This window comes from Clostridium sp. NSJ-49 (assembly GCF_014287725.1).
GTDB classification, from domain to species: domain Bacteria; phylum Bacillota; class Clostridia; order Clostridiales; family Clostridiaceae; genus Clostridium; species Clostridium disporicum_B.
The window spans coordinates 1-57,671 of record NZ_JACOOP010000008.1; the positions used below are offsets into that span (position 1 = coordinate 1).

General features: G+C 28.4%; 54 protein-coding genes (1 of these 54 running past the window's edge). 39 read left to right on the plus strand and 15 right to left on the minus strand.

Going from position 1 to position 57,671, the window contains the following annotated elements:
* Positions 1-102 (minus strand): IS1 family transposase (locus tag H8S10_RS04100; RefSeq protein WP_347707662.1); only part of this gene is annotated, 102 nt, incomplete at its 3' end.
* A 123-nt stretch (positions 103-225) separates the two neighbouring features.
* On the opposite strand from H8S10_RS04100, the gene H8S10_RS04105 reads away from it, so the two are divergent.
* The 9 genes from H8S10_RS04105 (at position 226) to H8S10_RS04145 (ending at position 13,514) form a co-directional block, all read left to right on the plus strand.
* Positions 226-1,317, plus strand: a complete 1,092-nt coding sequence (locus tag H8S10_RS04105; protein WP_186838007.1) for an acyltransferase family protein — start codon at positions 226-228, stop codon at positions 1,315-1,317.
* 170 nt (positions 1,318-1,487) lie between these two features.
* A complete protein-coding gene (locus H8S10_RS04110) occupies positions 1,488-2,390 on the plus strand; it encodes a 3'-5' exoribonuclease YhaM family protein (RefSeq protein WP_186838008.1) in 903 nt (300 codons plus the stop codon).
* Positions 2,391-2,402: 12 nt separating this feature from the next.
* Positions 2,403-3,329: a M15 family metallopeptidase gene (locus H8S10_RS04115; protein ID WP_055263622.1), complete on the plus strand. Its 927-nt coding sequence runs from the start codon at positions 2,403-2,405 to the stop codon at positions 3,327-3,329.
* Positions 3,330-3,404: 75 nt separating this feature from the next.
* Complete coding sequence (locus tag H8S10_RS04120; RefSeq protein WP_055263620.1) at positions 3,405-3,659, plus strand: hypothetical protein; 255 nt, start codon at positions 3,405-3,407, stop codon at positions 3,657-3,659.
* A 328-nt stretch (positions 3,660-3,987) separates the two neighbouring features.
* Positions 3,988-4,815 (plus strand): Cof-type HAD-IIB family hydrolase, encoded by an 828-nt coding sequence (locus H8S10_RS04125; RefSeq protein ID WP_055263619.1) that lies wholly within the window; start codon positions 3,988-3,990, stop codon positions 4,813-4,815.
* 347 nt (positions 4,816-5,162) lie between these two features.
* A complete protein-coding gene (locus tag H8S10_RS04130; RefSeq protein WP_186838009.1) occupies positions 5,163-8,378 on the plus strand; it encodes an SNF2 helicase associated domain-containing protein in 3,216 nt (1,071 codons plus the stop codon).
* 89 nt (positions 8,379-8,467) lie between these two features.
* On the plus strand, positions 8,468-9,802 hold the full coding sequence (locus H8S10_RS04135; protein ID WP_186838010.1) for a CoA-disulfide reductase: 1,335 nt from the start codon (positions 8,468-8,470) through the stop codon (positions 9,800-9,802).
* 394 nt (positions 9,803-10,196) lie between these two features.
* Positions 10,197-11,705, plus strand: coding sequence for a DUF1846 domain-containing protein (locus H8S10_RS04140; RefSeq protein ID WP_055263615.1), 1,509 nt, complete (start codon positions 10,197-10,199; stop codon positions 11,703-11,705).
* 150 nt (positions 11,706-11,855) lie between these two features.
* Positions 11,856-13,514, plus strand: a complete 1,659-nt coding sequence (locus H8S10_RS04145; RefSeq protein WP_186838011.1) for a ribonuclease J — start codon at positions 11,856-11,858, stop codon at positions 13,512-13,514.
* Positions 13,515-13,542: 28 nt separating this feature from the next.
* On the opposite strand, the gene H8S10_RS04150 is transcribed toward H8S10_RS04145, so the two are convergent.
* Together H8S10_RS04150 and H8S10_RS04155 are read right to left on the minus strand one after the other, a co-directional pair.
* Positions 13,543-14,226, minus strand: a complete 684-nt coding sequence (locus H8S10_RS04150) for a L,D-transpeptidase family protein (RefSeq protein WP_055263611.1) — start codon at positions 14,224-14,226, stop codon at positions 13,543-13,545.
* A gap of 19 nt (positions 14,227-14,245) precedes the next feature.
* Positions 14,246-16,219: a HAMP domain-containing sensor histidine kinase gene (locus H8S10_RS04155; RefSeq protein WP_186838012.1), complete on the minus strand. Its 1,974-nt coding sequence runs from the start codon at positions 16,217-16,219 to the stop codon at positions 14,246-14,248.
* Between the two features lie 168 nt (positions 16,220-16,387).
* Between H8S10_RS04155 and H8S10_RS04160 the strand changes: the two genes are divergently transcribed.
* The 6 genes from H8S10_RS04160 (at position 16,388) to H8S10_RS04180 (ending at position 22,069) form a co-directional block, all read left to right on the plus strand.
* Entirely contained in the window at positions 16,388-18,073 is a 1,686-nt protein-coding gene (locus tag H8S10_RS04160) for a Mur ligase family protein (protein ID WP_186838013.1), read from the plus strand.
* Between the two features lie 110 nt (positions 18,074-18,183).
* Positions 18,184-18,846 carry an NAD(P)/FAD-dependent oxidoreductase gene (locus H8S10_RS04165; RefSeq protein WP_186838014.1) on the plus strand — a complete coding sequence of 221 codons (663 nt, stop codon included), beginning with the start codon at positions 18,184-18,186 and terminating at the stop codon, positions 18,844-18,846.
* A 193-nt stretch (positions 18,847-19,039) separates the two neighbouring features.
* A complete protein-coding gene (locus H8S10_RS18045; protein WP_243175826.1) occupies positions 19,040-19,207 on the plus strand; it encodes a sigma factor in 168 nt (55 codons plus the stop codon).
* Between the two features lie 36 nt (positions 19,208-19,243).
* Positions 19,244-19,519 (plus strand): hypothetical protein, encoded by a 276-nt coding sequence (locus H8S10_RS18050; protein ID WP_243175827.1) that lies wholly within the window; start codon positions 19,244-19,246, stop codon positions 19,517-19,519.
* A 5-nt stretch (positions 19,520-19,524) separates the two neighbouring features.
* Positions 19,525-20,307 (plus strand): zf-HC2 domain-containing protein, encoded by a 783-nt coding sequence (locus tag H8S10_RS04175; RefSeq protein ID WP_055263601.1) that lies wholly within the window; start codon positions 19,525-19,527, stop codon positions 20,305-20,307.
* Positions 20,308-20,629: 322 nt separating this feature from the next.
* Positions 20,630-22,069 (plus strand): DEAD/DEAH box helicase, encoded by a 1,440-nt coding sequence (locus H8S10_RS04180; protein ID WP_055263599.1) that lies wholly within the window; start codon positions 20,630-20,632, stop codon positions 22,067-22,069.
* Positions 22,070-22,300: 231 nt separating this feature from the next.
* Here H8S10_RS04180 and H8S10_RS04185 read toward each other — a convergent pair whose 3' ends face one another.
* The gene (locus tag H8S10_RS04185; protein WP_055263597.1) at positions 22,301-22,972 is read right to left on the minus strand and encodes a helix-turn-helix transcriptional regulator; all 672 of its coding nucleotides are present in this window, start codon (positions 22,970-22,972) and stop codon (positions 22,301-22,303) included.
* A gap of 115 nt (positions 22,973-23,087) precedes the next feature.
* Here H8S10_RS04185 and H8S10_RS04190 point away from each other — a divergent pair, with 115 nt between their 5' ends.
* The 6 genes from H8S10_RS04190 to H8S10_RS04215 all read left to right on the plus strand — a co-directional run bounded on the left by H8S10_RS04190 (position 23,088) and on the right by H8S10_RS04215 (position 31,085).
* Complete coding sequence (locus H8S10_RS04190; RefSeq protein ID WP_186838015.1) at positions 23,088-24,815, plus strand: glycoside hydrolase family 13 protein; 1,728 nt, start codon at positions 23,088-23,090, stop codon at positions 24,813-24,815.
* A gap of 102 nt (positions 24,816-24,917) precedes the next feature.
* Positions 24,918-25,424 carry a DedA family protein gene (locus tag H8S10_RS04195; RefSeq protein WP_055263593.1) on the plus strand — a complete coding sequence of 169 codons (507 nt, stop codon included), beginning with the start codon at positions 24,918-24,920 and terminating at the stop codon, positions 25,422-25,424.
* Between the two features lie 346 nt (positions 25,425-25,770).
* Complete coding sequence (locus H8S10_RS04200) at positions 25,771-26,991, plus strand: ROK family transcriptional regulator (protein ID WP_055263591.1); 1,221 nt, start codon at positions 25,771-25,773, stop codon at positions 26,989-26,991.
* A gap of 33 nt (positions 26,992-27,024) precedes the next feature.
* Positions 27,025-28,548 (plus strand): UDP-glucose--hexose-1-phosphate uridylyltransferase, encoded by a 1,524-nt coding sequence (gene galT, locus H8S10_RS04205; protein WP_186838016.1) that lies wholly within the window; start codon positions 27,025-27,027, stop codon positions 28,546-28,548.
* Between the two features lie 161 nt (positions 28,549-28,709).
* Complete coding sequence (locus H8S10_RS04210) at positions 28,710-29,882, plus strand: galactokinase (RefSeq protein WP_084758936.1); 1,173 nt, start codon at positions 28,710-28,712, stop codon at positions 29,880-29,882.
* 315 nt (positions 29,883-30,197) lie between these two features.
* Entirely contained in the window at positions 30,198-31,085 is an 888-nt protein-coding gene (locus H8S10_RS04215; RefSeq protein ID WP_055263587.1) for a polysaccharide deacetylase family protein, read from the plus strand.
* Positions 31,086-31,187: 102 nt separating this feature from the next.
* On the opposite strand, the gene H8S10_RS04220 is transcribed toward H8S10_RS04215, so the two are convergent.
* The gene (locus H8S10_RS04220; protein ID WP_084758935.1) at positions 31,188-31,661 is read right to left on the minus strand and encodes a cupin domain-containing protein; all 474 of its coding nucleotides are present in this window, start codon (positions 31,659-31,661) and stop codon (positions 31,188-31,190) included.
* Between the two features lie 185 nt (positions 31,662-31,846).
* Between H8S10_RS04220 and H8S10_RS04225 the strand changes: the two genes are divergently transcribed.
* Positions 31,847-32,302: a methylated-DNA--[protein]-cysteine S-methyltransferase gene (locus H8S10_RS04225; RefSeq protein ID WP_186838048.1), complete on the plus strand. Its 456-nt coding sequence runs from the start codon at positions 31,847-31,849 to the stop codon at positions 32,300-32,302.
* Positions 32,303-32,489: 187 nt separating this feature from the next.
* Here H8S10_RS04225 and H8S10_RS04230 read toward each other — a convergent pair whose 3' ends face one another.
* Positions 32,490-33,110, minus strand: coding sequence for a DNA-3-methyladenine glycosylase (locus tag H8S10_RS04230; RefSeq protein WP_055263583.1), 621 nt, complete (start codon positions 33,108-33,110; stop codon positions 32,490-32,492).
* A 249-nt stretch (positions 33,111-33,359) separates the two neighbouring features.
* Between H8S10_RS04230 and H8S10_RS04235 the strand changes: the two genes are divergently transcribed.
* From H8S10_RS04235 to H8S10_RS04290, 11 genes are all read left to right on the plus strand, one after another.
* The gene (locus tag H8S10_RS04235) at positions 33,360-34,217 is read left to right on the plus strand and encodes an S-adenosyl-l-methionine hydroxide adenosyltransferase family protein (protein WP_186838017.1); all 858 of its coding nucleotides are present in this window, start codon (positions 33,360-33,362) and stop codon (positions 34,215-34,217) included.
* A 51-nt stretch (positions 34,218-34,268) separates the two neighbouring features.
* On the plus strand, positions 34,269-34,832 hold the full coding sequence (locus H8S10_RS04240) for an ECF-type riboflavin transporter substrate-binding protein (protein ID WP_055263579.1): 564 nt from the start codon (positions 34,269-34,271) through the stop codon (positions 34,830-34,832).
* Between the two features lie 155 nt (positions 34,833-34,987).
* The gene (locus H8S10_RS04245) at positions 34,988-36,694 is read left to right on the plus strand and encodes an ABC transporter ATP-binding protein (RefSeq protein WP_055263577.1); all 1,707 of its coding nucleotides are present in this window, start codon (positions 34,988-34,990) and stop codon (positions 36,692-36,694) included.
* Positions 36,691-37,515, plus strand: coding sequence for an energy-coupling factor transporter transmembrane component T (locus H8S10_RS04250; RefSeq protein WP_055263575.1), 825 nt, complete (start codon positions 36,691-36,693; stop codon positions 37,513-37,515). The genes H8S10_RS04245 and H8S10_RS04250 overlap by 4 nt, the downstream gene beginning before the upstream one ends.
* A 120-nt stretch (positions 37,516-37,635) precedes the next feature.
* Positions 37,636-39,204: an IS1182 family transposase gene (locus H8S10_RS04255; RefSeq protein WP_186838049.1), complete on the plus strand. Its 1,569-nt coding sequence runs from the start codon at positions 37,636-37,638 to the stop codon at positions 39,202-39,204.
* Positions 39,205-39,635: 431 nt separating this feature from the next.
* A complete protein-coding gene (locus tag H8S10_RS04260) occupies positions 39,636-39,788 on the plus strand; it encodes a zinc-ribbon domain-containing protein (RefSeq protein WP_055267239.1) in 153 nt (50 codons plus the stop codon).
* Positions 39,789-39,963: 175 nt separating this feature from the next.
* Positions 39,964-40,368 carry a GNAT family N-acetyltransferase gene (locus H8S10_RS04265; RefSeq protein ID WP_186838018.1) on the plus strand — a complete coding sequence of 135 codons (405 nt, stop codon included), beginning with the start codon at positions 39,964-39,966 and terminating at the stop codon, positions 40,366-40,368.
* A gap of 45 nt (positions 40,369-40,413) precedes the next feature.
* Positions 40,414-40,563 carry a hypothetical protein gene (locus H8S10_RS04270; protein WP_186838019.1) on the plus strand — a complete coding sequence of 50 codons (150 nt, stop codon included), beginning with the start codon at positions 40,414-40,416 and terminating at the stop codon, positions 40,561-40,563.
* A 478-nt stretch (positions 40,564-41,041) separates the two neighbouring features.
* On the plus strand, positions 41,042-41,236 hold the full coding sequence (locus H8S10_RS04280; protein WP_186838020.1) for a hypothetical protein: 195 nt from the start codon (positions 41,042-41,044) through the stop codon (positions 41,234-41,236).
* Positions 41,237-41,241: 5 nt separating this feature from the next.
* On the plus strand, positions 41,242-42,051 hold the full coding sequence (locus H8S10_RS04285; RefSeq protein ID WP_186838021.1) for a GNAT family N-acetyltransferase: 810 nt from the start codon (positions 41,242-41,244) through the stop codon (positions 42,049-42,051).
* Between the two features lie 42 nt (positions 42,052-42,093).
* Entirely contained in the window at positions 42,094-42,741 is a 648-nt protein-coding gene (locus H8S10_RS04290; protein ID WP_186838022.1) for a Type 1 glutamine amidotransferase-like domain-containing protein, read from the plus strand.
* Positions 42,742-43,129: 388 nt separating this feature from the next.
* Here H8S10_RS04290 and H8S10_RS04295 read toward each other — a convergent pair whose 3' ends face one another.
* The 3 genes from H8S10_RS04295 to H8S10_RS17970 form a co-directional block, all read right to left on the minus strand.
* Positions 43,130-43,900, minus strand: coding sequence for a histidinol phosphate phosphatase (locus H8S10_RS04295; RefSeq protein ID WP_186838023.1), 771 nt, complete (start codon positions 43,898-43,900; stop codon positions 43,130-43,132).
* A 47-nt stretch (positions 43,901-43,947) separates the two neighbouring features.
* Positions 43,948-44,577: a tocopherol cyclase family protein gene (locus tag H8S10_RS04300; RefSeq protein ID WP_207731837.1), complete on the minus strand. Its 630-nt coding sequence runs from the start codon at positions 44,575-44,577 to the stop codon at positions 43,948-43,950.
* Between the two features lie 86 nt (positions 44,578-44,663).
* Positions 44,664-44,900, minus strand: coding sequence for a hypothetical protein (locus tag H8S10_RS17970; RefSeq protein ID WP_207731838.1), 237 nt, complete (start codon positions 44,898-44,900; stop codon positions 44,664-44,666).
* Between the two features lie 109 nt (positions 44,901-45,009).
* Between H8S10_RS17970 and H8S10_RS04305 the strand changes: the two genes are divergently transcribed.
* The 3 genes from H8S10_RS04305 to H8S10_RS04315 all read left to right on the plus strand — a co-directional run bounded on the left by H8S10_RS04305 (position 45,010) and on the right by H8S10_RS04315 (position 49,120).
* A complete protein-coding gene (locus tag H8S10_RS04305; protein ID WP_186838024.1) occupies positions 45,010-46,533 on the plus strand; it encodes an FAD-dependent oxidoreductase in 1,524 nt (507 codons plus the stop codon).
* A 252-nt stretch (positions 46,534-46,785) separates the two neighbouring features.
* Positions 46,786-48,804, plus strand: coding sequence for an amylo-alpha-1,6-glucosidase (locus H8S10_RS04310; protein ID WP_186838025.1), 2,019 nt, complete (start codon positions 46,786-46,788; stop codon positions 48,802-48,804).
* 169 nt (positions 48,805-48,973) lie between these two features.
* Positions 48,974-49,120 carry a hypothetical protein gene (locus H8S10_RS04315; protein WP_186838026.1) on the plus strand — a complete coding sequence of 49 codons (147 nt, stop codon included), beginning with the start codon at positions 48,974-48,976 and terminating at the stop codon, positions 49,118-49,120.
* A gap of 127 nt (positions 49,121-49,247) precedes the next feature.
* Here H8S10_RS04315 and H8S10_RS04320 read toward each other — a convergent pair whose 3' ends face one another.
* Both H8S10_RS04320 and H8S10_RS04325 read right to left on the minus strand, forming a co-directional pair.
* Positions 49,248-49,691: a hypothetical protein gene (locus tag H8S10_RS04320; RefSeq protein ID WP_055267221.1), complete on the minus strand. Its 444-nt coding sequence runs from the start codon at positions 49,689-49,691 to the stop codon at positions 49,248-49,250.
* A gap of 214 nt (positions 49,692-49,905) precedes the next feature.
* Positions 49,906-50,568, minus strand: coding sequence for a hypothetical protein (locus tag H8S10_RS04325; protein ID WP_186838027.1), 663 nt, complete (start codon positions 50,566-50,568; stop codon positions 49,906-49,908).
* Positions 50,569-50,846: 278 nt separating this feature from the next.
* Between H8S10_RS04325 and pulA the strand changes: the two genes are divergently transcribed.
* Together pulA and H8S10_RS04335 are read left to right on the plus strand one after the other, a co-directional pair.
* Positions 50,847-52,829, plus strand: coding sequence for a type I pullulanase (pulA, locus tag H8S10_RS04330; RefSeq protein WP_186838028.1), 1,983 nt, complete (start codon positions 50,847-50,849; stop codon positions 52,827-52,829).
* A gap of 67 nt (positions 52,830-52,896) precedes the next feature.
* Positions 52,897-53,712, plus strand: a complete 816-nt coding sequence (locus H8S10_RS04335; RefSeq protein ID WP_186838029.1) for a DUF4037 domain-containing protein — start codon at positions 52,897-52,899, stop codon at positions 53,710-53,712.
* A gap of 119 nt (positions 53,713-53,831) precedes the next feature.
* Here H8S10_RS04335 and H8S10_RS04340 read toward each other — a convergent pair whose 3' ends face one another.
* The 4 genes from H8S10_RS04340 to H8S10_RS04355 form a co-directional block, all read right to left on the minus strand.
* The gene (locus tag H8S10_RS04340) at positions 53,832-54,272 is read right to left on the minus strand and encodes a Fur family transcriptional regulator (protein ID WP_055267215.1); all 441 of its coding nucleotides are present in this window, start codon (positions 54,270-54,272) and stop codon (positions 53,832-53,834) included.
* A 75-nt stretch (positions 54,273-54,347) separates the two neighbouring features.
* The gene (locus H8S10_RS04345) at positions 54,348-55,190 is read right to left on the minus strand and encodes a metal ABC transporter permease (RefSeq protein WP_186838030.1); all 843 of its coding nucleotides are present in this window, start codon (positions 55,188-55,190) and stop codon (positions 54,348-54,350) included.
* Positions 55,190-55,981, minus strand: a complete 792-nt coding sequence (locus H8S10_RS04350) for a metal ABC transporter ATP-binding protein (protein WP_186838031.1) — start codon at positions 55,979-55,981, stop codon at positions 55,190-55,192. The genes H8S10_RS04345 and H8S10_RS04350 overlap by 1 nt, the downstream gene beginning before the upstream one ends.
* Entirely contained in the window at positions 55,981-56,955 is a 975-nt protein-coding gene (locus H8S10_RS04355) for a metal ABC transporter substrate-binding protein (RefSeq protein ID WP_186838032.1), read from the minus strand. Before H8S10_RS04355 ends, H8S10_RS04350 begins: the two co-directional genes overlap by 1 nt.
* Before the next feature lie 205 nt (positions 56,956-57,160).
* On the opposite strand from H8S10_RS04355, the gene H8S10_RS04360 reads away from it, so the two are divergent.
* A protein-coding gene (locus H8S10_RS04360) for an NCS2 family permease (RefSeq protein WP_055267207.1) crosses the window boundary here: on the plus strand, positions 57,161-57,671 show its 5' end (the start). The gene runs 785 nt beyond the window's last position; only the first 511 of its 1,296 coding nucleotides appear in the window; its start codon is at positions 57,161-57,163; its stop codon lies beyond the right edge, outside the window.

Here is a 57,671-nt window from a genome sequence, read left to right on the forward strand (position 1 = left end):
ACACTGCTTACATTGATACTTTTGTTTAGCCTGCTTATTCATACCAAACTTGTATAGTTTATCAGAATTACAGCGTGGGCATTTTATATTAGTTTTGCTCATTGTTCTTCTCTCCTTTTCGAAGGGGGTATTATTTAGTCTTGCAAACCTATTGTATTTCCTTGGGTTGAGAAGAGCAATGTTCATATAACTTAACAGATCGTTAACAAAAGTGTGGGGGATTTTATGAGAAGAAATGAAATTGATTGGATAAGAAATATTTGTATATTGATGTTATTTGTTTATCATACAGCAGCATTATTTACTGATTTTGGAGATTTTTATGTTAAAGCTGAAAATAGTAATTTATTTTCTAACATATTTATTTTATTAACATTTTCTTGGTATATGCCACTTTTATTTTTCTTAGCAGGAGCATCAACTTATTTTGCATTGAAAAAAAGAAGTGGTGGTCAGTATATTAAAGAAAGAGTCAAAAGATTACTTATACCATTTATATTTGGAATTTTAGTTGTCGTACCACCTCAAACATATTTAGCTAGATTATGGAGAGGAGAAAAAAATATAAATTATTTTAGTCATTTAAAAATGTTTTTTACAAATATAAGTGACTTTATGGGTTTTGATGGTAATTTTAGTCCCGCTCATCTTTGGTTTATTATATTCCTTTTTGCAATATCAGTTGTAGGGGTTCTTATAATAAAGTGGCTGAAAACTAAGCCAGGAAAATTTATAAGTGATTCAATTAAGCCTATAGTTTTGGGAAAAAGGTCTTTATTGTGGGTATTAATAGCGTTAATAACTTTAGAGATGATTCCTACAATAGGAGGGAAAGGTGTATTAACGAATTTACTATTATTCATTCTAGGATATGTAACCTATAGTGATAATGAAGTTATAGAAAGATTATCTAATAAAAGAAGGTTATTTTTAGCCTTAACAATTGGAACTGTTATGTTAGGTGCACTGTACTTTTTCTTAATAAGGAATACACAAACAGAATCTATAGTTTATATATTAGATAGTACACTAAAGAGTACGATATCATTAATTATGGGAATAACTATAGTATCTTATGGAATTAGATATTTAAACAAAAGCAATAAATTATTAGCTTATTTAAACAAAGCATCTTTTCCAGTATATATATTACATCAAACAATCTTGTTAGTATTAGCATTTTATATATTACCATTAACTTTACCTGCATGGGTTTCTATAGTGTTAATAATTAGCTTATCTTTTGGTCTTACATTTATAGCCTATGAGATATGTAGAAGAATTAAATTTATGGATGTTTTATTAGGGATGAAATAGTTTGATTGATAATTTGAACATATAAAAAAATAATGTTTATTAAAAAATTTGCAAATAGATTAAAAAGCCATGGATTATAAATATTCTGGCTTTTTTCATTTTTTAAATAAAATATTTTAATTTTCATTGCACATACTATTTTAGAGAGTGAGAAAAGTGGAGGCAAACATATGAGTAATAAAGACATATTTTTAAATGATGTAAAAAGCGGAGAAAATATAAAAATTTCTTTGATGGTTATGAGAATAATGTTTAAAGATACTAGCAAAGTTGTTGCTATATTAGCAGATAAAAGTGGAGATATAAAAGCTACTATACCTTCTAAAAAAGGAGATATAGTAGAAGGTAGGGTTATATCTGTTGAAGGTAAAAAAGATAGCAATTTTGATGTTAAGAAATATGAATTTATTGATGAATATGAAATTGAAGATTATCTTCCAACAGTAAAAAGACCAGTAGAAGATATTATGGAAGAGTTAGAACTATATACTGATGAATATATACTTTCAAGGGAAGGAAAGTCCTTAAATAATTATTTTTTTAAGAATGAAGAATTTTTAGAGAAGTTTAAAAAGGCAATTGGTGGAGTATCTATGCATCATAATTATATAGGTGGTCTCGCAGAACACACATTAGGTGTTATGTATTTAAGTATAGTATTTTCTGAAAGATATAATTGTAAAAACAAGGAGATTGCCATATTAGCTGCAAAACTTCATGATATAGGTAAAATATATGAGATGAGCTACGATGGACCTTTTAAATATACACTTCAAGGTGAGATGGAAGGTCATATAGTTATAGGAATTCAAATGCTTGATAAAGCTTTTGAGTCAGAGCCTAATCTTTATTCGGATGAATTTAAAGCAAGAATAAAAGGATGTATTGTTCAACATCATGGAAAAACAGAGTTTGGATCTCCTAAGGATATGAATATGGAAGAGTCTTATATTGTGCATTATGCTGATTATGTAGATGCAACAATGAATAAGATAGAAAAGATTAAAGAAAAGTATCCAGATGGTGGTTGGACTGATTATGATAGAAAATTAGAAGCAAGGCTATATTTATAGTGGAGGTTAAGCATGAATAAAGTAATTAAATTTTTATTGACGTGTATGTTATTTATTATATCTGTTGAGAGTACTACCTTTGCTTCGGAAGAAAACAAAGAGATGGATTATATATGGAATACAAAAAGAGATTTATTAGTTTTAATGTTAACGTATCCTGAATGTATTAAAGATATAGAAAAAGATGAAAAGGGATTTGTTTATCTTGTAATGCAAAATAATAATAAAGTTCTTTATGATGATAAAAAAGAGAAAAGTCATGAACAGAAGTTTTATAATTCTGACTTACAGGATACTTTAGAACAAATTTATCCTTTGGATATGATAAATAATGTTATGGAAGAAGGGCAAGACCCAGGAAGAATTAGATGTTATTCTTTTTTAAGTAATATGTATGGTAATAGTAAAGAAGCTGTACAGAAAAATATAACTAATAAAAGTACTTATTATGGTTCAATGATGTTTAATAAAGTAAATGGTGCAGCAGATAATCTTGAGAAGGCACTAAGTATTATAAGTGAGCTTGCAAAGGAAAATCCTAAGATATATAACTTTGTATCACCAACAAGCGGAACATTTAATTATAGAGTTATACAAGATACAGGACAACTTAGTCCACATGCTTTTGCTATTGCAATAGATTTAAAGAGTGATCCTGCAGATTATTGGAAATGGTGTAATAGAGAAAAAGGTGGAAATAGAATTTCAATTTATCCTGAGGAAATAGTTAAGACTTTTGAAGAGTGTGGCTTTGTTTGGGGAGGAAAGTGGTCACATTTTGATATATTACATTTTGAGTATAGGCCAGAAATAATATTAAAAGCAAAATATTTTGGTGAGTGTAATAATGCAGAAAATAGCGAATGGTATGAAGGTTGTACCATAGATGAAAATACAGAATCTTTAATTGAAAAGATTAATAGTGTTATAGATAATTAAAGAGTAAATAAAAATTGTAAGTTGACTTACTATTTTTTAATGTTTATAATCTTTAATAATAGTGAGGTGAAAAGTATGGTGAATAAGAGTAGTAAAAAATTAGTTTTAGGCGCATTATCAGCGGTTGCTGCTTCTGTTGCAGCAGGAGTTTTTGTAAAAAAAACCATGCAGAATAAAGGGGAAAATAAGCCTGAAAAGGAAAAGAAGAAAAAGAAAAGTAAAAATGTTTATTACACTGTATCATTAAATGATATATATAATACATATGATGATAAGACCTTTTCAGAAGAAGATATGATAAATGAAATAAAGAAGGAAACATCACTTTAAATTGATGGATAGTTAGGAAGGGGCTACTAAATGTGGCTCCTTATTTTTGTATAGAGTATATTAAAGAAGTAAAAATATATTTGAAAAAATACATAAAATAAATATATTTAAAAAAGGTATAGAAATTTTAATTAAGATAAGGTATACTATTCATCCGATGTTGTATAAAAAGATTAATAAGTTTGTACAAGATGTGTAATTTAATTATGAAAAATAGATAGAGTAATATAATAAACAGTTTTTAGTTATACATACAAAGATAAATTTTAGATAATTATAAGTTAAGAGAGTAAAAAATAAAACTAACTAGAGAAGAAGAGGATAAATTATGGAGTTATTTGTTACAGATTTAGATGGAACATTATTAAATAGTAAAAAAGAAGTATCTAAGTATTCATGCGATACTTTAAATAAATTAATAGATGACGGTGTTAACTTTACAGTAGCCACAGCTAGAACACCAGCTACTGTAGTAGAATTATTAGAGGGAATTAATTTAAAGCTTCCAGTAGCACTTATGAATGGGGTTTTAATTTATGATATTAAAGAACAAAAGTATATAGATATAAAAGAAATAGAAAAAGACACTGTTAAAAAGTGCTTAGAGATATTTGAAGAGTTAGATAAAAATGTATTAGTGTATGGAATTAAAGATAATCATTTATGGGTTTATTATAAAGAGTTCCAATATGCTTGGGAATATAATTTCTATAAAGAAAGAGCTGATAAAAAGTTAAAAACTTTTGTGGAAGTAACTGATTATAAAGAAGCAATTAAAGATTCTAAAGTAATTAACTTCATTGTATTTGATAAATATGAAAATATTAAGAGAATAAATGATGAATTAACTAAAATTCAAGGGTTAACAGTTAATTATTATGAAGATATTTATGAAGAAGATTGCTATTTCTTAGAAGCATATAGCAGTGAAGCTTCAAAAGCTAATGGAATTAAGTTTTTAGAAAGATATATTGAACATGATAATTTAGTTTGTTTTGGTGATAATTTAAATGATATACCAATGTTTGAACTTGCTGATGAAGCTTATGCAACTGCTAATGCTGTGGATGAATTAAAGGAAATGGCAACAGCTGTTATAGGAAGTTGTGATGAAGATGGTGTTGCAAGATTTTTAGAAGAACGTTTCAATAAGTAGAATTAAATTATCAACATAGTGTAAAAATATTAGGTACCTTTAAAATTTTTTTAAATTGATATATTATATACTAATAGTTTTAGTAGTGGAGCCTATAGCAGATATAGATGCAACTTTAGCAACTATTATTACGTTTATAATTTTTTATGAGAAGAAGTTAAGTGGAAGTATATCAAAAATGAATAGTAAAATTATAGTATAAATTTAAAAAAGCCTTATGAAATAGTTAATTTATTTCATAAGGCTTTTGTTGATTATAAGCTAATGTGGAAACTTACATTTCAATATAATGCTAGTTAAATAATTTGTGGTATAATGTATCCATTATATGTAACGTAGGTGAATTTATGATAAAACAGGTTTTATTAAAAGCATTTGAGAAAAGTACTTATGGTAAAAATGAGAGAGATGGAAGGCGAGTATTAAATAATGATTTAATTGCAGATATAAAATATGAAGCTGATGATAATGAAATTTTTATTAATAGTTTAGTTATATCTGAAAGTTTATATAGTCAGTATAATTGCAGATTAGATATGGATAAAAATACTAAAGAAATAGTTTTAACTAAGTGTAGTTGTAGTGATTATGAGAAAAATGGTAAAAAGAGAATTACATATTGTTGTAAGCATTTAATTGCTACGTTTTATAGATTTTTAGATGATATAGAGCAAGATAGTTCGATTCAGGATGAATTAGGTATCGGAGAAGCTTCAAAGGAGCTTATTAAGTCAACTACAGATTCTGTATTAGATTTATTACTTGGTGAGAAAAAAATTAAAAAAGAAATAAAGCTTGAGGTTGTAATAAACAGAGTAAATTGGTATGGAAAAATTGCAGCAGAGTTTAGAGTTGGACTAAAGGGAATGAGTTCAAATAAGTTATATATTTTAAAGGATATAGGAAGCTTTTTAATATCTTTATATAATAAAGTTCCTTTAGCATATGGAAAAGATTTTACTTTTGATATAAATGAACAGAAGTTATCTAATAGTGATAAAAGACTTATTAAACTTATAAATCTTATAAGAGATATAGATAGAAAATTTATTTCAGGAAAGCAAGTTATAATTCCAGATTATCTTGTCAGAGAATTTTTTAATGTAATAAAAAATAATAGGGTCTACTTAGGAAGCGGGTTTTATTCAAGGCAAATAGAAGTAGATGTATTAGAAGAAAAAATTGATTTACCGATGTCGCTAGAAGATGGGGGGAAGGTAATAAAGCTTGAAGCTGAAAATGGTATTCCAGAAAGCTTAACATCAACTAAGGATGTATATTTGTATAATTCTAATATTTATTTACCACCAGAAGAACAAATAGATGTTTTGAATCCTTATGTAGAGTCTTTTAGTCATGGTAAAACTATATTTTTTGCTAAAGAAGAAGAGGAAAGAATTTTAAGAGAATTAATACCTTCAATGCAAGATGTAAGTAAAAATATAAGATTATCTAAAAGTCTTAGAGATAAAATCATTATTTCACCAGTTAGCTTTAAATTCTACTTTGATAAAGAAGATGAAACATATTTAATCCTTAAAGTATGTTATGGACAATATGAGTTTAATATCGAACATAACTTTGAAGAGAAAATTATCTATAGAGATAAGGCTAAGGAAGATGAAGTAGTACAAGAACTAAAAGAGTTAGGTTTTGAAAAAATAGATGATAAGTTTGTATTCTTTAAAAGTGAAGATGATTTATTTAGATTTTTTAAGCGTGATATAGTAGAACTTCAAGATATAGGAGAAGTATATTATTCAGAGAATTTTACTGGTATAAAATCAATAGGTTCTGGAGCTTTTAAGGGAGAAATAAGAAAAGGAAAGTTTGATTATTTTGAGCTTAAATTTACCTTAGGAAATATTCAAGATAGAGAAATAGTTAATATATTAAGAGCTTTTAGAGATAATAAAAAGTATTATAGATTAGAGAGTGGAGAATTTTTAGACCTTAATGACTTAGAGTTAAATAAAATTTTAGCACTTTTAGACTCAATGGAGCTTATTGAAAATGATAATAAGGCAATTTTTAATAAGAATAAAGCAGGGGTAATAGAAGATTACATAAATGACTCAGGAATAAAGGGAATAAGAGGACGTAAAATTATAAAAGAGATAAAGGATTCTTTAGTATCGTATAGAGATAAAGAATACACTATTCCTAATAATATAAATGCAACTTTAAGAGAATATCAAGTTGAAGGCTATAAGTGGCTTAAAACATTAGATTATTTAGGGTTTGGCGGTATATTAGGTGATGAGATGGGGTTAGGTAAAACTTTGCAAACTATAACTTTCATAGCATCAAATGAAGGTAAAAAGAGTTTAATAGTAGCGCCTACTTCACTTGTTTATAATTGGAAAGGTGAGTTTTCGAAATTTTCACCAGATATAAAGGTTGGAATAGTTAATGGTGTTGTTAAAGAGAGAAAAGAATTAATAGAGAGATATAAAGAGTATGATGTTTTAATAACAACTTATAATTTGTTAAGAAGAGATTTAGAATTTTATCAAGATAAAGAGTTCGATTATTGTATTTTAGATGAAGCACAAAATATAAAAAATTCATCATCGCAAAATGCTATGGCAACAAAGAGTATAAATGCAAAGAGAAAATTTGCTTTAACAGGTACACCAATAGAAAATTCTCTTATGGAGATTTGGTCTATATTTGATTTTATAATGCCTGGATATTTATACGATGAAAAGAGATTTTTAACTAGATATCATAGAAGACTTGAAGAAGATAAAGTTATTATTGATGAAGTTAATAAGCTTATAAGACCATTTATTTTAAGAAGATTTAAGAGCGATGTCATAAAAGAATTACCAGAAAAAATCGAAAAGAAACTTATAGTACCACTTGAAGAAGAGCAAAAGAAAGTGTATGGGACTTATGCAAATTATGTTCAAGAGCTTATAGATAAAAAAGTTAAAAATGATGAATTTACAAAGAGTAAGATAGAAATACTTTCTTATATAACAAAGTTAAGGCAAATATGCTTGGACCCATCGGTTATAATGGAAAACTATATTGGAGGAAGTAGTAAGTTAAATGCATTAACAGAGACAGTTATAGGATGTATAGAGCAAGGACATAAAATACTAGTGTTCTCTCAATTTACTACAGTATTAAAAAATGTGAAAAATATATTTGATAGCAATTATATTACTTATAAATATTTAGACGGATCAACACCTTCTAAAGAAAGAGCAAAGCTCGTTGATGAATTTAATAATGACGATACATCTGTATTTTTAATCTCTCTTAAGGCTGGAGGTACAGGATTAAACTTAACTAGTGCAGATATAGTTATTCATTTGGATCCATGGTGGAATCCAGCGGTAGAAGATCAAGCTACTGATAGAGCGCATAGAATTGGGCAAAATAATATAGTGGAAGTAATTAAGATAGTAGCTCAAGATACCATTGAAGAAAAAATAATAAGTCTTCAAGATGAGAAAAAAGCGCTTATAGATAAAATAGTAGGAAAAGGTGCCGAGTTAGATAACACAATATTAAAAATAAGTGATGAAGAAATTATTTCATTATTTTATTAACTTAGTATATAATATATAAAAATACTGAACATAAAAAACGATAAGTTAATATGTTTATAATGTAATATAAAAAGCAAAGGATGGTGTTTATGAAAGTAGTAATTATAGGTGGAATAGCAGCAGGTATGAGTGCGGCTGCAAAATTTAAAAGACTTTGTCCTAATGATGAAGTTATAGTTTATGAAAAAGGAGATATAGTTTCTTTCGGAGCTTGTGGACTTCCTTACTATGTTGGAGGATTCTTTGAAGATTCAAATGAAATGATAGCAAGAACTCCAGAAAAGTTCAGAGAATCAGGAGTAGATATATTTACTAAACATGAAGTATTAGGTATAGATTTTGATTCTAAGACCCTAAAAGTTAAAAACATAAGAGATAATGAAGAATTTACTGATTCATATGATAAGCTAATGATAGCTACAGGAGCAAGAGCTATAATTCCACCAATAAAAAATGTTAATTTAGAAAATGTATTAACATTAAAATCTATGGAAGATGGTAATAGAATAAAAGCATTGCTTTCAAATCCAGAATTAAAGAAGGTAACTATTATAGGCGCTGGATTTATTGGACTTGAAGCAGTGGAAGCTGCTAAGCAAAAAGGTAAGGAAGTAACTGTTGTTCAACTTCAAGATAGAGTTTTAGCAGAAGTTTTTGATAAGGAGATAACTGATTTATTAGAAGAAGAAATTAGAAGTCATGAAGTTAATCTTTTATTAAATGAAACTGTTTTAGAATTAGGTGGAGATACAAAAGTTAACAAAGTAATAACTAATAAAGGTGAATTTGAGACAGATTTAGTTATACTTGCAACAGGAGTAAGACCAAATACTGAGTTTATAACAGACCAAAGAATAGAAAAGTTAAGAAATGGTGCTATAGTTGTAGATAAATTTGGAAGAACATCAATAGAAGATGTTTACGCAGCTGGAGATTGCGCAACAATAAATAATTACGTAAGTGAAAAAGAAGCGTATGTTCCATTAGCCACAGGGGCAAATAAGCTAGGAAGAATAGTAGGTGAGAACTTAGCAGGGCAAAATAATTGCTTCCAAGGTTCTTTAGCATCAAGTTGTATTAAAGTTATGAATATGGAAGCTGCAAGAACAGGACTTTCAGAAAAAGAAGTTAAAGAGTTAGGATTTGATTATAAGACTAAGTTTATTTCCGATATGAATCAAACAAGCTACTATCCAGGTAGACAAAAAATATATGTTAAACTTATTTATGATGCACATAGTAAAGTAATACTAGGTGGTCAGGTTGCTGGATATAAAGATGCGGTTCAAAGATGTAATGTTTTAGCTGCATGTATTTTCGGAAAGATGACTACTGAACAATTAGGAATGCTAGACCTTTGTTATGCACCACCATTTGCAAGAACATGGGATGTTTTAAATGTAGCAGGAAATGTATCTAAATAATTAATAATTAACAATTAAGAGTTAAAAATTATAGGATATTTAATTTGCAAATTTAGATTTAAATATCGTAATATATTAACTCTTAATTTTTTATAGGTAGTATTTATATAAGAAAAATTAATATATAAATACAAGTGAAGCACGAAATTTTTACGAATTAATATTAAATAGAAATTAAAAATTTTCGTTTTTTTAATTTACATAGCTTAAAATTTATGTAATAATAGTATAGATTTTGTGCCTAATTAATAGATTAAATTGAGATTTTCTATTAATAGTTACATAAGGGAGATTAAAAGTGAATATAATTTGTTTAATCGAACTTAAGTATAAGTAATTTTTAGTATAAAAATTATTTATACTAAAAAAAAACTATAAAATTAGGAGTGTACATATGAAAATAGGATTTGATCACGAAAAGTACTTAGAGGAGCAATCAAAATTTATCTTAGAAAGAGTTAATAACTATGATAAGTTATACTTAGAGTTTGGAGGAAAATTGTTATTTGACCTTCATGCCAAAAGAGTATTACCAGGTTTTGATGAGAATGCAAAAATAAAGTTATTACATAAGCTAAGAGAAAATGTTGAAGTAGTTATTTGCGTTTATGCTGGAGATATCGAAAGAAACAAAATCAGAGGAGATTTTGGAATTACTTATGATATGGATGTAATGAGACTTATCGATGATCTAAGATCTTATGACTTAGAAGTAAATTCAGTGGTAATTACAAGATATAACGACCAACCATCAGCAACTGTATTTATAAACAAGCTTGAGAGAAGAGGAATAAAGGTTTATAAACATAGAGCTACTAAAGGGTATCCAACAGATGTTGATACTATAGTTAGTGATGAAGGTTACGGAAAGAATCCTTATATAGAAACAAGTAAACCGATAGTTGTTGTTACAGCACCAGGACCAGGAAGCGGTAAGCTTGCTACTTGCTTAAGCCAACTATATCATGAATATAAAAGAGGAAATTCAGCTGGATATTCTAAATTTGAAACATTCCCAGTTTGGAATGTACCACTAAAACATCCTTTAAATATAGCTTATGAAGCTGCAACTGTAGATCTTAAGGATGTAAATATGATAGATTACTTCCACTTAGAAGCTTATGGGGAAACTGCAGTAAATTATAATAGAGACCTTGAAAGTTTCCCAGTATTAAGAAGAATAATAGAAAAGATTACTGGAAAAGAATCAGTTTATAAATCACCAACAGATATGGGTGTAAATAGAGTTGGATTTGGAATAGTTGATGATGAAGTTGTTAGAGAAGCATCAAAACAAGAAATAATTAGAAGATATTTCAAAACTGGATGCGAATATAAAAAAGGGTATGTGGACAAAGAAACATTTGAAGCTGCTAAACTTATAATGGAGCAAGTTAATTTGAAGGAAGAAGATAGAAATGTTGTAGCTCCTGCAAGAAAGCGTGCTGAGGAATTAAAAGAAAAGTCAAATAAAAATGAAATATGTCCAGTTATCGCGCTAGAACTTCAAGATGGAACTATAATAACTGGAAGAAATACAGAAGTTTTAGATGATGCAGCAGCAGTTTTATTAAATGCTATAAAACATTTAGCAAATATATCTGATGATATTCACTTAATATCACCAGTGATATTAGAACCAATTATAAAGTTAAAATCACAAACATTAGCAAATAAGAATGTATCATTAAATTGTGAAGAGGTACTTATTGCATTAAGTATTTGTGCTGCGACTAATCCAACAGCTCAAGTAGCTATGGAAAAGCTACCAATGCTTAAAAATTGCCAAGCACACTCAACAACAATATTACCAACTAGTGATGAGCAAACATTTAGAAAATTAGGAATAGATATAACTTGTGATGCTGTTTATCCATCAGAAAGTTTATACTATACTAACTAAATTATGAAAAGTTAATTCAAAGATATATAGCCTTTAGTAGATATTTAAATATATTTACTAAAGGCTTTTTTATTATAAAAATATTTGAAGAATTAAATATGGTATTATGTACAAAATATAAATAATGAGTTTTTATATGGAGGTAGTTTGATGAAAGAAAAATTAAGAATTATACCACTGGGTGGTATGGGTGAGATAGGAAAGAATATAACTGCTATAGAGTATAATGATGATATTATTGTTATAGATTGTGGATTAGCATTTCCTGATGAAGAGATGTATGGTGTAGACCTAATTATCCCAGATATATCATATCTTATAAATAATAAAGATAAAGTAAAGGGGCTTGTTTTAACCCATGGTCATGAAGACCATATTGGTGCAATACCTTATATTTTAAAACAGTTACAAATGCCTATTTATGGAACAAAATTAACTATAGGATTAGTAAAGACTAAGCTTGAAGAACATAAATTGTTAAATGAGACAAAAACAGAGAGTGTAGAAATGGGAGATATAATAGAGCTTGGGTGTTTTAAAGTAGAATTTATAAGAGCTACACATAGTATAGCTGATTCTTGTAGTTTAGCTGTTTATACACCACTAGGAACAATATTACATACAGGAGATTTTAAAATAGATTATACTCCTATAGATGGAAAGCTTATGGATTTACAACGTATATCAACAATAGGAAGAGAAGGGGTTTTACTTCTTATGGCAGATAGTACAAATGTAGAAAGAACAGGTCATTCTTTATCAGAGAGTACTATAGGACAGACGTTAAAAAGAATTTTTTCTACAGCAAAGGGGCGTGTTATAGTTGCTACATTTGCATCTAATATTCATAGAATGCAACAAGTAGTAGATGCATCTATGATTTATGGAAGAAAAATTGTTTTTAATGGAAGAAGTATGGAGAATGTATCTAAGGTAGCTAGAGAGCTCGGATATCTTCATGTGCCTGATACAGATATAATTGACGTAGATGATATATCTAGTTATCCAAATGAAAAAGTAACAATCTTAACCACAGGAAGTCAAGGAGAGCCTATGGCATCTCTAGCGAGGATAGCATTTTCAAATCATAGAAAAATAGCTATAGAACCAAATGATACATTTATAATTTCAGCATCACCTATTCCAGGTAATGATAAGCTTATATCAAAGGTAATTAACCAATTATTTAAAAGAGGTGCCAATGTTATATACGAAGATTTAGAAGATGTACATGTATCTGGGCATGCGTACCAAGAAGAGTTAAAGTTAATTCATACTTTAGTTAAGCCTAAGTATTTTCTACCTGTTCATGGGGAATTTAGACATTTGAAACATCATGCTGATTTAGCAGAAAAATTAGGAACACCAAAAGAAAATATATTTACTTTAGATACAGGGGAAATACTAGAGATATCAAAAGATGAATGTAAGAAGGAAGGTAAAGTAAAAGCTGGATCAATATTTGTAGATGGATTAGGTATTGGAGATGTTGGAAATATAGTTCTTAGAGACAGAAGGCATTTAGCCCAAGATGGAATGCTTACAATAGTAGTTGTTATAGAAAGGAATACTTTAAGTATTCTTTCAGGACCAGATATAATAACTAGAGGTTTTGTTTATGTTAAAGAATCGGAAGAACTAATAAATGAAGTAAAGGATATTGCTTCAGAAGAATTAGACAAATGTTTAGAAAAAGGAATAGTGGAATGGTATTTGTTAAAATCTTCAGTTAAAAAAGCAGTTGAAAATTATATTTATGAAAAAACAAAGAGAAAACCAACTATAATTCCAATAATAATGGAAACATAAAAGGAGCTAATTTTAGCTCCTTAAAATTTTATTCAAATCGTTCACAACCTATACTTTTTAAGAAATTATTATCTATATAACTATCTATAGGTTGTAGGTTATGATCAGATTTATATTTCTGTACAGCTAACTCTAAAGAATAACCGTAAATACCGTCAGCAGGATGATCATAATATCCCAGTGCGTTTAGAATTCTTTGTACATGATATACGTCAGCTCCCTTACAGTTTGGAGTTATATCACGATCGTAAGGAGAGAATCTCCAATTAGGACCACCAGAAATAACAACAGATGTATCGTAATCAACTAAATTAAAAAGTTCTTTTATATTATGATTATACATACGAATACAGCCATTAGAAGCCATGCTTCCTATACTACTAGGGTTACTTGTTCCATGAATTCCAAAAGTATCCCATGGTGCATTTAATCCTAGCCAATATCCACCAAAAGGGCCTTTCATTAAGGCTTTACTTTTAATTTGCCATGTACCTATTGGTGATGGAGTAGATTTTTTTCCAATTGCTATGGGATATACTTTAACTTCTTCTTGTGTTTTTTTGTCTACTAAAGTTAAAGTTCGAGCATACAAATCTATTAAAATTATATATTTATTACCATCTGTACAAGCTGAAGTTGATGCCATAGAGATTTGAGAGATATTTAAGATTAAAACAATTAGTACAATTATTGTAATAAATCTATTTTTCATATTATCACCTGCCATTCAGTTAATATTTTTCAATAATATCAGACAACTCAATCCTAACAAGGTTAGATAAGTCATCAGCAGAATAATTAGCTTTAGCATCATCTTTAACTGTTAATATTATAGGTAATGCTATTGTAAATGTAGTGCCTTCACCATATTGGCTTTCTACAGATATAGTGCCTTTATGAAGTTCTATTAACCCTTTTACTATGTATAAACCTAGCCCACTTCCTTCTGTATTTAGATGTAAAGAAGAATCGGCTTGATAAAATCTATTAAAAATATTTTTAAGTTTATCTTCTGGTATACCAGTACCGGTATCATGTACCTTAATAATTACTTCATTATTATTTACATTTATACTTACATATATTCTACCTCCATCAGGTGTGAATTTTATACTATTTGATAATAGATTTAATATACAACGTTCTATCTTATTCGTATCAATATAAGTATTTATTTCCTCTTTTTCTGTATCGAATATAATTTCTATATTAAATGTTTTAGCTAAATCAACTGTTGACATAACAGTATCTTCTATTACTTGAACTATATTTTTATAGGAAAAGTTAGCAGTGATAAAGCCTGATTCTAATCTAGTAACATCGATAATGTTATTTACAAGTTTTAATAATCTATTACCGTTTTGGGTTATATAATTTAGCTTATTTAAGAAATAATCCTTATCTAATGAAGGCTCATTTGCTTTAATTGAAAGTAGATGAGCGGTAGATAGAATTATATTTATAGGGGTTCTAAACTCATGAGATATTGTAGTAATAAAAATTGACTTTAGTTTTTCTGTTTCGAGAGCCTTTTTATAAACAGCATCCTTTATTGCTATAGAGTTTTTTTGATTTATAGAAAATATTACTATGTAAATTAAAAAAATAAAGAAAGATATTATAAAAATCCACAATAATATTTTTAAGTATGGAGGCAATAAAAAATCAAAAACACCCTTATTTAAAACTATACTTTCTTTAGGCAATAGCAGTGGATTTATATGATAATAATTAAGTGAGTCATAGTTGAAAATTGTTAAGTCTAAGCTGTTATAAAGTAAAGGTATTTCGCTAATAGAAGTTCCAGAAAGTATTTTAAGTAATAAGTCACCAGCTATAGCTCCATAATTATCACTTGGATCAACTATTCCACCTATTGCACCAGCAGTAATATAAGGTTGAACTTTGGTATAAATAGGTGTATTGGTATTTTTTTTTATTATTTGTATAGTATCATTTAAATCTAAATATGCATTAGTAACTTTATCTTTATATTCTCCAACTATTACTAAAGCAGAAGATTTAGGATCGCTTTTTGAAAGTTCAGGAATAATATTATCTAAGTACTCCTCAACAATAAATGTAATATTTAGAGACTTACTAGCTAAAGGTTGCATATTGATTATGTTTTCCTTTACTACGTTAGAAAAAGTTGAATTATCTAATAAAACAATTACATCTGTTAAATCTTTTTCTAAAGTGATAAGTAAATTTAAAAAGCGAAGGTTATCCTCTCTATCTATAACACCAGACATATATTGTTTTTCTTCAGTAGAAAGTGTAATTAGATTATTTGAACCTATAAATATGGTTGGTTTTTTATAGAAAATAGAACTTTCTATAAATAAATTTTCTCTAAGAAAAGATAAAGCTTCATCATCTATAGTTAAAATTGCATCTATAGGGTAATCTTTATACTTCATATTTAAAAGTTCCATGAAACTACTTTTATATTCATTAGTAAATAGCGTTTTGCTATCTAGAAATTCTAGGGTTAAATTTATATTAGAGGTAGTAGATAGTTTCTTTTTTAATCCATTGTAAACTAGTGACTCCCATTGATTATTAGCATTATATGAATTTAAAATTAAAACATTAAAAGCTTTTTCAGTATTAAATGCACAGGTATTATTTTTGTATCCTATAAAAATAAAGGCTATAAATATTAGTGAGAACAACTTAGTTAGTGGCTTTATATATGACATAATGAAACCTCCGATAATACTAATATTTAGTATTTGTATATATAGTAAAATAAATTCTTAAAGGATAAATAAAAAAGAATAAATAATCTACAATATTTGGTATAAATATTATGTTGATTTGGAAAATTATATGAAGAAAAAATACAAATGAGGGATAGAGTGATTATTATGAGTAATATAAAATTAAGGTTTTTAGAAGGTACAAATTTATATAGTAAAGATAATCTTATCTATTTGAAGGGGGATGGTGAGTGTTATAGAGGTGAACTTTTAAAAGTTGTTTATAACTATATGAATATTGGTGAAAAGCTAAAACTAAATAGTTATATTGATATAGTTGAAAAAAATGATATTATAGAAGTTTTAATAAGTAGTAATAATATTTATTTATCTAATAATATAATTAAATCTTTAATGAGTAACTCTAGTGAAGAAACGATATTAAATGAATTAGAAAGTAATAGTGATAATGAGTGGAGTAAAAAGTTAAAAGAGATAGCTATTAGTAAGAATATTCCTTATACTAGAATAAATGAAAATGAAGTTATTTTAGGGTATGGGGAAAATTCTTTTAAAATAGATAGAAATGATTATATAAGCAAATATGATGAAGATTATTCTAAAATCTTTAATTATATTGATGGAAATGTCGGAGAAATACCAATAATATCAGTTACGGGAACTAATGGGAAGACTACAACGGTGAGGTTAATCCATAAGATATTACTTGATTTAGGATATAGGAGTGGGTTGGCTTCAACTGGAGGAATATATATAGGAAATAAATTGATAAAGTATGGTGATACAACAGGATTTTATAGCGCTAGAGAAGTGTTGAAAAATAAGGATGTTAATGTTGCTGTTCTTGAAACTGCAAGAGGTGGCATTTTAAAAAAAGGATTAGGATATAAGAACTCTAAAGTTGCTATAATAACTTCATTAAGTGAAGACCATATAGGAATGGAGAATATAAAGTCTGTAGATGATTTAATAAATATAAAATCAGTTATAACAGAAGAATTAGATAAGGATGGAATATTAATTATTAAAGCTATACCAACATTAGTAGAGCGATTTAAAGATAGGAATAATGTGATTTTATTTAATTATTTTGAAGATAAATTAATAAAGGACCATACTAAAAGAGGAAATATTGCTTACTATGTCAAAGAAGATTATATAGTTAAAAATAGTGGAGGAATTGAGGAAAAAGTAATTTCTATAAAGGAAATACCATTTGCGTTTAATGGTATTTCTAAAAGTAATATAAGAAATGTTATGGTAGCAATGATAGCTACTGAACATATATGTAAAAATATGAATAGCATTATTGATATAGTAAAAAAAATAGAGTGTGATATTTATAATAATTTAGGAAGACAAAATATTTTAGATTTTAATGATTTTAAAATGATAATTGATTATGGACATAATAGCGAAGCATTTAAAGAGGTTTTTTCTATTGCTAGGAGTATGAAAAATAATAGAATAATTGGTGTAATAACCGCTGCTGGTGATAGAGAAGATATTTATATTAAGGAGCTAGGAGAGATAGCAGCTGAGTTTTGCGATAAAATAATAATTAAAGAACAACCGGATTTGAGAGGAAGAAAAAAAGGAGAAACTGCTGAACTATTAAAAGAAGGAGCTTTAAATAATAAATATAATAGCGAAAATATTAAAGTAATATTAGAAGAGGAAGAGGCTATTTTATATGCTTTAAGGAATGCTAATGTTGGGGATGTTATAGTGTCATTTAGTCAGTTTTTATATTTAACATTTCCAGTTATAAATAAATTTAGAGTAGAAAGAGGATTAAATAAAATAGGTGAAGATTTAGATTTGATGCATTAATAGCATATGGTACTTCATAATAAGTAAACTAAGTATTAAATCCGCGTAAAATACAAAAACTATTTTTATGTTTTATGATGAATTTAATTTTTATGGAGGTTATACCACTTATGAAGGATTTACTAGATAAAGGTGCTGTTATTCAGAGAGATAAGGAAAGCTATGCAATAGCGCCTCATTTAACAGGAGGATTAGTAACACCAGAACAATTAAGAAAGATTGCTGATGTTGCAGAAAAATATAATGCAGCAGCATTAAAAGTAACAGGAGCGCAAAGAATTGCAATAGTAGGAATTAAGGAAGAAGATATAGATAAAGCTTGGAATGATTTGGGTATGAAACCAGGAGCTGCTATAGGGTTGTGTGTAAGAAGCGTTAAAATATGTCCAGGAACTACATTTTGTAAAAAAGGAATGCAGGATTCAGTAGCGATAGGGGCAAAGCTTGATGGAGCTTATCATGGTAGAAATCTACCTAATAAACTTAAAATAGGTGTTAGTGGCTGTGTTAATAGTTGTTCTGATAGTCATACTAGAGATATTGGTCTAATTGGAACAGCTAAAGGATGGATGGTATTAGTTGGAGGAAAAGGTGGCGTTAAACCACGACTTGGAGATAGAATATTAATTAATGTATCTAATGATGATATATTTGGAGTTGTGGAGAAAATAATAAATGTATATGGAGATAATGCATTAGGAAAAGAGAGATTAGGAGATTATATAGATAGAGTTGGATTAGATGAATTTAAAGCTAAGTTAGGCATAAGCTAATAATAATTAAATAAGAAAATGAAAATATCACTGAAAGTTTGAACTTTTCTAGTGATATTTTTTGTTTTGTTAAAGGTTATATTATAATAACAGTAAGTAAAATTATATTTAAAGGTAAAAGAAATTAAAAAAGTTTATATAAAGTTTGTAACGAAAGTAAAAAAATACGTACATATGTAATGGAGGTGAGTAAATGAAACAGATGGAGGAACTGTACATTAACTATGCAAAGACAGTTCATAAATATTTAATATGTTTGACTAATGATGTAAATATAGCAGAAGACTTAACACAAGAAACATTTTATCAAGCCTCGAAAACTATTAAAAATTTTAAAGGTGAATGTAAAGTATCGGTGTGATTATGTCAAATTGCAAAGTATTCTTGGTACAAGCATTTGGAAAAAAATAAAAAATATAATTGTGATTCTTACGAAGATATATCATTTGAAATTGTAGGATACCAAAATTTAGAGTTAGATTTACTTAAAAATGAGGATAAGATGGAATTGTTTAAAAAGATTCATTTGCTTGATTCGCAAAGTAAGGAAATTATTTTTCTAAGGATAAGTGGTGAGTTAAGTTTTAGGGAGATTGGTGACATATTTAATAAAAGTGAAAACTGGGCCAGAGTTTCATTTTATCGTGCAAAGCAAAAATTATTGGAGGTATAGAGTTAATGAGAGAAGATTTGAATTGTGAAATTGTAAAAGATTTATTGCCAAATTATATTGAAGGATTGACTAGTGAATATACTAATGAAGCAATGAAGAGGCATTTTGAAACATGTGAAAGTTGTAAAGAAGCATATGAGTTATTAAGTGTGAATGGCACGGAAGACGAAAGTTTGCAAAAGAAAAATATTTATGAAGCAAAAGAATTAAAGTATTACATGAAAAAGGTTAGATTAAGAAATTTATTTTTAGGAGTAATTTTTGCATGTTTAGTTTTAGGTGGAAGTTATTTATTATACGATAATTTAGTTAATATATGTAATTATAATGAACCAAGTGAAAATGTAGAAGTTACAGAGCTTTATCAATTGAATGATAACTATGTTTATTTTAATCTTAGAAGTAAAAGTGAATATCTAATCAGTGCTATGACCTTCGGGCCTGGAAAAATAGATAAGGGCTATGTTGGTACGGAAATACATTTTTTAAGGCCTGTAATTGGGAAAAAATTATCTAAACTATCAGAAGAAGAAAAAGAATTGAATTTAGGAGCAGGCTTTGTAATAGATATAGAAAATAAAAAGCTAATTGACGTAGGTAGCTTCATAAGGGCAAATGATAATATAACTGCAGAAGAAATAATTAATTATGCTGAAAATAAAACAACTGAAAAAGGCAATATTGATATAGTTAATTCTGATAGTAAAATTTATTATATCGGAAGAAATGATGATGATAAACTTTTAATATGGGAAGAGGGAATGAAGTTGCCTAAATACCCTAATTAAAAACTTGTATTTTAAATATTTTTTAGAGAAAATTTAATAGTCAAAACGATTTTATTAGCTTTAAGACTTTATTTCAGAGAGATGAAATAGAGTCTTTTCTTTTGGAAAGAATAATAAATATGTTTACACAATAGAAGATAGAAGATAATATTAATAAAGTGCAAAAGAATTTAGTTTAAAGTTAAGAATTGAAAATGAAAAGTTAAGTATGAAACTGCTGTGAGGTTTCTAAAATTATAGTTGTTTAAAGTTATCTTGGATAAGACTTTACTTCTAATCTAACTATTTACTTTTAACTTAAAACAAGAAATGAGGGAAACTATTGAATAAATTTAATGATTATAAAATAAGCAATGAAATACTAAAAGCTTTAGATGCTTTAGGATATAATAAACCATCAGATGTTCAACAGAGGGTTATACCAGAAATATTGCAAGGTAAAGATGTAATAGTTAAATCACAGACAGGAAGTGGTAAGACTGCAGCTTTTGGTATACCTTTATGTGAAAAGTTGAATTGGGATGAACAAAAACCTCAAGCCTTAGTTTTAACTCCAACAAGAGAACTTGCTATACAAGTTAAAGAAGAAATAATGAGCATAGGTAGATTTAAGAGAATACGACCTGTTGCTGTATTTGGTAAACAACCTTTTTCGGATCAAGCAAGAGAATTAAAGCAAAGGACTCATATTGTAGTAGGAACTCCAGGTAGAGTAATGGATCACATCGATAGAGGTTCTTTAAATACATCAAATATTAAATATTTAATAATAGATGAAGCTGATGAAATGCTTAATATGGGATTTATTGATCAAGTTAGAGAGATACTTAGAGGATTAAATAAAAATAGACAAAGTATTCTTTTATCAGCAACTATATCAGAAGAGATTCTAAACTTATGTAATGAATATATGAATAATCCTATAAGTATAGAAATTAAAGCTCAAAAGTTAATAACAGATAATATTAATCATGAACTTTATAGAGTTAATGAACAATATAAGATGGAAGAATTAAATAAGCTTTTAATAAGTGAAGCACCTAAAACTGCAGTTATATTCTGTAAAACAAAAGAAAATGTTGATAAGGTCTTCGAAGCTCTAGGTAGAAAAAGATATTCTATAGGTAAAATCCATGGTGGTATGCTACAAAAAGAAAGAATGGATCAGATGGATAGATTTAAAAAAGGAAATTTTAGAATTCTTATTGCTACAGATGTTGCCGCTAGAGGAATTGATGTTGAAGGAATAACTCATGTTATAAATTATGACTTACCAGTGGAAAAGGAAGCATATGTACATCGTATAGGTAGAACAGGAAGAGCCGGAGCAAAAGGAAAGGCATTGAGTTTAGTAAATCAATATGAAGATAGACTATTAAATCTAATTCAAGAATATATAGGATTTGAAATTCCTTTAAAAGATTTACCAAGTGAAGATGAGGTAAAAGCAAAGGAAATGGAAGGAGTAAAAATATTAAAGTCAAATCCAACAGTTAAGAAACAAAAAGCCAAAGCTGTAAGCAAAGATATTACTAAGATATATCTTAATGGTGGTAAGAAGAAGAAGATAAGACCAGGAGATATAGTTGGAGCTATTTCAAGGATTGAAGGTATAACAGCAGAGGATATAGGAATAATAGATGTTCAAGATACAGTATCTTATGTAGATATATTAAATGGAAAAGGTAATAAGGTTATAGATGGCCTTAGAAATGGAACAATAAAAGGCAAAAAGCTTAAGATTGAAAGAGCGAGAAAATAATTAGTATTGCCTAAAAATAAAGAAAAAGTACGAAAAAAGTTTACAGATGAAAAGTTGACTTTGTCGCAGTGAAAATGCTACTAGCGTAGGGGAGAAAATTTAGATTAAGTTAACGTGAAAGGTACTAATATAGATACTTTTCACTAGTGCTAAAGGCAATATTTTCTCTGTCACGTCAGTGGCTTTTTCTATTTTGACGAAGTCAAACTTTTCATCAAAGTGATTCATACTTTATTTATAGTGTGTATTTCTAAATTCTGAAGGAGAAACTCCTTCAAAGGATTTAAAAGTTTTAGTAAAGTGACTTTGGTCATAGAAGCCTAAAACTAATGATATATCTAGAATACTTTTTGTTGTTGTCATAAGCAATACTTTAGCTCTATCTACTCTTATTTTTTTTGAATATTTCATTAATGAAATTCCCATATGCTTTTTAAAACATGATACGGCATATTGAGGAGTTATGTTAAGATGAGTAGCAATATCTTCTAGTGAAACGTGGCTTTCAATATTCATATGAAGATACTGTAGTATTTTATTTACTATAAAGTTATCTTTAACTTCAACATCACTTATTAATAGTTCTAAATATGTGTTGGCCATATCTAGCTCAATATCTTGAAGTTTAGATAATTCAGAAGTTTTTATAATCTTTTCATAATATTTATTATAAACAGGATGAAGATATTTTTTTGCAACACCACGTCTTATTATTTCTCTTGCAAATACAGCATTCCAAATAAGTAAATCATCCCTTTTTAAGTCACAAGGTACAGCATCCCTAAGTTCACCGATATGCTTTTGACTTATGTTATAAAGTATAGCAGGTCTATTTCTAGTATCTATAAATGAATCAAAATCATTACTAAATATACTTATATCAGATATGAAGCTTTCGTACATAATATCCTCCCATAAATTGTATTAATTATATATATATTATATTTAAAATGTACAATCGTTTGCAATATATATTAATATATGATGAATTAAAAGAAATATTTATGAGGTGATTTTTATGAATAAACATGCAGTATATCATGTTTTAGATGTACCATATGCATATGGTAAAGATAGAGATACTCTAGTATTGAGATTAAGAGTTGCTAGAGATGATATAAAGGAATGTTCAGTTTTATATAGATGTAGGTATGATTGGGAGAATGAATATAAGAGAAAGAAGATGAAAATAGTAGCTGAAACTGAATTATTTACTTACTATGAGGTGGAATTATCTATATATAGAAATAGGTACAGATACTATTTTGAATTAATGGACAAAGCTAATAATGTACTTATATATACTGAAAGAGGCTTAGTTGATGTAGATTATGCAAATATAAATGTAGCAGCATTTCAATTTCCGTATATATCAGAAGATGATTTGTATGAAGAAGAGAAATGGCTACAAGAATCTGTAGTATATCAGATTTTCCCAGATAGGTTTTTTAACGGTAATCCTGATATTAATCCGGATTGTGTTAAAGAATGGGGCAGAGGGAAGGTTGGAAGACATTCAATGTATGGAGGAGATATACGAGGAATAATTGAAAAGCTTGATTACCTTAAAGAATTAGGTGTAGATTTAATATATTTAACTCCTATATTTAAGTCAAGTACTAATCATAAATATAATACGACTGATTATTTTGAGGTAGATCCTACATTTGGAACATTAGAAGATGTAAAAGAATTAGTTAATAAATGTCATGAAAATAATATGAGGATAGTTTTTGATGCTGTTTTTAATCATTCTGGTAATGATTTTTTTGCTTTTGAGGATTTATTAGAAAAACAAGAAAAATCTAAGTATAAGGATTGGTATTTCATAGATAGTTTCCCGGTAGGAGTAGAGGAATGTAATTATTACACCTTTGCAAATGGTTGTAGTAATATGCCAAAATTAAATACTAATAATAAAGAAGTTAGAGAATATTTATTAAATGTTGCTAAGTATTGGGTAAAGGAAATTGGTATAGATGGTTGGAGACTTGATGTTTGTGATGAAGTATCTCATGATTTTTGGAGAGACTTTAGAAAAGCTGTAAAAGGTGTTAAAAGAGATGCAATAATAGTTGGAGAAATAATGCATGAAGCAAATGCTTTCTTGAAAGGTGATCAACTAGATTCAATAATGAATTATCCTTTTAAAAATGCTACTATAGATTTTTTTGGTAAGCATAGTATCTCTGCTTTAGAGTACTTAGATATATTAGCTGCTAACAGAATTCTTTATATGAATAGTATTACAAAGCAAATGTGGAATTTAGTAGGGAGTCATGATACAAAGAGAATAATAAATGAATGTGATAATAATGTGAATAAAGTTAGACTTGCTATTGCTATGCAGTTTACTTATGTAGGGGTTCCATATATATATTATGGAGATGAAGTTGGAATAACTGGTGGAGATGATCCTGATAACAGAAAATGTATGATTTGGGATGAGGAAAAGCAAAATAAAGAAATATTGAATTTATATAAGCTATTAATAAAAATAAGAAAAGAAAATAAATCTTTGGTTCATGGAAGTTTTGAAGTGATTTATTGTAAAGATGAAGTAATTGGATTTATAAGAGAATATTATGATGATAAGATTATGGTTATATTTAATAATTCAGAAGAAGAGCAGTGTATTAAATATCAGTGTAAAAAGATAGGGATTGACTTAATAACAGAGAGAAATATAGATTTTTCAGAAGATATAAAAATAGAACCATTAGATTTTATGATAATAAAGTTTTAAGAAAAAATTAAGAGTAATTCTATTAATATTGTGTAATAATTATACTATAATGTAGCTATAGTAAAAAATTTATATTTATAAAGATAAGATGGTGCTAGAATTATGAGTAGTATAAATGAAGCAATAGTTTATTTTGAAACATACGGATTATGGTTTTTATTTATAATTGTATATTTAGAGTATTTAAATTTACCAGGACTTCCAGCTGGAATAATAATGCCTGCTATAGGAGCTTTAGTGGCACAGAGCAAATATAATTTTCTATTTGTTTTAATTATATCTGTTATAGCTGGAGCAGTAGGAAGTGTATGTTTGTACTATGTAGGATACTTTATAGGAAATCCGGTATTACATTGGATATATTCAAAATTTCCTAAAACAAGAAAATCTGTAGATAAAGTTACTATGTACTGTGAAAAGTTTGGAAATAAGGGTTTATTTATTTGTAGATTACTTCCAGTAGCAAGGACTCTTGTATCATTAACTTCAGGAATTTTGAGAGATGGAATAGTGAGTTTTATTTTATATTCAGTACCAGGCATTGCAATATGGAATGCAGTTACTATAATGAGCGGATATTTAGCAAGTAAGGCTATAATTAACTTATAGTTTTTAAAAACTAAATAAAATTACAAAAGTGTGCTACTTTTATTTAGTAGCACACTTTTTGTAATTAATTATAAAATACTTACTATTATTATACTTATATTTAAATGATGGAGGAAATGAAATATATTTTTATCTACAATAGAAAAATGAGAAGGAGAAGAATGAGTAAAATAGTAAGTATTTTTAGTGGAAGAATAATCTCACCATTTCTCCAACAAATAAAATATACTGTATATAATAGAAGTATATTTACTTTTTTGGAAAATATGATAAAATTAAATCAAGAGTAAACAATTACAGAAAATTTTGTATACTTAATTAATATAATTAATAAAGAAGTGATTGAATGAATAAAGTAGTTAAAGGAAGCTTTGAATTAATGAAAAAACTTAATGTTGAAGCTATACTAAAAGTTATAAAGAATAATGGAAGTTTATCTAGAGCTGATATTGCTAAATTAACAGGACTTACACCAGCTAGTGTAACTAATATTACAAAGATATTAATTGAAAGTGATTATCTAATAGAAAGAGGAATAGGGGAGTCCAATGGAGGAAGACCACCAATAATTTTAGAGATTAATATTAAAGCAAGATATATAATAGGTGTAAGTATAGGTGTGGGAAGTATAGACGTTGTATTAACTGATTTAGGAGCAGAGATACTAGCTAAGAAATCAATATATATAGATGAAAACAATACAAATAAAGAATTTGTATTTACACACTTAATTAATTTAATTAATGAAGTTATAGAAATATCGGAAGTAAATAGAGATAAAGTTGTCGGCATAGGAGTAGCTATGCATGGAGTAGTAAATCCAATGTTAGGAATATCGCAATATGCTCCTTATTATAAGTGGGAAAATGTAAATATAAAATTAATTCTTGAAGAGAAATTTAAATGTCCTGTATTTGTGGATAATGATGTAAGGGCTATAGCATTAGGCGAAAGTTTATTTGGAGCTGCTAAAAGCATAGATAATTTTGTTGAAATTAACATCTCTAATGGGATAGGTGCAGGAATAATAATTGATAACAAACCTTATTATGGTGTTGATTATAGTGCAGGTGAAATTGGTCATATGGTAGTAGAACAAGATGGATCCTTATGTAAATGTGGAAACTATGGCTGCCTAGAATCTGTTGCATCAAATATAAGTGTTGAAAGAAAGGTTATTAGAAGTATAAAGCAAGGTGTTAAGAGTTCTTTAGTTGATGATGTTAAAGATATTGAAAAAATAAATATAAAAGATATATCGATAGCTGCATCAAAAGGAGATGAATTAGCAATTTCTGTTTTAAAAGAAGCAGCAAGGTATATAGGTGTTGGTATATCAGGATTGGTTAATATACTTAATCCGAAGCTTATAGTTGTGGTAGGAGATATTTTTGAGCAAGAGAAAATTATGATTGAAACTTTAAGTGAGGTAGTTAAAAAGAGAGGCTTAAAAATTCCAAGCGAAAATGTAAAGATAGTAAAATCAGATTTAGGTGAAAATGCAGCGGTAATAGGTGCAGCAACATTAGTAATACAAGAAGTTTTTAAAGGTAGAGAATTTATGTAATTAATTAATAAATTTATATAGGGGGCAGGAAAGATGGTCAACGTAGGATATGAAATAGAGAGATTATTAAAATTTGCATTAAAAAAAGAAATGATTTCAAAGTGGGATGTTATACCTTCAAGAAATGCATTATTAGATTTATTAAAGGTCGAAGCACCGTATGAAGGTATAGTAGAAGAAGTAGTAGAAGATACACCTGTTAAAATATTAAAAAATATTTTAGATTATGCAGCAGAAAATAATCTAATTGAAGAAGATACTATAACATATAGAGATCTTTTTGATTCAAGGATTATGGGTCTTTTAATGCCACGTGAAGGTGAAGTAGTAAACAAGTTTAATAAAATAGCCGATCGCAAAGGATTAGAAGAGGCGACAAATTGGTTTTATGATTTAAGTAAATCATCAAATTATATAATGACAGAAAGAATTGCTAAGAATTTATATTGGTTATCAGAAACTGAATATGGTGATTTAGAAATAACGGTTAACCTTTCAAAGCCTGAAAAAGATCCAAAGGAAATAGCTAAGGCTAAACTTGTAAAACAATCTTCATATCCGAAGTGTCTTTTATGTATAGATAATGTGGGATATGCAGGAAGATTAAATCATCCAGGAAGACAAAATCATAGAGTAATTCCTTTTGAACTACAAGGCAAGGAATGGTTTTTACAATATTCACCTTATGTATATTACAATGAACATTGCATAGTATTTAAAGGTGAACATAGTCCAATGAAGTTAGGAAGGGATGCATTAGAGAGATTAGTAGAATTTACAGATAAATTTCCTCATTATTCTATAGGATCAAATGCAGACTTACCAATAGTTGGAGGTTCAATATTGACGCATGACCATTACCAAGGTGGTAGACATGTATTCCCAATGGAAAAGGCTAAGATTGAAAAGTATTATGAAAGTGATAAGTTTAAAAATGTTGAAATTGGTACAGTGAAATGGCCAATGACTGTTATAAGATTAAAATCAGAAGATAAGAAAGCTTTAGTAGATGTTGCTATGGAGATATTTGAAGCATGGAAAGTATATTCTGATGAAGCAAATGATATATTAGCATTTACAGGAGAAACACCACACAATACTGTAACTCCAATAGCTAGAAGAAATAATGGAGCTTTTGAAATGGATATTGTTTTAAGAAATAATAGAACTTCAGAAGAACATCCAGATGGAATATTCCATCCACATAAAGAGCTACATCATATTAAAAAAGAAAATATTGGACTAATAGAAGTCATGGGACTAGCTGTTCTTCCGGGAAGATTAGAAAAAGAATTAGAAAAGATAGCTGAAATTATATCAGGAGAAGTTTCTTATGATAGAGAAGTTGCATTAGAGGATAATGATTTAAATAAGCATATTGATTGGATTGAAGAAATGCTGAACAAAAATAGTGATATGAATTTAGAAGATGCAAGAAATTTTGTAAAAGAGGAAGTAGGAATAATATTCTCTAAAGTTTTAGAAGATTCTGGAGTATTTAAGAGAAATAAAAAAGGACAAGCAGCGTTAGAAAAATTTATAACATCAGTTATATAGTTATAAGGAAACTCACTACTCATATACATTCGTAGGAGTACACTTACGATGTAAGTTCAAATGGCTAAATTAAAATTTAGATTTTTACTTAACTTCAAATTGCCAAATCGGAGATTTGGATTTTCACTTATAAAAAATAGTTTATTAAGGAGAGGGTTAAAATGAATAAAAATGAGATGATGGATTTATTTAGAGAAGAGTATGGCAATAGTAATCAGGAGATTTATACTTTTCTTTCACCAGGAAGAGTTAATTTAATAGGAGAGCATATTGATTATAATGGAGGATTTGTTTTTCCAGCTGCTTTAACAGTAGGTATATATGGAGCTTTAACTTTAAGAGAAGATAACATAATAAGAATGAGATCAAAAAATGTTGAAGGTGAAGTTGTAATAAATTTAGATAAAGAATTAGTTTACGATAGACAAGATGATTGGGGAAATTATCCAAAGGGAGTTATTAAAGAACTTAAAGATAGAGGACATAAAGTAAAAGGAATGGATATTTTATTCTATAGCAATCTTCCAGATGGTGCAGGACTTTCTTCATCAGCAGCACTTGAAGTTTTAATGGCTTATATAATACTTTACTTAGAAAATCCTGAAAAGTGTGAAGAAATAGATAGAGTTGAAGTTTCAAGACTTTGTCAAAAGGTTGAAAATCAATTTATTGGAGTTAATTGCGGTATAATGGACCAATTTGCAGTTTGCTTAGGAAAAAAAGATAATGCAATTCTTTTAGATTGTAATTCACTTTACTATGAATATGCTCCATTAAAGCTTGGAAACTATAGTTTAGTAATTATGAATACTAATAAAAGAAGAGAGCTTGCGGATTCTAAATATAATGAAAGAAGAGGCGAATGTGAGAAAGCTTTAGAAATAATAAATTCAAATAAAGAAGAAAAAGTAGCAAATCTTTGTTCAGCAACAGTTGAGGATATTAACTCATTTATAAAAGATGATGTTGTAAAGAGAAGAGCTATTCACGTAGTGACTGAAAATGAAAGAGTTAAAAAGTCAATGGAAGCATTAAAGGCTGGAGATATTAAAGGTTTTGGAGAATTGATGACTCAATCTCATATATCTTTAGAGAATGATTATGAAGTTACTGGATTACACTTAGATACTCTAGTTCATGAGGCTCTTAAAATTGAAGGATGTATAGGAGCTAGAATGACAGGAGCAGGTTTTGGAGGATGTGCAATAGCTTTAGTAGATGAAGCTAAAGTAGATGAATTCAAAGAAAAAGTAACAGAAAACTATGAAAAAGTAACAGGAATAAGACCACTATTCTATACAAGTAAATTAGGTGAAGGAACTCATAGACTATAAAAATAAAGTGCGAAGCACTTTGGGCAAAAGTTTGACTTCGTCAAAGTCCAAAAGGTCACTTTGTGACGGCCAAAAGATTTACAATAACCAAGAGTAATAACTTAGAGTTAAAAAAGCTTTTGGACATTTACGAAGTAAATCCTTTGGACTGCCGTAGGAACTTTTGGACTCGACGCAGTCGACTTTTGGACTACGCACTTAGTGCACAATTTATTTAAAGTATCTCTTAACATATTATTTCTTTATTATAAAATAATATATTTTATATTGATGGTTATAATAATTTTGAAGTAGTAAGTGTTAGGAGGCTTAAAGATGCACAAAGGAAAAATTGCTTTTATAATATGTTATATTATAGCCGTCTGTACAGTAAGTGTATTTATGATAGTTGGAATAAAAATATACAAAACTGAAGATGAAATAGCTGAAATGCAAGAAAGAGAGGTTGCAGCAAGCTTTGATGAAATAGAAGAGGCTAAAAGAAAAGAATTAAATTATTTATCATTATCAGAGGATCCGAATGCAGATGATGCTAAGATTGTTGAAAATGCATTAGTTAAATGGAATTTTCAATCTACTGAAGGTAGAAAAATAGCGTATTTGACTTTTGATGATGGGCCATCTACTAAAGTGACTTCAGAGGTTTTAGATGTTCTTAAAGAACATGATGTGAAAGCTACATTTTTTATTTTAGGATCAATGCTAGAAAAAAGTGAAGATTCTAGAATGGCTTTAATAAGAATGGTTGAAGAAGGTCATGCCGTAGGTAATCATGGATATTGTCATAAATATGAAGTGTTATACCCAAATAGCTATGTTAACGTTAATGCTTTTATGAATGATATGGATAAATCTTTAGAAAGCATGAGAAGTGTTTTAGGTGAAGAGTTTAATACTAGAGTAATAAGGTTTCCGGGTGGGCATAATTCTTGGAGAACTAGTGCTATAGATAAAGTATTAGTAGAAAAGGATTACGCATTTATTGATTGGAATATAGTAAATGGAGATGCACATTCTGCGGTTTTAAGTAAAGATCAAATGATGAATAACTTAAAAAAATATGTTAAGAAGATGGATAAAAACAATGATACTATAGTAGTGCTTATGCATGATACAGATAAAAATATAAATGAAGCAGCTTTTTTAAATGAAGCCATACCTTATTTGAAAGAGTTAGGATATGAGTTTAGAACGTTAAAATAACTTAATAAAGCTAGATGATAAAAATATCAAAAATAAAGATGGAACAAGTTAAATAAATGTTTAGCTTGTTCCTTTTTGATAAAATTTAGGCTGATGAAATAATTATGGGCGTGTTAATTTATTTATAATAGATTGATGTTCTGGATATAGGCTTAATAATTCATCACGGTTAAAAAGCTCAAAGTCTTTATATTCAAAAGCTGGTGATACCATACAACCTACTAATGAAAAACCATCATTGTTCATTGCAGAACCAAATATGCATCCTTTAGGAACAAGTACTTGAGGAGATTCTCCATTTTCGATATTAAGCCCAAGTTGTTTTGTAATAAGATTACCTTCTGGTGTAATCATATATATTGTTAAAGATTCACCAGCATGATAATACCATAGTTCATCAGATTTCAGCCTATGAAAATGAGATACTTCACCAGTTCTTAATAAGAAATAAATACTACTCCAAAGTTTTTTATCAGTATTATATAAGCTTTCTGATAAAAATGATTCTTTGAAATAACCACCTTCAACATGTGGTAGCATTTCTAGCTTTTCTATGTAATATTCAGCTGTTTTCACGATTTTACCTCCAAAAGATTTATAATAAAACTATAATTATTAAATAAAGAATTTATTTAAATTTTAACATTTAATAGTATAATAGTCTTTAACAAATTTATTGTATAGGTATAAAAATATGAATGACTATATCTACCTAAAAATATTTGAGGTAGTTGTTGAAAAAAAGGAAAGTGAGTTTAGATATGAACTATGGGTATTATGAATCACCAATAGGAAAAATAAAAATTGAAGCAGAAGGAGAAAGTATCATAGGAGTATCGTTTTCAATGGAAAGTTCGGAATGGGACGAAAATGAAGCAGTTATTCAATGTAAAAATCAACTTCAAGAATACTTTGAAGGTAAGAGAAAAGAATTTGATTTAAATATAAAATTTATAAAAGGTACAGAATTTCAGATAAGTGTATGGAAAGCTTTATCTAATATATCTTATGGAGAGAAAATAACTTATAAATCTATAGCTGAAAAGATTAATAATCCTAAAGCAGTTCGAGCCGTTGGAGGAGCTAATAATAAGAATCCCATAGCTATTATTATTCCTTGTCATAGAGTTGTTGGATCAAATGGAAAGATGGTAGGATATGCTGGAGGAATAGATAAAAAGGAATACCTTTTAAAGCTAGAGGAAAAGAATAGTTGAAATAAAGTGCGAAGCACTTTGGGCAAAAGTTTGACTTCGTCAAAGTCCAAAAGGTCACTTTGTGACGGCCAAAAGATTTACAATAACCAAGAGTAATAACTTAGAGTTAAAAAAGCTTTTGGACGTTTACGAGGTAAATCCTTTGGACTGCCATAGGCACTTTTGGACTACGCACTTAGTACGCAATTTATTTCTTTGATACATAAGGATTATCTTTAATATAAAATCTCCAAGGGAAATGAACTGCTTCTTCAGCATAGTCAATTCCTATTCTAGTGGTTTCTACAATGTTTGAAGGCAAAACTTCAATATTATAATCTTCTATGTAAAGAGAGTTTTCTTTAATAAGTTCTTTAGTGTTATTGCTTTTATTTATATTCATGGCTATGCATAGCTTTGATGGACCGTTGGTGAGATTTTTTATTTGAGCCTTTGTAAGCTCTTCGTAATGCTTATTGAAGCGATTAAGAGACATTTCATCTAAACCTTCTAAAGGTTCTAAACCTCTAATGAGAACTCCCTCTGCAACGTCTTTCTCACCACATATTACATTAAAGCAGAAATACATTCCATATATTGAATATACATAAACTATTCCTGGCTCGCCGTATAACGTTTCAGTTCTTTCGGTTCTTCTACCGCCATAAGCATGAGATGCTTTATCTATAGCACCTATATAAGCTTCTGTTTCTACTATTATTCCTTTAAATATTTTTCCGTTAACTTCATTTACAAGAACCTTTCCAAGTAATTTTTTAGAAAGAGTTAATGCATCTATACTATAAAAAGATTTATCTAAAATTTCCATAATTTATATAAGGCAAGATTATTACTCGTCTTATTAACCTCCTATAAGATTTTATCTATCATATTAATATTATGTATATAATTATACTTGACTATAAATACATAATAAAAGTATACTTGAAAGGTATGTCTAAAAACAAATTTCAACAAAATAATACAAAAATACAAAAGCGAATGAAATAATGGTTGACTAAAGTAATATTCGTGTAATATACTTGCAATGTAAAATTGACACGACGGAGGAAAAGACATGAAAAATGCTTTAGTATTTCAAACAGATTTTGGTTTAGCAGATGGTGCAGTTAGCGCTATGTATGGAGTTGCTCACGGAGTTGATTCTGAGTTAAGAATATTTGATTTGACTCATGATATTCCACAGTATAATATTTGGGAAGCTTCTTATAGATTAATTCAAACAGTTACATATTGGGCTAAAGGTACAGTTTTTGTATCAGTTGTTGATCCAGGTGTAGGAACTGATAGAAAGAGTATAGTAGCAAAGACTGTTACAGGACACTATATAGTTACTCCAGATAATGGAACATTAACACATGTTAAACGTATGTGTGGAATTGTTGAAGCAAGAGAAATAGATGAAAATATAAATAGATTACCAAACTCAGGAGCATCTTACACATTCCATGGAAGAGATGTTTATGCTTATACTGGTGCTAGATTAGCTGCTGGTGTAATAGACTTTGAAGGTGTAGGGCCTAAGATAAATGTTGATGAAATAGTTGAATTACCAACAGTAGCGGCTGCTAAGGACGGAGATTGTGTTACAGGAACAATAGACGTTCTAGATGTTAGATTCGGAAGTCTTTGGACAAACATTAGCAGAGAATTATTTATGGGTAGCGGAATCAATTATGGTGATAGAGTAGAAGTATCTATTAAAAATGATACAAGAGAAGTTTACAGAAACATAATGGTGTTTGCAACATCTTTTGCTGAGGTTCACGTAGGAGAAACTTTAGTTTATGTTAACTCATTAGATTGTTTAGCCGTAGCTATAAATCAAGGATCATTCTCTAAGGCATACAATATACAAACAGGTACAAATTGGAGAATATCTATAAGAAAGGCTCCAAGAATAATTTACGAATAATATTACTATAATATTTTAAAACTAGTAATAAAAATAAGAGGAGAAAAGTAGATGAAAAATAACTTAAGCATAAAAACAATAGTTGCTATAGGTATCGGATCAGCAGTTTTCATGATATTAGCACGTTTTGCAGCGATTCCAACACCAATACCAAATACTACATTTAATACAGCTTATGGATTTTTAGCTTTAATGGCAGTAATATTTGGACCAATAGCTGGTGTATCAATAGGATTTATAGGGCATACGTTAACTGATTTGACTGCATATGGTTCACCATGGTTCAGCTGGATAATTGCTACTGCAATAGTTGGATTAGTTATTGGATTTGCAGCTAAGAGATTAAATATTAATGAAGGTGAATTCGGTAAAAAACAAATTATACTATTCAATATATATCAAGTTGTAGCTAATGTAATTGCATGGTTTGTAGTAGCACCATCATTAGATATACTAATATATGCTGAGCCAGCAAATAAAGTATATGTACAAGGAGCTGTAGCTGGTTTCTTAAATATGATTACAGTAGCTGTACTAGGAAGTATATTACTTTACTCTTATGCAAAGAGCAGAGTTAAAAAGGGAAGCTTAGATAGAGAAGATGATATAGCTTAGTATAAATACTTAAAGTTTATAATACCGGGGTAATGTCTCCGGTATTTTTTAGGTAGGTTATGGAAAAACTTCGCGATATACATACGCAAAAAAATATAGTATTATTTTTAAGTATTAATAAAATAGACGAACAAAAGGTAAAGAGGGAGATTTATATGAAAAGACCTGTAATTGAGTTCAAAGATTTTTCCTTTCAATACAGAGCTCAAGCAAAGCCGACATTAAACAATATAAATTTAACTATATATGAAGGTGAGAAAGTACTTATAGTTGGTCCATCAGGATCAGGGAAAAGTACATTATCAAACTGTATAAATGGACTTGTACCTTTTTCATATGAAGGTAAGATAACTGGAAGTCTTAAAATAAATGGGCAAGAAACTAAAAATATGAGTATTGCTGAACTTTCTAATGTTGTTGGTACTGTACTTCAAGATCCAGATAGTCAATTTATAGGTTTAACAGTAGGTGAAGATATTGCATTCAAACTAGAAAATGATTGTGTTCCTCAAGATAAGATGAAGGAAACTGTTGATATAGTATCAAAAATAGTAGGAATAGAAAGCCATCTAGAGTCAGCACCTCATAGATTATCAGGAGGACAAAAGCAACGTGTTACATTAGCTGGTGTTATGGTTGACAATGTAGATATACTACTATTTGATGAGCCTTTAGCAAGCTTAGATCCAGCCACAGGAAAAACGGCTATTGAGCTTATAGAGCAAATAAAAGAAAAGACTAATAAGACAATACTTATTATAGAGCATCGTTTAGAAGATGTTCTACATTCAAATGTTGATAGAATTATAGTGGTAGATAGAGGAGTTATAAAAGCTGATATAACCCCAAATGAATTATTATCTACTAATATATTAGAAGAAACGGGAATAAGGGAGCCTCTATATATAACTGCCTTAAAATATGCAGGATGTGAAATAACTCCTGAAGTAGAACCAGAACATATAGATACTGTGAAACTTGATACTTATGAAGAAAAATTAAAAGCATGGGTAGATGATGTTAAAGAAGAAGTTGCAGTAACATGTGATGAACCTATTTTAGAACTACAAGATGTAAAGTTTGGTTATAATGAAAAGAAAGAGATTTTACATGGATTATCATTCAAAGTTAATAAGGGTGAAATGGTAAGTATAGTTGGTAAAAATGGTGCAGGAAAATCAACTATTTCAAAGCTTATATGTGGCTTCTACAAACCAACTTCAGGTAAGATATTATTTAACGGAAAAGATATTAAAAATGAAACTATAAAAGAACGTGCTGAAAAAATTGGTATAGTTATGCAAAATCCAAACCAAATGATATCTAAGACTATGATTTTTGATGAGGTAGCTCTAGGACTTAAGGTTAGAGGCGTTAGTGAGGCAGAGATTAAAACAAGAGTATATGAAACGTTAAAGGTATGTGGATTATATGAATTCCGTAATTGGCCAATATCAGCTCTTAGTTATGGGCAAAAGAAACGTGTTACTATAGCATCTATTTTAGTACTTAATCCAGAGGTTATTATTTTAGATGAGCCAACAGCAGGGCAAGACTTTAAGCATTATACAGAAATAATGGAATTCTTAAAAGAGATAAATAATAAAGGTGTAACTATAATTATGATAACTCATGATATGCACCTAATGTTAGAATATACAAATAGAGCTATTGCTTTAGCTGATGGATTAAAGATAGCAGATGATACAGCTGCAAATATTCTTACAGATAGTAAGGTAATAGAGGCTGCAAATCTTAAAGAGACATCAGTTTATGAATTAGCTGTAAAAGCTAATTTAGATAATCCAAGAGAATTTGTTAAAAGATTTATTGACTATGACAGGAGTGTTAGAGCAAAATGAGTGCTATGTTAGAATACCAAGATTTAAAATCCCCTATTCATAAGCTAACAGGAGCAACTAAGCTTATTGCATTAGTATTTTGGGCTTTAGCATCTATGGTTACTTATGATACACGTATACTAGGGGCAATGTTTATATTTAGTATTATTATGTTTAAAGTATCTAAAGTGAAATTTAAAGATATTTCTTTCGTATTATATTTTATTTTAGTATTTTTACTTATAAATAATATTGCTATATTTTTCTTCTCACCTTACGAGGGAGTTGAAATATATAAAACAAGAACGGACCTTTTCCATCTGTTTGGACCATATACAGTAACAACTCAACAATTGTTTTATCAATTTAATGTAACTTTAAAATATTTCTCTATAATACCAATGGCGCTACTATTTATGGTTACTACAAATCCAAGTGAATTTGCAGCATCATTAAATCGTATTGGAGTAAGTTACAAAATATCTTATTCTGTTGCAATAGCATTAAGATATATACCAGATATTCAAAGAGATTATCATGATATATCTTTTGCTCAACAAGCTAGAGGAATAGATATGTCTAAAAAGGCTGGATTAACTAGTCGTGTAAAAAATTCTGCAGCTATAATTATGCCGCTTATATTCTCAAGCTTAGAGAGAATAGAAAGTATAAGTTCTGCTATGGAGCTTAGAGCTTTTGGAAATAATAAAAAGCGTACTTGGTATAGTGGTAGACCTTTTGAAAAGAGAGATTATATAGCTATAGCAATTGTAGTATGTGTATTTATAGCAGCTTTAGTAGCAACTAAGTTAAATGGCGGAAGATTCTTTAACCCATTTTAGAAAGATGGGGCTGTATCAAAATAAATTTTGATATTAGCCGATAAAAAAAGGAGGGTTCGAATTCGAATCCTCCTTTTTGCATATAATATTTTCATGAAAAATAATGTGTGCAAAAAAAATATTATACACATCCATCAATTAGGATTCCCAATTAATTTAGAAATTATTATACCAAAAGATGATTCAGTAAGAACATTATATGAAGTAACGGAGGGATTAAATTATTCAAAATTATATGAAACATACTCTACTGAAGGTAGAAATCCAATGATCTTACCTGAAACATTATTTAGGATAGTTGCTTATGGCTATATGGAAGGTATATATTCTAGTAGAAAGCTTGAAAAAGCTTGTAAAAGAGATATTAACTTTCGTTGGCTTTTGCAAGGGCAAAAGGAACCGAGTCATAATACAATTGCGAGATTTAGAAGTAAAATGTTGGAAGGATGCGTAGAAGACCTATTTTCACAATTTATAATTGAATTAGAAAAAAGAAATGAAATAGAATTTGAAAATTTATTTGTAGATGGTACAAAAATCGAAGCGAATGCTAATAGATATAGTTTTGTTTGGAAAAAAGCTACTGATAAATTTGAAGAGAAATTACAAAATAAAACTCATAAAATATTATTAAACATAAGTTCAGAGCTTGATTTAAATTTAAGTATACCTGATGAAAAGATTTCAGTTGAATATGCATTAGCGGTAAAAGATAAACTTATTGAAATTAAAGAAAAAGAAGGATTAGATTTTGTATATGGAAAAGGCAAAAGAAAAAGTAAACTTCAAAAATATACTGAAGTAATTAATGATTTTATAGAAAAACAAAGTAAATATGATGAATACAATAAAATTTTTAATGGAAGAAATAGTTTTTCAAAAACCGATCATGACGCTACTTTCATGCATATGAAAGAGGATCATATGAAAAATGGTCAGTTGAAGCCAGCATATAATGTTCAAATAGGGGTAGAAGGTGAATATATAGTTGGAATAGATATATCAAGTGAAAGATCAGATCAACTTACCTTTATACCATTTTTAGATAAGTTAGAAAAGAACTTAAATAAAAAATATAAATCTATAACTGCTGACGCAGGATACGAAAGTGAAGAAAACTATACATATTTAGAAAATAATAATCAAAAAGCTTTCATTAAGCCTCAAACATATGAAAAATCAAAAACTAAAAAGTTTAAAAATGATATTAGTAAAAGAGAAAATATGCACTATAACCAAGAGGATGATTACTATATTTGTGCTGCTGGCAAGAAACTACTTCCTAAAGGATTTACTACAAGAAAATCAAAATCAAACTTTAAATCAATAGTAAATATCTACGAATGCGAAAGCTGTTTAGGGTGTGAATATAAAAATAAATGCACAAAAGCTAAGAATAATAGGCAATTACATGTTCCTAAAGAATTTTTAAGATTAAGATCTGAATCATTAGCTAATATAACAACCAAAGAAGGTATACGTTTAAGAATAAATAGATCTATTCAAGTTGAAGGTGCATTTGCAGTAATTAAACAAGATTATGGATTTAGAAGATTTTTAATGAGAGGAAATAAGAAAGTTAGAATAGAATTATTGATAATGGCATTTGCCTATAATGTTAATAAATTGCACAACAAAACTTTACAAGGTCGAAACGGTGAGTTGTTGCACGAGCCGAAAGGTGCATAATAAAAACTATATATGAAAATTATACCAGAAGGCATCTAACCTTCTTTTTGTCATGTAAAAAAACAAAATTAATAGCAATATTTACATAAAAATTAGTGTATAAAATTTTGAACAATTAAAAAGGAGTTGTATTCAGACTGAATTTATTAATTCAATCTGATACAGCTCCTTATTTTTATATATTTCTCATTATAGAACCATTTATAATGGGAATTTCTAAATTTTATGGGAGTAAAAATTTTCTAAAGAATTTAAAAAATATAAAAATTAACTTGATTTATGAATATATTATGTTAAAATGGAATTAGGTCTTGAAACAAAAGACTAAATTATAAATTTAAAATTAAATAAAGGTTCAGATAGATAATATTTTCTCCTAGACTGAGAATTATTAATCCATATGTAATCTTTAATCCTAGGAGGGAATATTCATGACAGATAAGACTTTAGTATGTGTTGATTGTGGAGCTGAATTCGTATTCACAGTAGGAGAACAAGAATTCTACAAAGAAAAAGGATTCGATAACGAGCCAAAGAGATGTTTAGCTTGCAGAAGAGCTAAGAAAGAACAAAACAGAAGATAGTATGTTTTATTTGAAAGAGCTGTAGTTTATAACTACAGTTCTTTTTTTGCGTTAATAATAGAAAAAATAGATATTGAGATATGAGAAGTTTGATAGCTATTTTTATGTAAATTTAAGGGTGTTATTTCAAAATATGTTATAATTAAACAAACATATAAAGAGAGGGAAGAGATTAATGTTTGATTATAGAGAATTTGATGAAATGTTGATTCAAGAGGTAAAGAGCATTTATAAAAAGGAATCTTGGAATGCTTATTTAAAAGATGATGAAAAATTAATAAGAGCATTTAGTAATTCATTATATATATTAGGGGCCTTTGATGAAGATAAGTTAATAGGATTTATTAGATGCGTAGGTGATGGAGAACATATATTGATGATTCAAGATTTGATTGTAAGCCCAGAGTATCAGCAGAAGGGCATAGGGACATATCTTTTTAAAACAATTAAGGACAAGTATAAGGATGTAAGAATGTTTATTGTATTAACTGATATAGAAGATGTAGTTGATAATAAGTTTTATCAATCATTCAAGTTAAGGAGGTTAGATGAGTTCAATATAGTTGGATACATGAGATAGAAAATAGGGGTATATAATAGTATTTAAGGGGAAAGGGAGATTTGTATGTTACTTAAAATAACAGAACTAGTAGATGAGAATTCAAAAAAGTTAATGGATATTTATAGAGAAAGCAATATTGATAATATTAAACATTTTTATCCAAAGATTACGGATATGGAGATAGGAAGACGTAAAGTAGAAAAGACTATGTAAACTATCTTAAAAATGATTTTTTAACAGATAGTGATAGGTGTTGTTATGTATGGGAGGAAAATGGTATATGGGTTAGTGCTTTACGCTTTTATAAGATTAAAGATAAACTATATTATTTAGAGGCACTTGAAACTCATCCAGATTATAGAAAGAAAGGGTTTGCTGAGAAATTAATATGTGGTGTAATAGATAAATTAAAATCAGATGGAGATTTTGAAATAAAAAGCTATACTGGAAAGAAAAATATTGCATCTCAAATGACTCATGAAAAGTGCGGTTTTAAAAGAATAGAGGAAAGAGTATTTGATTACAGTATTAATGAGTATGTCGAAAATGTTATAAATTACATTTATTCTTATGAAGCTCATTAAGATTAAAGTGTTGTGATACTGTTATATATTTAGATTATTCAAGGTTCACATCTTTATATGGTGTATTAAAAAGAGTTATTACAGGGTATGGAAAAAGTAGACCGGATATGGGAGGCAATTGCCCAGAAAGATTTGATTTAGAGTTTTTAAAGTTTGTATGGAAATTTAATAAAAATAATAGAAAGAATTATTATAAGCTTCTAGAAGAAGCGAAAGGTAAGAAGATAATTATTCTAAGAAATAGAAGAGAAACGGCAAAATTTATAAAAGAGTATAGCGAAATAAGAGAGGGAGAGAAGTGAAATAGATGAGAGAAGAATGTTTTAATAAAATTAAAGAAGCAGTTAATAAATTTAAATATTCATCAATGCGATATATTGAATATAACGATATACATGATTATGAAGTATGCTTAGAAAATGTAAATATTATTTTAATATATGGTTTTAATGTTGAAGCAAATATAAATGAATATCATTGGGCAGCAAATAATGTAGAAGATCTAATAAATGTTTTGAAGAATAAAAAGGATTTTTTAATAACATTTATACCTAATGAATGGATTTTTAGACTTGAGGAAGCTGAATTTATAGTTCGTAATGCTTGGCATGATTATTTTATGAATAATCTTAATGATATTGATATTTGTGATGATTTTGATTTTTTAACAGTTGATAGGTGTGAGGAAGCATCAAAAGTAACAATGATGTGTAAAAATCAAAGTAGAGGATTTACAGGACAGACTACTAAGTGGGTTGAAGAATGGATTAATAACACTGAAACATCTGGAGTTAATACAGGAACAAGAAACAATGCTATATTAATTGAGAAAAATGAAGAAGATGAAATAATAGGGATTGTATGTGTAGCTACCTATGGTCATGAAAGTAAAAAAGGACCTACTGTATGGATTAGAGAGGTAGCTGTAAATCCTTCTTATCAGAATAAGGGAATTGGAAGGAGATTGATAATGAAGGCTCTTTCTTACGGAAAAAAATATGGAGCAACACGTGCATTCTTAGCTGCAGATGAATGTAATGATAGAGGTATTCATCTTTATACAAGTATAGGTTTTGAAGCTAGTGAAGATGAAAGTCAGATAGATATGTTGAAGTGAAAATATATTATATAGTTAATACAATTAAAGTGTGGTGATGAAATGGGAAAATATTATTTGTTTAGTGATTTTAGCAAAGAAAACGGCTTTTCACTAATAGCAGATGAGTTTAAAAGGGATTTAAAAGATTATAATAAAATGGTCTTTATTGCATCGGACCCAAGTATAGGAGAAATAACAGATAAATATGCAGAAAAGTATTTAAAGTGGTTTGAGAAAATTGGAATAAACTTTGAAAATAAGGTTGTTTTAGATAATAGATTAGATTCTAAAAAGATGATTAATGAAATAAAAGATGCATCACTTATATACTTAATGGGTGGGACAACTCTGCTACAGATGAAGTTTTTACGTGATAATAGATTAGTTGAGTCTATAGTAAATACAGACTGCTTAATAATTGGATTAAGTGCAGGGGCTATTAATATGGCTAAAACATCAATTTTAACTACTACATGTGGACATGATAAGCAGGAGATTTATAAAGGTATTGGACTATTAGATAAAACAGTAGAACCTCATTTTACTTTAGATAATTTTAACGATGAGTTAAAGGAATTATCATATAAATATTTAATTTATGGAATGTGTGATGAAAGTGCTATCATAGTTCGAGATGATAAATGTACTTATTATGGTGATATATATATCCTTAAGAATGGAACGGCAGAGAAGGTGATTAGTATATAAGAGCTTCCGTTGCAGAAAAAATGTAGCAATATGCAAAAGAAAAGATCATAAATAATAGAATTAAACAGATTTAAGTATGGACTCAGGATGATGGAACAGCTAATAGATGGGATAAAAAGTAGCGGATTATTTAAAGAGAAGCGTATTTAAATGCCTATGTAAAAGGTATTCCAGAAAATGATGTTATAAAAAGATTTATAAATTTAGGTGAAGCCTGGTGAGATATTGGGAGTAAGATGTTTAAATTTTGAAGCTCCTATTGAGAGAAAGGAAGAACTACAGAAAATTTGCTATAGATTACATGAAGTGAGATTATACCAATTATTTTTATAGATTTAATAAAAATAGAGGATAGATACCTAAAGAAGTATTTATTCTCTATTTTTTATTATTTGAAGTAATTAATTTTTCTAGATTTATAATAGATAGGCTTTAATGATAGTTGTTCTGCAAGCATTAAAGCTTCTTTTATATTATTTCCTATAGCTGAAGGGGTATGGGCATCTGAGCCTATAGTTACATATCTCCCACCTAATTCTTTATAGAATTTATAAGTCTCAAATAAAGCCTGTAAAGAAGCAGGATTAGATAATCTTCTTGTGTTTATTTCAATGGCTTTATCCTTTTTTATTAGATTTAAGAATATAGCTTCTACAATTTCTTTATAAGGGTTAATATTTATTTCGTTATTAGGAAAAGGAGCATATCTAAAAAGATAATCTATATGTCCTAAAGAATCAAAGTTATTATAATTTTCAACGCAGTATAACATGTTTTCATAATATCTTTTATAGAAATCATCACTAGGTGGTTTATTATTGTGTAATGTATTATATATATCTAAACCATCAACAGTATGAATAGAACCAAGGATATAATCGAAGTCGTATTTATTAGCAGTAGCTTCATTTTCTAAAAGTGTATTTTGGGTCATGCCAATTTCAATACCTAGTAATAATGAAGCAGATCTATAATTACTATAAGTTTCTAAATATCTTGGAATATCACATTTAAATTCATTTTCTTCAGGATAGTCAAGATCCATATGTTCAGTTAAACATACGCCTAGATTTAGTGACTTTGAAGTATTAATTACTTCACTTATAGACATTTTACTATCACTTGAAAAAATAGTATGCATATGAGTATCAAATATCATTTTTACCTCCAAGTAATTACTTTTATATCTATAGAGTATACCACAAATTACATAAGGTTACCTCCGAATTCAATTCCTGTATTTGAACCTTCTCCAGAGTAGATAAGTGTATTATTTTTTGTATCTACAAGCTCCATTTGGACTTTAGCAGTTAAGGTTTCTTTCACAAATGGAACCATTTGACCATTTTTTGGACCATAGCATAAAATGAAAGAATTAGTATCGGTTATAGTTTTTAGAGAAAGTCTAAGGTTTTTATGTATTACAGTTAGAAGTATATCGTCACTTTCTACCTTGAGGTCTAATTTACTTCTATTCATAGTCGTAAAAGGGAAAAACATATTATCTACAGTAACACCTATTAAAAAACCTCTAAAGTTTTTTAGTGGAAATGGTATTTCTCCTAAAGAACAGGTTATAGTAGCTCTAGAATCCTTAAAAGTATTACTTTGAATCCAAAGCCATTCTACAGGGAAACTACGGCCCCAATTTTTTTCAATATAAACTTTACCATCATTGAAATCAATAATATTATCATTAATACTTAAGGTACCTTTTATATCACCATCTAAAGCACATACCTGACTATAGCATTCCATAAACTTTAAGTAGTTATAAAATCCCATGCTACCTGGATTTATAATAGAATCACTCCATTTAACAAGATTAGAAAACAATAATGAACCTTTAATTTTCAGTTTAGAATTATATAAATCTAAAAAAATCCCATCTAGGGAAAAAGAATTATTAGAAATATTAATTTTTAAGTATGAGTTAGAAGAAAAAAGTCATTTTTATAAAATCTAAAATAATCATATAACACATCTTCTCCTCGAAGTACTTGAATAAAAGAATGTGAGTCGGAAGAAAGGCTTATACCAGGGATAATGGCTAAAGTATATTTTCTATCTTTAGTTACTAATTTATAATACCAGCCTTCAAAAAAGTTATCTTTTTTATTTTTTCCATGATATAAGTTTGGATTACGTATAATACTCATTTTTTCCTCCAATAAAATTATTCTTATAGAGTTAGTCTTATCAAACATAGGATAAATATACAGGGGTATACTATTTGTATAATATAATTTAATGGAAAGGAAGTTATGTATGAATAAATCTTTATGGATAAGTAGTTCACAAGGCGATAGATATGGAGAGTTAGATGAGGATAAAAGAGTTGAATGCTTAATAGTAGGGGGAGGAATTGTTGGAATTACTACAGCATATTTATTATGTAAAAAGGGATATAAGACTACTATTGTAGATGCTGACTATATTGGCTATGGTGCTACTGGTAGAAATACTGGGAAGATAACTCCTCAACATGGAATAAAATACTCTGATATATATAAGCGTTATGGAAGAGATGATGCTAAGAAATATTATGAAGCTAATAAAGAAGCTTTAAAGTTAATTGAGAATATAATAGAAGAGAATAAAATCGAATGTGATTATGAGAAAGCTCCAGCTTATATTTATGCAGAAGATGATAGTGATGGAAAAAAAGTATTGAACGAATTTAATATTTGTAAAGAGATAGGGATTAATTGTGAGTTTATAATGGATATTCCTTTGCCTATTAAATCATCAGGAGCTATAAAGTTTAATGTAGGAGCACAGTTTAATCCTAAGAAGTATATTGATGCTTTAGCAAAAAAAGTAAAAGAGTTAGGCGGGGAAATATATGAGAAATCTCCTATGAAATCTGTAGATGCATATGAAGATAGTATAACAGTACATAGTTTAAATGGGTATGAAATTAAAGCAGATAAACTTATTATAGCTTCACACTATCCATTTTATGATGGATTAAGCTTTTATTTTGCAAGATTAAAACCTGAAAGATCATATGTAGTAGCAGGAGAGTATGATGGTGATTTTCCACAAGCTACATTTATCAATTCATCTACACCAAAGAGAAGTTTAAGAATATATAATGATGGAGAAAGAAGATTTTTATTAATAGCAGGAGAAGGTCATAAAGTTGCTCATAAAACAGAAGAAGACCATTATGGAGCTTTAGAGCAATATGGTAGAGACGTATTTGGTGTTGAAAACTATCAATATAGATGGAGTACACAAGATTATATAACTACAGATAATGTTCCATATATAGGATATTTAAATTCAGTAACAAAGAATATATTGGTAGCAACTGGATTTGCAAAGTGGGGAATGAGTAACGGAACTTTAGCAGGTATTATATTAAGTGATCTTTATATAAAGGGAAAGAGTAAGTATTTAAATACATTTACACCATCAAGGAGCGATGGGTATTTAACAGGAGAATTTTTTAAGGAAAATGCTGATGTAGGAGTTCAATATTTAATTGGAAAACTTAAGATTGCATCTAAAGAGATGCCGGAAAAAGGTTTTGGAAAAGTAGTTATTATTGATAAAGCTAAATTTGGGGTGTATAGGGATGAGAATGATATATTTCATATAGTAGATACAACATGTACACATTTGGGATGTGAATTAAAATGGAATCCATTAGAGAAAAGTTGGGATTGTCCTTGCCATGGTTCAAGATTTGGAATAGATGGTGATATATTAGAAGGACCAGCAACTATTCCTTTAAAACAATATGGAGCAGAGACATATAATGAGATAAATCCAAATTTATTATAATGATAAGTTATAAATGGCAAGTTATAAATTAATGTTGAAACTGCGTGCAGTTTCTTTAAGATTTAAGTTTTCTAAAAATTAATTTTAGTTAAATTTATATTTTAACTTGCCAATTGTAACATTGAAGAAATAATCAATAATTATTTGTTAGTAGATAACGTTTCTTAAATACATCTTTAATTTAAAAATTATTGACTTGGAAACGATTCCGATATAATCTATAAGTGAGACAGAGATATGGGAGGGATAACTATGGAGAAGGTTTATAAATATGGAAGAGGCAACTTTAAAAGTATTGAAGATGGAAATGAATTACTTTGGATGATTGGTAATGGTATTGGTGGGTTTGCTAATCATACTGTTGCTGGTGGAGGAGCACAATGCTTTCATGGATACTTGGTAGCATCTCTAAATGCACCTGTAAATAGAACTTTGATACTTACAAGAACTCAAGAAATAATAGAAATTGATGGAAGAGAATATGATTTAACATCTCAACAATATATAGGAACTTCAAAGAATGGACAAGAATATTTAGAACGATTTGTTTTTGATTCAGTTCCAGAATATATGTATAAAGTTGAAGATATTAATATAAAAAAGACAATTGCTATGGAGTATGGACACAATACTGTAGTTGTTTGCTATGAAATAGAAAATGGATTAGATCAAGCTAAATTAAGAATAGTTCCATTATTTAATTATAGACCATCAACAGATGTTAGTGAAAAAAATGAACTAAAATTTGATATGGCGGTTGATGATAGAAAGTTAACTTTAATACCTGATATAGATAAAGAAAGAGAGATTAAATTCTATACTTCTGAAGGTGAGTTTTATGATAGAAGTTTAATACCAACAAGTATGGCTACACCAAATTACTTAATTGAAGAAAATCATTACTATATGATTGATCATAGAACAGGATTTTTAGGAGTAGATAATCATTACACTCCTTATGAGGTACAGATTGATTTAGAACCTTTCGAAAAGAAGAAGTTTTACATTAAATGTACTATAGAGGAATTAGATAATAAATCAGGATTTGATATTATAAATGAATATAAGCGTAGAGCAGAAAAATTAGTAAGACAAGCCGGTTTAGAGGATAGATTTGCTAATAACCTTGTTAAAGCAGCAGATCACTTTATAGTAAAGAGAGAGAGTACAGGACTTAAAACTGTATTAGCTGGATATCCATGGTTTACTGACTGGGGAAGAGATACTATGATAGCTTTTGAAGGCTTGACTTTAGTTACCAAAAGATTTGATGATGCCAGAGAGATATTAGAATCATTTGCAAGATATATTAAGAATGGACTTGTACCAAATGTGTTCCCGGATAAGAACACAGAACCAGGATATAATACAGTTGATGCTTCTCTTTGGTATTTTCAAGCAGTATATCAGTATTTAAATTATACTGGAAATGAAGAGGATTATAATTTTATTAAAGAAAAGATATATCCAAAGTTAAAAGAAATTTATGAAGCATATTCAACATCTACAGATTTTTCAATAGGTATGGATGAAGATGGATTAATTCATGCTGGTGGAGGATTAGATCAAGTAACTTGGATGGATGTAAGAGTTGGAGATTATGTAGTGACACCTAGACATGGAAAGCCGGTAGAAATTAATGCTTTATGGTTTAATTCGCTAAAGATAATGGAAATACTAGCTAAGGAATTTGGCGAAGACAATACTCAATATAAAGAATTGGCAGCAAAAGTTAAAGAATCTTTTAATAAGAGATTTTGGAATGAAAAAAAAGGGTGTCTCTATGATGTAGTTGATGAAGATGATGATAGAATAAGACCAAATCAAATTTGGGCAGTATCATTACCATTTTCAATATTAGATAGAGAAAAAGAAAAGAGTATAGTAAATGTAGTATATAAACATCTATATGCTACTTATGGATTACGTTCATTATCTTTTATGGATAAAGACTATAAAAATAAATATATAGGTAAGCTTTTTGACAGAGATTGTGCTTATCATATGGGAACAACTTGGGGATTTTTAATAGGTGGATTTATAACTGCTTATTGTAAGGTTAATGATTATTCTAAAGATGCGGTATGGAAAGCTGAGCATATGTGTAAGGTTTTTGAAGATACAATGAGAGATGGTTGTATAAACGGAATAGCAGAGATTTTTGATGGAGATTTTGCATCTACAAGTAGAGGATGTTACTCACAAGCTTGGAGTGTAGCAGAAGTTCTAAGAGCGTATGCTAATGATGTTATGCCATATTTAAATTGCTAAAGTGGGAATTAAAGTTAAATTTGACTAAATTATGTTTGGGTTATAAAATATACTTAGGTACCTAAGAGTAGTGCCTTAAAGTGTTGTTATTAAAAGTGTTATGAGTTTTTTATGAGTTTTGGCTGTAGTTTTATTACTACAGTCTTTTTTTGAGAAAAAAGGTAACAGAATGTTCAACTCAGAAAGTGTAATTGAAATTTTTCAAAGAAGACTATTACCATTTATGCCATCTGGAGTTATCACTTTGACATCAGCAGTTAGCGATGTAAATGGAATAGTCTTTACTATAGATACTTTTTTAGGTAAAATTCTATAGATAGCTTTAGAGATTTTAATATGTTATTAGGTAATTAATATAAAAGAAAATTATATTAATAATATTATTACAGTTGTTGTGTTAATAATGATATATATTACTTTAAAAAAGTACAAAAATTAATAGGCTATTGTATAGAATTGAAATAGGATTTTAACCTAACAACCTCTTCAGTAGTTAATTTTTCTCTATTTCTTTTTTTTGATATAATTTCTTTAAAATCATTAAATTCATCTTCTGTTAGTTTTGACTTGAATACTATATCTTTTAATGTAGCCATTTGTTCAATATCTTCTTTGTCTAATCTGTTATTTGTAATCATTTTATTTTGGATATCATCTAAAATCTTTTTTTCATTTTCATTTAAAAGTTTTATATTATTTTCAGTCCAAAAAATATCTATATATTTACTATTTGAACTATCATCATCAGTGTAAAATGAATTGAATTCATCATCACAAGTGCAAGGTAAATTAAAAGAAGCATTAGGTTTTAAAAATGGATTAAAAAAACTAAAACTTTCTATGATTAATAATATTAGTATTATAGTAGTAAATTTTCTTTTAAGCATTCAACATCACTCCTCTAAAAATATTATCTCTCATAATTTGCTATATTATTTAAAATTATATAATTATTAAAATAAAAAGTTCTGCTACATATATGTAGTAGAACTTTTTAAGAATATAAATTAATAGTCATATTAAGAAATTTTAATACTTTTATATAAATAAAATGTTACCGTATATTTGATAATATGATATCAGTTATATATAGGATTATAATTATTGATCCTTTGAATCTCTGCAAGGAGTTTTGCATTTATTTTTATCTTTGTCATGATCTTTATCATGTTTATCTTCATCATGATCTTTATGATGATGTTTATCTTTTTTATCTTTTTTATCTTTACATTTCTTATCTTTTTTAGTTTCCTTTTCTTCCTTAGTTTCTGCATCCTTCTTATTAGAAGTTTTATCCTCTTTGCACTTTGGTTTTATTTCTTTAGTAGGAGCAGCTGGTGTTTGCTCTTCAGTCTTAGTAGAATCTTTAGGTTTTTCTCCACAAGGTTTTTTCTTCATATCTTCTGCTGGTTTTTGTTCTTTAGCAGGAGTAGCAGGAGTTTGTTCTTTCTCCATAGTTTTTTTGTTCATATCCTCTTTAGGTTTTTCTTCCTTAGCAGGAGTAGATGGTACTACCTTTTTAGAATTATCCTCACAAGGTTTCTTCTTCATATCCTCTGCAGGCTTTTGTTCTTTAGCAGGAGAAGATGGTTTTTCTTCTTTTTTAGACTCCCTATCTCCACCTTTATCGGAGTTTGTTGAAGGGTTTGAGACTTCAACAGGTTTTAGCTCTGAAACTTTAATTGTTGCTGAAGGCATAGATATTAAAGTCTCAGAAGCGATAACTAAAGACAATAACATAAGTGATAAATTTTTTTTCTTCATAATATTCCTCCTTTGTTTTGACAGGATAATTATTAGCCTGTCATATATGTTTATTATGTGAAAAAGTCGCAAATATTAATAAGGTAAATAATTGGTTAAAGGATATAAATTGCTAATTAATTTGGAATTATATTCAAAAATAAAATATATTAATATTTAACATATTTAGGGAATAAAATATGTTATAATAAAATAGGAATTATTTAAAAATAGAAACCATTTAAGCAAGAAATCGGAACCGTTTCCGAAAAACTTAAGAAAGAGTTGAGGAGTATAGAATGAAAATGAGAGAAATTGTAGATGTGAATAAGTATTTTGAAAGTAAAGAGTTTCAAAAATTATATAATTATGATGGTGAATTAGGAGCAATTTATTCTAAAGAAAAAACAAAATTTATATTATGGGCACCTACTGCAGATGAAGTTAAAATTGCTTTTTATGGAAATAATCCTTATGACTATGAATGTGAAGCTAAAAAAATATTAAAGATGAATAAAAGCATTAAAGGAAGTTGGACTTTAGAAGTAGACGGGGATTTAAGTGGAGAATTTTATAATTATATAGTTTATATAGATAAAAACGAAAATGTATTGGTAGATCCATATGCAAAAGCTGTAGGTGTAAATGGAAATAGATCTATGGTAATAGATTTAGAAGCTACAAATCCAGAACAATGGGATGAAGATAAGAAGCCAGAACTAAATAATTGGACAGACTCCATAATATATGAGGTTCATGTAAGAGATTTTACAATAGATGAATCATCAGGAATAGAAGCTAGTATCAGAGGAAAATTTAAAGGCTTTATAGAGGATAAGACACCATTAAATCATTTAAAGGAGATGGGATTTACTCATATTCATCTTTTACCATCTTTTGATTATGCATCAGTAGATGAAACTAAACTTCATTTACCACAATATAATTGGGGATATGATCCTAAAAATTATAACGTTCCAGAAGGTTCATATTCAACAAATCCTTATAAAGGAGAAGTTAGAATAAAAGAGTTTAAGGAATTAGTGCAAAAGTTACACAGAGAAGGATTAAGAGTTGTTATGGATGTAGTATATAATCATACTTTTGACTTAAATTCATTTCTAAATTTGGCTGTGCCTAAATATTATTATAGAGCAGATGAAGATGGTAATTACACAGATGGTTCTGCTTGTGGAAACGAAACTGCTTCAGATAGATATATGTTTAGAAAGTATATGGTAGATTCGGTAGTTTATTGGGCTAAGGAGTATCATATAGATGGGTTTAGATTTGATCTTATGGGATTACATGATATTGAAACAATGAAGGAAATTAGAAGAGAATTAGATAAAATAGATAAATCTATAATAATATATGGTGAAGGATGGGCAGGTGGTCCAACTCCTCTAGCAGATGAAAAAGCTGCATTAAAGAAAAATACTTTTAAATATAACGATTTGCAAATAGCTGCTTTTAGTGATGATTGTAGAGATGGAATAAAAGGACATGTTTTTTATGAAGAAGAAGCTGGATTTGTAAATGGAGGCAAAGATTTAGAAGAAGCTATAAAATTCTCAGTAGTAGCATCTACTAAGCATCCACAAGTTGATGTAAATAAGGCTATGTACGCTAGAAATTTTTGGGCTAACGAACCTTATCAAACTATAACTTATGCATCAGCCCATGACAATTTAACATTATGGGACAAACTACAAACAGTGAATAAAGATGTATCAGAAGATGAGCTTATAAAGATGAATAAATTAGCGGCAGCAATAGTCTTAACATCACAAGGTATAAGCTTTATTCATGCTGGGGAAGAAATAGCTAGAACTAAGATGGATGAAGAAGGAAATTTAATAGAAAACAGCTTTAAGTCATCTGATTATGTAAATAAACTAAGATGGGAAAGAAGAAACACGTATAAAGAATTAATGGAGTATTATAAAGGATTAATTAAATTAAGAAAAAGATATAAAGCTTTTAGAATGGATTCAAATAGTGATATTCAAGAGAATATTAAATTTTTAGAAAAAGGAAAAGAATTCACAGATAGTAATGTAGTTGCATATATATTAAATACTAAAGGGAAAATAGATGAAGAAAATGATATTTTAGTAATTTTCAATAGTAATAATAGAGATGTACATGTTAACATACCACATGGAAAGTGGAGTTTAGTTGTAAATGAAGAAAAAGCAGGGATAGAAGAAATAAAGGAAATTAGGGATAGTGAGCTAAAGGTGAAAGCAAAATCAGCTTACGTACTTATAGCTAAATAATTTTTAACTTTAGAAGATATGAGGTTTCATATCTTCTAAAGTAAATATATAAAATTGGGGTGAGAATATGGGTGTTAATATGATAGTATACCAACTTGTAAACGAGTACAAAAAGTTTGATGAGGTATTATCAATAACTTTAACAGGGTCAGGGGCTAGTGGGAAAAATGATTTTTTTTATGATATAGATATAGAGGTGATATTAAAGGCTGAAATTGATGCTAATAGGCGGAGTAAAGCGTTAAAAAAGTTTTCAGATACTATAGAAACTATTAGCGGAAAATATGGAGAAAAAGATATTTTTATATTAAGAAATTCTACAACAGAAATAGATGTAAGTTATTATACGCTAGATACTTTAAAGGATAATTTATTCGATGTAATTGACAATTGTAAAGCCTCTGTAGGCTATACAACATGTTTATGGAAGGTGGTTTCAGGAGCTTTTATAGCTTACGATAAGGAAAATACTTTTAAGAATCTTCAAAAAAAATATAGAGTAGCTTATCCGCAGAAGCTAAAACTAAATATAGTAGATAAAAATTATTATTTATTAAGAGATAGTATATCATCTTATTATAATCAGATAGATAAAGCTATACATACAGGAGATTTAATAAGCGTAAGTTATAAGGTATGTAAGTTTTTAGATAGTTACTTTGATGTAGTATTTGCTGTTAATGAGATGCCACATCCTGGAGATAAGAGGTTGGTATCAATAATTAATTCAAGGTGTAAAAAGATACCTAGATTCCTGACTGAGGGTGTGAATAGATTAATAGAGAATTCATGTAAATGTGATAAAGAGATATTGAAAAATATGGATGATATCGTTGATGATCTTAAAGAATTTTTACATGAAGAAGGAATTAGAGTTAGTTAAAATTAGGAGTTAATAATTTAGATTAAAACTTAATAGGTAGATTTCTAAACTAGAAATTAAATAAATCCAGCATATGCTGGATTTATTTAATTACGTTTTATTATAAATGGATAAGTAGTTTATTTGGTTTTAGGATTGTTTTTACATTCTTTGCAAAATCCATAAATTTCAAGTTTGTGACTTGTAATTGTAAAACCTAAAGTATCTTCTAATTCTGATTCATAAGTATGTAGAGGGCAACCAGATATAGGAAATACTTTTTTGCATCCATTACATATAAGATAATGTTTATGTTGCATATCGTTCATTTCATAACAAGTCTTATTAGTTTCTTCGAAAATAAACTTATTTATTAAAGAATTAGCAACTAATGTATCTAAAATTCTATAAATGGATGATAAATTTATAGAGATATTTCTTTGTTTAAGAATAATATAAATATCTTCAGCAGTAACTGGTCTTTTACTGCTTTCAATAACCTCTAATACTGAATTTCTATGCTTAGTAACCTTAAGGCCTTTACATTTTAGTAAATTGCTAAAATTAGGTTTATTATTCAAAATCCCCATCCTTTCAAAGTATCATAGCATTATAATAACATCTTATAGGCTTTAGGATAAAGTGCTTTAATAAAATTATATAAATTTTTGCTTATAACCTAAAGTAATAAAGAACATAATTGCTGAAATCAATACTATAGTTGCACCAGTAACAGTGTTTAAGTAGTAAGATAGTATTAAACCTATAATTCCTGACAATAAAGAAATTATAATTGATATCAAGTGATATTGACGTATATTCTTTGAAACATTACGTGCTGCAGCTGCTGGTAAAACTAAAAGTGAATTAATTATTAAAAGTCCTACCCAGTTAACAGTTATAGTTACAACAACTGCAATAGTTATAGTAAATAATAATTCAATTAGCAATGTGTTAGTACCACGACTTTTAGCTAGTGAACTATTTATACTAACTAAAAGAAGTTTATTAAATATAAATGACCAAACTAATAAAATTATTATAAATAATACTACTAACATAAATATTTCTTTAGGTGTAATACTTAATAAATCACCAACTAAATAAGATGAAAATTTATTCATATTACCACCTAAACTCATAAGAACCAAACCTAAAGCAATAGCAATTGATGAAAATACTCCTATTATAGTATCTGTTGATGAATTACCTTTATTTTTTATTAAAGTAATAGCTATTGCAAAAAAGATGGAAAATATAGTAGCTCCCCATGTTGGGCTTATTCCACCTACTAGAATTCCTATTGCTATTCCAGTAAAAGCACCGTGCCCTAAAGAATCGGCAAAGAAAGCCATTTTATTATTTACTACCATAGTACCAAGTATTCCAAATAAAGGAGTAACTAATAAAACTGCGATTAATGCATTTTTCATAAAATCATAATGTACCCATTGAAATGGGAGTATAAAGTCTATAAATCCATATAAAGATTCTAGCATTATTTTTTACCTCCTTTACTCTTAGAATCGCCTTCTTCATACCAAGACAATCCGAAAATTTTACTTGTAGTTTTATTTGTAAATACTTCTTTAGGAGTTCCACTACAAAGAACAGAACCTTTTAATAAAACAACCTTATCTGCATATTTAGCAACTAAGTCTAAATCATGAGACACTAGTATAATAGATAAATCATACTTAGATTTTACGTCCATTAATATATCATAGAATAACTCAAGACCGTTTTGATCTATTCCAGATACAGGTTCATCGAGAAGTAGAATATTAGGCATTGGATCTAAAGCTAATGCTAATAAAACTCTTTGAAGTTCACCACCGGATAAAGCTCCTAGTTTTCTATCTATTAAGTATTCTGCTTTTACTCTAGAAAGACTTTCAGAGACTTTTTCTCTATATTTTTTTGATGAGTATAACCAAACAGGGACTTTTGAGTTGCAAGCTATGAATAAATCAAGAACACTTGCAGGAGTACTTAAATCAAAATTTAAATATTGAGGTACATAACCAATAATAGGGCTTGATACTCCTTTAGATGAAGTACCAACATAAGTTAATTTTCCAGTGTGCTTAATTTCTCCTAATAAAGCTTTTAAAAGTGTACTCTTACCAGCACCGTTAGGCCCTATAATAGAAGTTAACTCTCCACAATGAAAGTGTAGATTTATATTTTTTAAAATTTCATTTGTACCTATAGTAACAGATAAGTTTTCAACTTTTGTACAGCAAAAATCAGAGCATTTGTTGTTATTAGTATAATTTGAATTTTCCATTATTTTAACGCCTCTTTTAAAGTTTCAAGATTTTGTTCCATTTTAGTTATATAATCGTCGTAAGCATCAGATGTTGAATCACCTGTTACAATAGGGTCTAGGGTATAAAGTGGAATACCTGTTTCATTTGAAATTGTAGTGGCAGCTTTAGCAGCATATTGTGGTTCTGTAAATAAAGCTTTTACATTATTATTTTTTGCAATTTCAATAGTTTCCTCTAATTGTTTTGGTGATGGTTCTGTTCCTGGCTCAACTTCAACGACACCAACTATATTTAAGTTAAACTCTTCAGCAAAGTAAGGAAATGCTTCATGGAAAGTTATTATATTACGATTTGGAAGAGTATCTATTACTTCATGCATTTCAGTTTTTAAAGCTTCAAGCTTTGATATGTATTCTTTTGCATTAGCTTCGTATTTATCAGCATTATCAGGATCATATTTAGCTAATCCATCTGCTATATTTTGTACTTGCTTTATATTGTTACTTATGCTGACCCAAACATGAGGATTATCTTCGTGATCATGATCATCAGCATGAGTTTCTTCTTCATCGTGGTTATGATTTTCATCATCATGACTATGTTCTTCACCATCAGCAGTTAATAACTTAATTCCTTCGCTAGAATCAACTATATCTAAATCTTTTTCATTAGATATAACTTTATCAAGGAAACCTTCCATTCCAGCACCATTTACTACGAAGATATCTGCTGAAGATAAAGTTTTTAAATCTTCTGGAGATAATTGATAATCATGTAGACAACCAGTTTGTGCTTTTGTCATATTAATTAATTTTACGTTAGGAACATCTTTAATAATATTAAGGGTTGATATATATATTGGATAAAAAGATGTAACTATAGTTATTTCGTTAGAATCATTTATGGATTCGGTATTTTTAGAGCTACACCCCATAAGTGCTACTAATGTAATAATTAATAAGGATAATATTTTTGTATACTTTTTTTTCATACTTGTCCTCCTAAATTCAAATGAGAATAGTTTGCATTTATAAGTATATTATACACTTTTTTAGGAAAAGGTAAAGATAAAATATAACGCCAAATTTCTGAATTATAATTAAAAAAAATAAAAAAACGTTCGTTAAAAAGGTTGAAAAATGTCGAATTTATAGTATTATAGTATGTGCACAAAAAAATTATAAAGGTGGAGAACTATGGATAAGTTTTTTAAACTTAAAGAAAACAATACTAATGTAAGGACAGAAGTAGTTGCAGGTATTACAACATTTATGACAATGGCTTATATATTAATAGTAAATCCAAGTATATTGTCAGCAGCAGGTATGGATCAAGGTGCAGTATTTACAGCTACAGCGGTTTCAGCGATAATAGGAACATTAATAATGGGGCTTTATGCTAAACTTCCATTTGCTCAAGCACCAGGTATGGGCTTAAATGCATTCTTTGCATTTACAGTAGTTTTAGGAATGGGATATTCATATCAATTTGCTTTAACAGCAGTTTTATTAGAAGGATTAATTTTTATTGTTTTAACAATATTTAATGTAAGAGAAGCAATAGTAGATTCAATTCCAGCTAATATAAAAAAAGCGATTTCAGTAGGGATAGGTTTATTTATAGCTTTAATAGGATTAGAAGGTGCAGGAGTAGTAGTTCATCCTGCAGATGGAGGTACTATAGTAGCTTTAGGAAATATAACATCAG

Bases quoted from the DNA above. Each gene is read 5' to 3' on its own strand.
- galT (WP_186838016.1), top strand. From the start codon at position 27,025: ATGGTCAACGTAGGATATGAAATAGAGAGATTATTAAAATTTGCATTA.
- H8S10_RS04135 (WP_186838010.1), top strand. From the start codon at position 8,468: ATGAAAGTAGTAATTATAGGTGGAATAGCAGCAGGTATGAGTGCGGCT.
- H8S10_RS04190 (WP_186838015.1), top strand. From the start codon at position 23,088: ATGAATAAACATGCAGTATATCATGTTTTAGATGTACCATATGCATAT.
- H8S10_RS04350 (WP_186838031.1), bottom strand. From the start codon at position 55,981: ATGGAAAATTCAAATTATACTAATAACAACAAATGCTCTGATTTTTGC.
- H8S10_RS04130 (WP_186838009.1), top strand. From the start codon at position 5,163: ATGATAAAACAGGTTTTATTAAAAGCATTTGAGAAAAGTACTTATGGT.
- H8S10_RS04125 (WP_055263619.1), top strand. From the start codon at position 3,988: ATGGAGTTATTTGTTACAGATTTAGATGGAACATTATTAAATAGTAAA.
- H8S10_RS04110 (WP_186838008.1), top strand. From the start codon at position 1,488: ATGAGTAATAAAGACATATTTTTAAATGATGTAAAAAGCGGAGAAAAT.
- H8S10_RS04140 (WP_055263615.1), top strand. From the start codon at position 10,197: ATGAAAATAGGATTTGATCACGAAAAGTACTTAGAGGAGCAATCAAAA.
- pulA (WP_186838028.1), top strand. From the start codon at position 50,847: ATGAAAATGAGAGAAATTGTAGATGTGAATAAGTATTTTGAAAGTAAA.
- H8S10_RS04185 (WP_055263597.1), bottom strand. From the start codon at position 22,972: ATGTACGAAAGCTTCATATCTGATATAAGTATATTTAGTAATGATTTT.
- H8S10_RS04160 (WP_186838013.1), top strand. From the start codon at position 16,388: ATGAGTAATATAAAATTAAGGTTTTTAGAAGGTACAAATTTATATAGT.
- H8S10_RS04175 (WP_055263601.1), top strand. From the start codon at position 19,525: ATGAGAGAAGATTTGAATTGTGAAATTGTAAAAGATTTATTGCCAAAT.
- H8S10_RS04145 (WP_186838011.1), top strand. From the start codon at position 11,856: ATGAAAGAAAAATTAAGAATTATACCACTGGGTGGTATGGGTGAGATA.
- H8S10_RS04200 (WP_055263591.1), top strand. From the start codon at position 25,771: ATGAATAAAGTAGTTAAAGGAAGCTTTGAATTAATGAAAAAACTTAAT.
- H8S10_RS04105 (WP_186838007.1), top strand. From the start codon at position 226: ATGAGAAGAAATGAAATTGATTGGATAAGAAATATTTGTATATTGATG.
- H8S10_RS04335 (WP_186838029.1), top strand. From the start codon at position 52,897: ATGGGTGTTAATATGATAGTATACCAACTTGTAAACGAGTACAAAAAG.
- H8S10_RS04355 (WP_186838032.1), bottom strand. From the start codon at position 56,955: ATGAAAAAAAAGTATACAAAAATATTATCCTTATTAATTATTACATTA.
- H8S10_RS04325 (WP_186838027.1), bottom strand. From the start codon at position 50,568: ATGAAGAAAAAAAATTTATCACTTATGTTATTGTCTTTAGTTATCGCT.
- H8S10_RS18045 (WP_243175826.1), top strand. From the start codon at position 19,040: ATGAAACAGATGGAGGAACTGTACATTAACTATGCAAAGACAGTTCAT.
- H8S10_RS04310 (WP_186838025.1), top strand. From the start codon at position 46,786: ATGGAGAAGGTTTATAAATATGGAAGAGGCAACTTTAAAAGTATTGAA.
- H8S10_RS04245 (WP_055263577.1), top strand. From the start codon at position 34,988: ATGAAAAGACCTGTAATTGAGTTCAAAGATTTTTCCTTTCAATACAGA.
- H8S10_RS04295 (WP_186838023.1), bottom strand. From the start codon at position 43,900: ATGATATTTGATACTCATATGCATACTATTTTTTCAAGTGATAGTAAA.
- H8S10_RS04150 (WP_055263611.1), bottom strand. From the start codon at position 14,226: ATGAAAAATAGATTTATTACAATAATTGTACTAATTGTTTTAATCTTA.
- H8S10_RS04240 (WP_055263579.1), top strand. From the start codon at position 34,269: ATGAAAAATAACTTAAGCATAAAAACAATAGTTGCTATAGGTATCGGA.
- H8S10_RS04235 (WP_186838017.1), top strand. From the start codon at position 33,360: ATGAAAAATGCTTTAGTATTTCAAACAGATTTTGGTTTAGCAGATGGT.
- H8S10_RS04315 (WP_186838026.1), top strand. From the start codon at position 48,974: ATGTTCAACTCAGAAAGTGTAATTGAAATTTTTCAAAGAAGACTATTA.
- H8S10_RS04230 (WP_055263583.1), bottom strand. From the start codon at position 33,110: ATGGAAATTTTAGATAAATCTTTTTATAGTATAGATGCATTAACTCTT.
- H8S10_RS04250 (WP_055263575.1), top strand. From the start codon at position 36,691: ATGAGTGCTATGTTAGAATACCAAGATTTAAAATCCCCTATTCATAAG.
- H8S10_RS04165 (WP_186838014.1), top strand. From the start codon at position 18,184: ATGAAGGATTTACTAGATAAAGGTGCTGTTATTCAGAGAGATAAGGAA.
- H8S10_RS04120 (WP_055263620.1), top strand. From the start codon at position 3,405: ATGGTGAATAAGAGTAGTAAAAAATTAGTTTTAGGCGCATTATCAGCG.
- H8S10_RS04285 (WP_186838021.1), top strand. From the start codon at position 41,242: ATGAGAGAAGAATGTTTTAATAAAATTAAAGAAGCAGTTAATAAATTT.
- H8S10_RS04155 (WP_186838012.1), bottom strand. From the start codon at position 16,219: ATGTCATATATAAAGCCACTAACTAAGTTGTTCTCACTAATATTTATA.
- H8S10_RS04280 (WP_186838020.1), top strand. From the start codon at position 41,042: ATGGGAGGCAATTGCCCAGAAAGATTTGATTTAGAGTTTTTAAAGTTT.
- H8S10_RS04270 (WP_186838019.1), top strand. From the start codon at position 40,414: ATGTTACTTAAAATAACAGAACTAGTAGATGAGAATTCAAAAAAGTTA.
- H8S10_RS04260 (WP_055267239.1), top strand. From the start codon at position 39,636: ATGACAGATAAGACTTTAGTATGTGTTGATTGTGGAGCTGAATTCGTA.
- H8S10_RS04265 (WP_186838018.1), top strand. From the start codon at position 39,964: ATGTTTGATTATAGAGAATTTGATGAAATGTTGATTCAAGAGGTAAAG.
- H8S10_RS04225 (WP_186838048.1), top strand. From the start codon at position 31,847: ATGAACTATGGGTATTATGAATCACCAATAGGAAAAATAAAAATTGAA.
- H8S10_RS04305 (WP_186838024.1), top strand. From the start codon at position 45,010: ATGAATAAATCTTTATGGATAAGTAGTTCACAAGGCGATAGATATGGA.
- H8S10_RS04320 (WP_055267221.1), bottom strand. From the start codon at position 49,691: ATGCTTAAAAGAAAATTTACTACTATAATACTAATATTATTAATCATA.
- H8S10_RS04345 (WP_186838030.1), bottom strand. From the start codon at position 55,190: ATGCTAGAATCTTTATATGGATTTATAGACTTTATACTCCCATTTCAA.
- H8S10_RS04195 (WP_055263593.1), top strand. From the start codon at position 24,918: ATGAGTAGTATAAATGAAGCAATAGTTTATTTTGAAACATACGGATTA.
- H8S10_RS04290 (WP_186838022.1), top strand. From the start codon at position 42,094: ATGGGAAAATATTATTTGTTTAGTGATTTTAGCAAAGAAAACGGCTTT.
- H8S10_RS04115 (WP_055263622.1), top strand. From the start codon at position 2,403: ATGAATAAAGTAATTAAATTTTTATTGACGTGTATGTTATTTATTATA.
- H8S10_RS17970 (WP_207731838.1), bottom strand. From the start codon at position 44,900: ATGAGTATTATACGTAATCCAAACTTATATCATGGAAAAAATAAAAAA.
- H8S10_RS04210 (WP_084758936.1), top strand. From the start codon at position 28,710: ATGAATAAAAATGAGATGATGGATTTATTTAGAGAAGAGTATGGCAAT.
- H8S10_RS04215 (WP_055263587.1), top strand. From the start codon at position 30,198: ATGCACAAAGGAAAAATTGCTTTTATAATATGTTATATTATAGCCGTC.